Origin of the sequence: Acinetobacter sp. NCu2D-2 (assembly GCF_001647675.1) — a bacterium.
Lineage (GTDB): Bacteria > Pseudomonadota > Gammaproteobacteria > Pseudomonadales > Moraxellaceae > Acinetobacter.
In genome coordinates, this window is sequence record NZ_CP015594.1 from 576,716 (window position 1) to 634,386 (window position 57,671).

The window sequence follows — 57,671 nt, forward strand, 5'->3', positions numbered from 1 at the left end:
GAAGAAAGTAAAGGTGTATCCGTTTCAACTTTCCATACCTTTGGTTTGAATCTGTTGCGTTTAGAATTGAAACATACACCACTCAAAAATAACTTCTCGATTCTAGATGCTGATGACTGCAAGCGTATTTTGATGGACTTAATGCATCGCGATAATTTGTCGGGTGCAGAAAGTAAAGAACTTATTGCTAAAGCCATGAAGATGATTTCGGATTGGAAGAACGATTTGATTCCACCCGAACAGGCACATACAACTTGCGAAACAGCAGAAGATGTTCAATTTGCCCATCTATATCAACTGTATGAGCGTAATTTACGTGCCTATAATGCAGTCGATTTTGATGATTTGATTGTGATGCCAACACGTTTATTGCAAGAAAATGCAGAAGTCCGTGACAAATGGCAAAACCGTGTCCGTTATTTATTGGTCGACGAATATCAAGATACCAACACCGCACAGTATATTTTGGTGAAATTGCTCGTCGGGGTCATGGGACAATTCACTGCCGTAGGTGATGATGATCAGTCGATTTATGCTTGGCGCGGTGCAAAGCCAGAAAATATGGCGCTCTTGCAACAAGATTTCCGTAATTTAAAAGTCATTAAGCTTGAACAAAACTATCGTTCAACTAGCCGTATTTTGAAAGCTGCCAATACGGTTATTGGACATAATCCACATATTTTTGATAAAAAATTATGGTCGGATAAAGGTCATGGTGAAGTCATCCGTGTCATTACTTGCCGTAATGATGATGACGAAGCCGAACGCGTGGTCAAGGATTTGATTACGCATAAATTAATGAACGGAAAAAGCTGGAAAGACTATGCGATTTTATATCGTGGTAATTTCCAAGCGCGTATTTTAGAAACGCAGCTGCGTCAGATGCAGATTCCGTATAAGTTGTCGGGTGGTCAATCGTTCTTTGCGCGTGCTGAAATCAAAGACATCATGAGCTATTTGCGTTTGATCATTAACCCTGAGGATGACAGCGCATTTTTACGGATTATTAATACGCCTAAACGTTCAATTGGTCCTGTAACGCTAGAAAAATTGGGTTTATTTGCTCAGGAAAATAATCTATCGCTTCTTGCAGCAGCAGGCGATCAGCGCTTAACCATGGCAATTCCTAAAAAGGCAACCACACAGCTAGCTGAATTTGCTGACTTTATTGATGGCTTTACCCGCAATTTGCTTGAAGATGATGAGCCTGTGCCGATCATTCGTCAGATGATGATGGAAGCGGGATATATCGACTACATTAAAGAGTCAGCGGCAACACCTGCTCAAGAGAAAACCAAACTTGATAATATCGAAGTTTTGTATAGCAGTATTCAGAGCTTGATTAATCGCGCAGAAGATGTGGATGAGAAAAACATTGAAAGCGTGATTCGTAAAATGGTGCTGCTCGATATGCTCGAGCAACAACAGGAAGAAGAAGATACCGATAAAGTGAATTTATTGACCCTACATGCATCGAAAGGTCTTGAGTTCCCTTATGTGTATTTGATTGGTTTGGAAGAAGAAATTCTGCCGCATAAAAACTCAATCGCTGCTGACACTGTCGAAGAAGAACGCCGTCTAATGTATGTAGGCATTACCCGTGCACGTCAGGGTTTGACCATTACTCTTGCAGAGCAACGCAAGGCGGGCGGACAAATGAAACAAATGACGCCAAGTCGTTTCTTGGATGAACTGCCTGAAGACGAACTGGAGTGGTTAGGTCGTAAGAAAAAACTGGCAGGTAATATCGATCCAAAACAACAAGCACAGCATTATTTAGACAATTTACGTGCGCTGATTAAGCGCTAAAGATTACACACTAGGAATATTTCTATGAAAGTTCAGGTTAAAGTCCTTGATTCACGTCTTGGCAATGAATGGCCAATGCCGACTTATGCAACAACGGGTTCAGCAGGTTTAGATTTACGCGCTTGCGTAACTGAAACGACAGTGATTGAACCTGGTCAAACTGTTTTAGTGAAAACTGGTTTATCTATTTATATCGAAGATTCAAACTTTGCAGGTTTGATTTTGCCGCGTTCAGGCTTAGGACATAAACACGGTATCGTTCTAGGTAATTTGGTAGGTTTGATCGATTCGGATTACCAAGGTGAATTGATGGTATCGGTGTGGAACCGTAGCCAAACTGCGTTTAGCTTAGAACCAGGTGAACGTTTAGCGCAATATGTGCTTGTACCAGTGGTTCAAGCAGAGTTCGACATTGTAGATGAATTCGAAGCGACAGAACGTGGTGCAGGTGGTTTTGGTCATACTGGCAAAAACTAAAAGCGAAAAAGGGTTTATGTGGTCATAAGCCCTTTTTTATGGTGTTAAATAATGTCACGATCTAAATCTTAAAATCATGTGCCAATCAAAAATTGATCAATAACACTCTATTTATTTCTTGCTTACGCTTTTTAATTGATTATCAACGCTAAATCGGCTAAAAATATTTGGTCTTAAAACAACAACAATGTTTCAAGCGTGTGCATTTTATTGAACGATCTCTCCATCCAATTAGTTGAAATCACTATGTTAGCTCAGTTACGGGAACCATGAACGCCGTATTCCCACTCCATATTTTTCGTGCTTATGATATTCGTGGCAAAGTCAGCCTACTCAATGAGGGAGTGATTGAAGCCATCGCACACGCTTTAGCTCAGCAATATGTGGCTGCGGGTCAGACACGCGTTGCTGTCGGTTACGATGCGCGGTTATATAGTCCAGCTTATGCAGCATTGATTGAGAATATTTTTAAACAATATCAACTTGATGTCAGTATTATTGGTTGTTGCTCAAGTCCAATGTTGTACAGCATTGCGAAGGAATTTGATGGCAATGGCATCATGGTCACAGCCAGTCATAATCCTAAAGATGACAATGGGATTAAATGGATTGTACAGAATTTACCGCCTTGTCCAGATACGATTCAGCAAATTGGTCAAAGTACTGAAAAAATGTATTCAAATAATTTTCAAAAAGTTGAGCTTCAAGTCCATCAACCAAAAGCTGAATTTTTAAAGCTTTATCAAGATCAATTAACCCGTGATATCCATATTACGCACTCTTTTAAAGTGGTTATTGATGGATTACACGGCTCAGCAGGTGCAATTGCACAGGATGTCTTGAAAAAACTCAATTGTGAAGTCATTGCACTCCGCTGTGATCCTAACGGAAATTTCCCTGATCATGCCCCCGATCCATCGGTTGATGCGCATTTGCAATTATTGCAAAAGGCTGTGGTGGACAATAGTGCTGACTTTGGTATGGCGCTAGATGGCGATGGTGATCGGCTGGTGTTGGTCGATGCTCATGGAAAGATTATTCGTGCAGATCGATTGCTATGTTTATTTGCCAAAATATGTTTAAACCAACAGCCAAATGCAGAATTTGTCTATGATGTGAAGTGCTCTACCTTGGTTCATCGCACAGTATTGCAGCAAGGTGGTCAGCCCGTGATGATTCGTACAGGAAGTTCTTTCTTACGTCGATATTTGGCAGCATCAGAGAAGAAAGCGGTCTTTGGTGGTGAATATGCAGGCCATTATGTCTTTAATGATGCGCGCGGTGGTGGCTATGATGATGGGCTTTATGCTGCACTTCGGATCATGGAATATCTATCTCAAACCCATCAAAGGTTAGATGAGGCATTGGCGGAATATCCCGAACGATTTGGGACACAAGATTTATATATTTCAACGCATGGTGCAACCCAGCAAGCTGTTTTAGCCTGTGTTGAAAAACGATCAGCACAATTTGCTGCACAAATCAGTAAAATTGACGGGATACGGCTTGATTTTACTGATGGTTTTGGCATCATTCGAGCATCTAACACAGGTGATTATTTCACATTGCGTTTTGATGCGGACACTGCCGAACGTTTAGATCAAATCCGTCAGTTGTTTGTCTCGATGTTAGAGGATGATTTTCCTGACATCGCACACGATATTTTAGATGCTCAATAAGGAGAGGCGAATGCCAAATCAGCAAACAGGCATCGACAAAGCACAAATTTTGACAGAAGCTTTGCCGTATATTCAACGCTTTTCGGGAAAAACCCTCGTTGTAAAATACGGTGGTAATGCCATGACTGATCCTGAGCTGGAAAGTTCATTCGCTCGTGACATCGTATTGTTAAAAACTGTCGGTTTAAATCCGATTGTGGTCCATGGTGGTGGTCCACAAGTTGACTCCATGTTGAAACAATTGGGTCGTGAATCAGATCGTATTGACGGTATGCGTGTCACTGATGCAGCTACTATGGAAATCGTAGAAATGGTTCTCGGTGGTAGCGTCAACAAATCGATTGTCAATTTGATCAACCAACATGGTGGTCGTGCAATTGGTTTAACGGGTAAAGACGGCAATCTCATCCGTGCACAAAAATTATTGATGGAAAAAGTCGCTGAAGATGGTTCAGTGAAGAAAATCGATCTAGGTCAGGTGGGTGAAGTCGTTGGTGTGAAAACTGATGTACTTGAAATGTTCACCAACAGTGATTTTATTCCAGTTATTGCACCACTTGGCGTAGATGAAGAAGGCAATACTTATAACATCAATGCCGATTTAGTCGCAGGTAAAGTGGCTGAAGCATTAGGTGCTGAAAAGCTGATTCTTTTAACCAATATTACAGGTGTATTGGATGAGAATAAACAGTTACTGACAGGTTTAACCACTCAAGATGTTGACCGTTTAATTGAAACGGGTGTGATCTATGGCGGTATGATTCCTAAAGTAGGCTGCGCTTTGGATGCAGTTAAAGGCGGTGTTGTCAGCGCACATATCGTTGATGGTCGTGTACCGCACGCTAGTCTGCTTGAAATCTTTACCGATCACGGTGTAGGAACACTGATTACCAACCGTATTCATAAGTCTTAAATAAGTAAAGGAGCCTCAAATGAGGCTCCTTTTTTCAATAACAAAAATAATTCAAGCCTTTAAAACTGTCTTATTTCATAAAATCTGCTAGCAAGAAATATTAACTGCACAAATAACGAAATAGTATTTATAAATCACTTTAATTTTAAAGGAGTTGTTTGCCAAAGTGATTCATGGTCGTGCAGAATAAGACTATGCGTTATTTATGGGATGAACTAAGACAATGTGCCAACTGCTTGGAATGAACTGTGCCACACCCACAGACATTACTTTTTCATTTCGTGGATTTTCGCAGCGAGCAGGAATTACCTCAGACCATTGCGATGGCTTTGGCATTGCATTTTTCGAAGACAAAGCCTGTCGATTATTTGTCGATAATCAATCCGCAGTCGAATCTCCCATTGCAGAGCTGATTCGCAACTATCCAATTAAATCGCGTAATGTGATTGCCCATATCCGTAAAGCCACACAAGGCAAAATTAATCTCGAAAACTCCCATCCTTTTAGCCGTGAGTTATGGGGAAGACAATGGATCTTTGCTCACAATGGCGATTTACACGACTTTCATCCTGAGTTGACAGGACGTTTTACCCCTGTAGGTAATACGGATAGTGAGTTGGCTTTTTGCTATGTGCTTGAGCAATTAGTGAAAAAATTTGGTTATAGAGAACCGTCACTTGATCAAATTTTTGATTTGTTGCTAGAGATCTCTCCGAAAATTGCTGAATACGGCACCTTTAATTTTTGTTTATCCAATGGACAGGCATTATTTAGCTATGCCATTACCAAATTACATTGGCTTGTTCGTGAATATCCATTTAAACCTGCACAGCTGATTGATTTGGATGTAGAAGTAGATTTTAGTGAAGTCACGACGGCTGAAGACCGTGTTGCTGTGATTACGACTGAACCTTTAACACAAAATGAAGTTTGGATAGCCTTTCAGCCTGGTGAAATGATTTTGTTTCAGCATGGTCGAAATATCCGCTCTGCCTTGACTCAGGTGGAGCGTTTAGAACGGGAACGATTAGATCCATCTTTAAGACGAATTACACAAGCAGATATTTATTAAGTGCTGTTCAAAGGTGGGTATATCCCACTTTTTTAATGATTAAATAATGGAAAAATGGAGTATTTATATTAAATTAAATACTTGATTTGGTTAATAAATATCTTATTTTTTTACTCGGGTTTAATTTTTTATTCATATAAATAACAAGATCTTAAGTGTTTTTTTTATCAAAAAGGTGAAAGTCGACTAATTTGCTTCATTTTTATTTTTAAAAATACGCTATATGCTTCATTTTACTTGATAATTCCTCAATATGAACAGGTGGTCGTAGTGAAAATGAAGTGGATTCCGGAATATAACACTGGCATCGATGTGATTGACGATCAACACAAACGAATTCTTGACTATATCAATGAGATTGAAGGCGTAGATGCGCATACAGATCGCACACGCATCAAACAAATCCTTGATAATATTATTGATTATACTCAATCGCATTTTACTTTTGAGGAATCTCTTCAAGAAGAGGCGGGCTACAAATATCGCGTACCGCATAAACGTGTTCATGACTTATTCATCAAGAAAATCGAATCATATCGTGACCGATTTGAGCTAGGTCAATCGATTGAATCGGAACTGCATGAAGTGCTGTCAAAATGGTTGATTAACCATATCCAACACGATGATGCTGACTATGTCGGTGCAGTAAAAGAAAATATGATGGGTATCATCAAAGAAAAAGAAACTAAAAAAGGTAAAAACTGGTTTGCACGTTTCTTCTCATAATGAATAACAACGTTTAAAAAAAGAATTCAAGCTACATCTACTTATGCGCAGCAAACTATAAGTCTTATAGTTTGCTTTTTTATTTTTTGATTTTCAGTGCTTCGCAAGGCAAAATACGGCTAGATTATTATAGGAACGCATCATGCAGGACACAGCTATGTCAAAATGGTTATCGCCGCTGATGGCATTTTGTCTATCCTTTCTTATTATTGCGACACTCGCACCAATAACAGGTATTCAAATCGACCGTCAGCTTGATTTTTGGATCCTTTGGTTAGTGACCATGCTGATTTTGGCACTTCCGATTTGCTATCTTGAAATTGCTTTAGCTAAACGCTCTAAAACTACAGCATTGCAAGCTTTGTCACAGTTGACTCGTGATGCAGATGCGTCACAAAAATGGCGACTTGTTGGCTGGATGGGCGTGGCTTTTATTCCATTCTTAGCTGGTGCGATGCTTTCCAATGCAAGCAGCGTACTTGCAGTGGCTTCATTAGATATTTCGAGCTCAATCCTCGTTGCAGTTTTAGCTGTATTGGGGCTGGCTTTATCACTGTTACCACGTCAAATTTTAGTGATTGTGACCACGCTTGGCGTATTGGCTTCGATTATTTTCGCTAATGTTATGGGAACAGCGCTGCCAGAATGGCAAGTTACACCTGTTGAATTCTCTGAATGGGGTAGTGCAACTGTTCTGGCTTTAGTTGCAAGCGGTTTAGGCATGGGGCTGTATTGGCAATCGAGCTTGGTTAAAAATTCGACTCAAGAACAAGCGACAAAACGTGCATTACCAATTTGGTTAGCACAATTGGTTGCAGTGATTGCATTTGCTTTCTTTGCAATAAAAGCACAAGTTCCTGCATTTACCTATACGATTGCTACCTTGGCTGCTGCTGCGTTAATTTTAAATATGGCACGTGAGCAGTTACAGCAACGTCAATTGAATGTTGCGGTGCAATGGTTAGTATTGGCTGTGCCTTTATTGCTTTGGATTGTGCCCAATATCAGCATGATCTTTAATCCATTACTGATGCTTTGGGGCTTAGTGATTTGCCTGATCTATGCCATCTTTGCGGGTTGGATTATGAAGATTAGCCATCTGCGTAAATCGATGAATTTTAGTTCAGAAGCTTTTTATAATATTTGGCGTATTGCAGTACGTGTTGTGCTTCCACTTTCGATTATTGTGGCAATTATTTCAGTGGTAGGGTCATTGTTCTAATGAATACTTCAGCAGTGGTATGGGTTGCTTATGCAACTCAAGCGCAGCAATTTAACATTGCTGTACCATTTCAAGAAGGTTTGACTGCTCAGCAGGCGATTGAGCAAAGTGGTATTGCACAGCAAGTCACTTTGCCAGATCCACTTCAACTTGGTATTTGGGGTGTACGCTTAACCGATCATCACAAAGTCTTAGAAGTGGGTGATCGTGTAGAGATTTATCGTGCCTTGACCATTAATCCATTGGATATTCGTCGCAAACGTGCTGAGAAAAATCCAGTAGGACGCTTTGGTAAGAGTAATCGAGCGAAGAACTTACAGGGTCGTAGTCATAAACCCGATTGAACTGCTCAGAATTTAGTTTATTGAATCAATCAATCTTGTTGATTTAAAAAACCCCTTGAATAGAAGGGGTTTTTTAATGGAAAAAAGTTTATAGTGGGGGCGCATTTAAAATCGCTTCTTTGGATCCTGGTAGACCTGGTTGTGATGCAGGAATGGTTTCCAAACCTTCAACACGTTCTACAATACCATTTGCATCAAAGAATACTTTTAAATGTTGACCTTGCGCTGCTGGAATTTTCATTTTTTTAGCGTAAGTGCCAGGGGTGTAGTTGTAGATATAGTCCCAGCGTAATGGATTGATCGGATCAGTAACCGTTGGACTGCCTAGCAGAAAGCGAACTTGCTGATGGCTCATTCCGACTTGGATTTTAGCGGCTTGTGATTGAGTTAAAGGTGTTCCTTGTGGAATATCCACTTTGTATACGCCCAAGGTCGAACAACCCGTGAGCAATGAAGTGACGAATAACGTCAACATGATTTTTTGCATTTTGCTACACTATCCCAAATTAATTATGATGCATTTGATCCAAGGATAGATCATACTGCATCTAAACTTTGTTGCATATTCCAACTTTAATTTTGTTGAGAGACCTTTTTACATGCCTATTTCAAACCAAGATTTACGCAAAGCTGGACTGAAAGTTACACTGCCTCGAATTAAAATATTAGAACTATTAGAAAACTCACGTCAGCACCATTTAAGCGCCGAAGATATTTACAAGACTCTACTCGATCAGGGAGAAGATGTGGGTTTAGCGACTGTATATCGCGTGTTAACTCAGTTTGAAGCAGCAGGCATTATTCAGCGTCACCATTTTGAAAACAATCATTCAGTTTTTGAAATCATGCAGGATGATCACCACGATCACCTAGTTTGTCAAAACTGCAACAAAGTTGTTGAATTCCATAATGATTTAATCGAACAAGAGCAACATAATGTTGCGAAAAGTTTTGGTTTTGAATTAACAGGTCACTCACTGAATTTATATGGATATTGTGATGCGCCAGAATGCCAGGAAGCATTCCGCAAAAAATAATTCAGTTAGATTTCAAAATAAAAAAGGCTTCGATTGAAGCCTTTTTTATGTGCTGAGAAAAAATACTTAGGTTTGCCCGTCGAACGTAATATTCGAATTGGCATTGAGCAGATGTGAACCACCTTCTTCGGAAAGTTTGATTTGAAGACGCAAATCGTTAGGAGAATCCGCGTGTTTAAGCGCGTCCTTGTACGTGATTTGTTTTGCTTTATACAGATCAAACAATGCTTGGTCGAAGGTTTGCATGCCCAACTCGCGTGAGCGCTTCATAATCTCTTTAATTTCATGCACATCACCTTTACGGATGAGATCAGAAATTAATGGAGAGTTAATCAGGATTTCAATCGCAGCACGACGACCTGTACCATCAATGGTTGGAATCAATTGCTGTGCGACCATCGCTTTTAAGTTCAGCGATAAATCCATAAACAATTGACTATGGCGGTCAGCTTCAAAGAAGTGAATAATACGATCAATTGCTTGGTTGGCGTTGTTCGCATGCAGGGTGGCAAAGACCAAGTGACCTGTTTCGGCAAAGGCAATCGCGTAGTCCATGGTTTCGCGTGAACGAATCTCACCAATCAAAATTACATCAGGTGCCTGACGCAGCGTATTTTTTAGTGCGACTTCAAATGAATCGGTATCGATACCGACTTCACGCTGAGTAATGATGCAACCCTTGTGTTGGTGTACAAATTCAATTGGATCTTCAATGGTAATGATATGACCTTTTGAGTTTTCATTGCGATAGCCAATTAAAGAGGCAAGGGAGGTTGATTTACCTGTACCTGTTGCACCTACGAAAATGATAATACCGCGTTTAGTCATCGCCAATTCTTTCAGTACAGGCGGTAGCTTTAGCTCATCCATGGTTGGAATAGTGGTTTCAATTCGACGTAACACCATACCCGGTTGGTCACGTTGCTGAAATGCACTGACACGGAAACGCGCAGTTTGACTGGCATTACTGATCGCAAAGTTACACTCACGTGTTTCAGCAAATTCTTTACGCTGCTTATCACTCATGATGGAGTGCAACAATTGTCCAACTGTTGCACCTGGTAACTTGACTGAACCAATTGGATGGATTTGACCATTAATTTTAATAGAAGGTTCAACATCGGCTGTCACGAATAAGTCCGATGCTTTCTTTTCTATCATGTAGTCAAGTAAGCCGTTAAAATCCATGTTAAGACCCCAATCCTAAAATGTTCTTATAAGAATGACTCAGGTTGCTTCGCAGCAGTACGTGCAACTTGTGGGCTAATAATGCCTTTTGATACCAATGTTTTTAAGCTTTGATCCAGTGTGGTCATACCGTAGTTGGCACCGGTTTGGATCGCTGAGTACATTTGTGCGACTTTGTTTTCACGAATGAGGTTACGAATCGCAGGAATACCAATCATGATTTCATGTGCTGCAACACGGCCACCGCCATTTTTCTTGAGGAGTGTTTGTGAGATTACAGCTTGAAGTGATTCTGACAGCATGGCACGAACCATGTCTTTTTCTTCAGCAGGGAATACGTCGATCACACGGTCAATGGTTTTAGCTGCAGAGGTGGTATGTAGGGTACCGAAGACTAAGTGACCTGTTTCAGCCGCTGTTAATGCCAAACGGATAGTTTCAAGGTCACGCATCTCACCGACCAAGATAATGTCAGGGTCTTCACGAAGTGCAGAGCGAAGTGCTTCATTAAAACCGTGGGTATCACGGTGTACTTCACGCTGGTTAATCAAGCATTTTTTCGATTGGTGTACAAATTCGATTGGATCTTCAACCGTTAGAATATGGTCATAGCGGTTGTCATTAATGTAGTCGAGCATGGCTGCTAGGGTGGTTGATTTACCTGAACCTGTAGGACCTGTCACCAAGACAATACCACGTGGATATTCACAAATTTCTTTAAAAATTTGCCCCATCCCCAATTCTTCCATCGTCAATACTTTCGATGGAATGGTACGGAATACAGCACCAGCACCACGGTTTTGGTTAAATGCGTTCACACGGAAACGCGCCACACCCGGTACTTCAAAAGAGAAGTCGGTTTCTAAATTTTCTTCAAAGTCACGACGCTGTTTATCATTCATGATGTCGTAAACAAGTTTATGGACTTCTTTATGCTCTAAAACTGGCAAATTAATACGACGAACTTCCCCATCGACACGAATCAGTGGCGGCATACCCGCAGATAAGTGTAAATCCGACGCACCATTTTTAGCAGAAAATGCCAATAATTCTGTAATGTCCATAAATTCCCCGAGATCATTAAAATGTTATTTATTTTGATAGAATAATAAGGCTTTCCCACAGCTTAACCAACACTTTGTTTGTCGGCAAGGGAAAAAATATGAATGAAATGAGAACCCCGTCAATGAATATCTTGCAGCAATCCAGAAATTTAGTTTTAGCGCAAATCCAAAAGGCGTGTCAGCAGGCTGAGCGGGATGAACATTCAGTTGAGTTGTTGGCAGTTTCTAAAACACATCCGAGTGAAACCTTAGCGGAAATGTATGCAGCAGGGCAGCGCCGTTTTGGTGAAAACTATCTTCAAGAAGCGTTGGATAAAATTGAAGCCCTTAAAGAATTCGATATTGAATGGCATTTCATTGGTCATGTACAGCGCAATAAAACCAAACATTTGGCAGAGAAATTTGCATGGGTGCATGGGGTGGATCGTTTGATTATTGCCGAGCGTTTATCGAGTCAACGCGAAGCAAGCCAAGCGCCTTTAAATATATGCCTACAAGTGAATATTGATGCTCAAGATACCAAAGATGGCTGCCAACCAGCAGAAGTGGCTGAATTGGTTACAAAGATTAGCCAACTGCCAAATTTATGCTTACGTGGCTTGATGGTGATTCCTGCACCCAATAACGCGGCAGCCTTTAAAGATGCCAAAGCCTTATTTGATGCTGTGAAAACGCAGCATGCACATCCTGAAGATTGGGATACTTTAAGCATGGGTATGTCGGCAGATATGAGTGAAGCGATCGCTGCAGGGTCGACCATGGTACGTGTAGGAACAGCGTTGTTTGGTGCACGGGATTATTCTGCAAAAGCGTAATCCACCCTAACCCTCCTTTTTCTAAGGAGGGAATTCTCAATACTCAGCCTATCCCACCACTTCAATGCGACTTGCACCTGCACCGACAGGTTTGACTTGAATCTGTACAGGTATACGTTCATGCATCTCTTGTACGTGGGAAATGAGCACCACTTTTCGACCTTGGCTTTGTAAATGATCGAGTGCATTCATCACCATATGTAATGATGCAGGATCAAGCGTACCAAAACCTTCATCAATGAATAGAGATTCCAGTTTCATAGAGCCTGATGCCATATTGGCAATCGCTAGGGCAAGCGCTAAAGACACCAAGAAAGTCTCACCGCCTGATAAGGACAAGACAGGGCGGATTTCGCTATTCATGTCGAGATCAATAATCGCCAAACTTAAGCTGTCAGGAATACGGTGTAACTGATAGCGCGGGGCAAGTGGTTGTAATTGCTGATTGGCGTATTCCACCAAGATATCCAAATGATGTTCTTGGGCAATTTTTTGGAATTTAGTCCCTTCTTTATGCCCAATTAAATCGTAAATACGTCCCCAACGGTATTCTTCAGCTTTGATTTGTTCAATTTGAGTTTGATATTTGGCGTAATTGGCTTGGTTGCTGGCATTCATACGCAGTTTTGCATCAAGCTCATTAAATGCATCTTGCAGAGTGGATTTTTCAGCGACGAGCGTATTGAGTTTTTCTTCAATTTGCTCAAATTCGTGTTCGGGTTTAAGTTTTAAATGAGCTTGATATTGCTCTTCAAGGAGCTGCCAAGCTGTTTTCGCATTTTCCAACAGTTGCTTTTGATTGTTTAAATTTTGGCGTAACTGTTGGTGTTGAGTTAAATCAATTGAAAGCCATTGATCAATCATCGCTTGAGTTATAGAGGGATGCTCCAGTTTCCATGTCTGTATGGCTTGTTGATAAGCATCGAGCTGTTGGTCAATTTGTTGAAGCTGCGTCACAAAGGCTTGTAGCTTTAAATTTGCTTGATTCAATTGAGCTTCAGTTCGCTGTACATGTTGACGTTGTTGCTCAAGATTTTGCTCAAGTGTTTTAGCTTCAACTTCGAGTTCTTGACGCCATTCAGCTGCGACACGATAGACTTTGCCCGCATAGTTTTGAGTCAAATCCGCAAGTTGCTGGCGTAACTCCTTACCTTGCTGTATCACATGCGCCAATTTCTGATTCAGCTCTTGATATATGTTTTGTTCTACGAGCAGTTGATATTGGTTTTTCTCTAACACCTGTTGATGATCTTGGCACTGCTGCTCTAGGACTTTGTATTGTTTTAAATGTTCAATACGTGCCTGCAATTGAGAACGTATCGGACTTAGCCAAGATTGAACCGATGAAGCAGAGTAGTGTGCCGATAATGCATTCTGAATTGGTGAAATTAACTGCTCAAGTTGTTCACGCTGCTGCTTCACCAATAAAAGTTGATTGTACTGTTCACTGCTTTGTCGCCATTGATTGAGACTAGAACTTAAACTTTGTTCTTGATCTGAAACATGTTTAATTTCTTGCTGTAGTAGCTCGAATTCTTGCTTACAGCATTGGCTTAAATCCTTTAATGTTTGTGCCAAACTCTGAATATTCAGTGCTGCTAATTTCTCAGTGATGAGCTTCTGTTGTGCTTGAATATAATTTTGATCTGCTAACAAACGTTGCTGCTGCTGTTCGATGAGCGCAGCTAATTTAGAGCTTTGAATACGCTGTTCAAGTTGTGTTTGAAGCGATGTTTCTAACTGCTGTTTTGATTGTAGCAATTGCTGCTCTTGTAAAGCATGTAAGTTTTGTCCAAGTAACTCATGCTGTTCTGCAAATGGGTGATCGTGACTGCCACACACCATACACGGTTCGCCAGCCTTAAGTTGTAGACGCAGATCTTGCACACTTTGCGTATGTAACAAGCGCTGTTGCTCGAAAATGTGTTCAAGTTGCTGGTAAGCGGCTTTCTGTGCAGAAACCTCTTGTTCTAAGGATTTTTCATTTTGCTGCAAAGTCAGTAACTGTTGTTGCTGCTCCTGAAGTTGAATCTCATTATTTCGATGTTCTTGGGATTGTTCAGTGAGTTGTTGAAGTTGCTGTTGTATATGACTGAGCTGGGTACTTCGTTCCTGTTGCTCTTGCCGTTTTTGGCGAAGGGTTTGAACTTGATTTTCTAGCTGCTCAAGACTGCCAAATTGTTTCATCCATTGTTGGATCGTTTGATCAAGTTGTTCCGCTGAACGTTGTAAATCAACCAGAGGCACTTCGATTTGAGCGGGGAATTTCTGCTTGATGTGCGAATAACTTTGGTTATAAGCATCCATACGTTGCAGAGCGGCTTGTGGCTCTTGATCAAAACAGCTGAGAATATCTGAATCTTTCAGATGGTTCATTATTTGCTGTAACTGTTGCTGTGTTTGATTTACAGACAGCTGGGCGCTATGAACTTGATGTTCGAGTGGCATTAAGCGTTGATTCTGGAATTGCGCCTGCTCAGCATTTAATTTTTTATACTGTTCTGAAATCGCTTCAATGTCATGATCAAGCTTAAGCCCCTGTTCAAGCTGTGGTTTCAGACTTAAAAAACTTGCTTGCCACTGTTGTTGTTGCTGTTGCAATGTTTTGAACTGTTGTTGCTCATGTGCAACCTGCGTTTTGAGTGTTTCAAATTCAGCTAAAAACTGCGTATGTTGGTGTTGAATCTTGTCTTTCTGCGGTAGTAACTGTGCATATTGTACAAACTGATTACGAATGGCTTGGAATACATCTAATTGTTCCAAAAGCTGCTGCTGTGGGGCAGCTTTATTCATAGCATCCAATTGCACATCATAGACTTCTTTTTTCGCATGTAAATCTGCATAAAGTTTATGTCGATCTAAATGCCATTTTTTTTCATTTTCGAGTAATTTTTCTGATTGATTTAAGTTTTGTAGTTTTAAGCTAAATTCTTTTTGCTGTTGCAACAGTTGTTCAATTTCTTCAGCCGATAAAATTTCGATATGACCAATTAAATTTTCAAGTTCTGCGCGTTGCTGTTTAATCTGGCTAAATTTTTCTGCAGATTTAATACTAACCAAGCTAAAAATATGGGAATTGGTTAGATATTCGAGTAAGTCGGCACGTTCATGGTCTTTAGCCTTTAAAAATGCACCGACTTCGGACTGAGCAAGGAGAACGGCACGGGTAAATTGCTCAAAACTGAGACCAATTAGCTTTTCTATAATTGGGGTAGCTTCTGAGATTTTTTGGTTTAAAACACGCTGATCATCAAGGCAGGTAATGGCACGCTCAACTTTTAAATTACCATCTACTTTATTCCGTGCTCGCCGTATTTCCCAACGTGCCTGATAACGTTTGCCATCAAGTGCGATAAATTCAAGTTCTGCAAAGCCATTGGTTGTGCCACGACGTAAAATATTTTTAGAGTCTTTAATGGAAATATCTTGTCCGCCGGCATCTTTTAAACTGCCTGCAGCACCTTTAAGTCGTGGAACTTCATTGTAAAGTGCTAAACACATGGCATCGAGCAGTGTTGACTTACCTGCACCAGTTTTACCTGTAATTGCAATTAGTCCGGCATGTGCTAATGGCGCTTGTTCAAAATGAATATGATGTGTACCTGCTAAAGATGCAAGATTATTTAGGCTTAATCGTAAAATCTTCATGGTCTATCCTTAAGCCTGTTTTTCATCAAGGTCTTGCTGTGCTTCGGCGAGCAACTGTTGAAAGTCACGTTGCACTGAAGCATCAGGCTCATAGCCCATTTTTGACCAAATTGTTTCAAACAGCGAAGCTGGTGTAGGTGGTTCTAAATCAATTTTTGAAGCCTGTGCATCTTCGGTATTTTGCTTTTGATACACTCGGCTAATTCTTAATAAACGGTAACGATTTGCTGGCAAGGCGAGTTCGATTTGCTGGCGTAAATCAACAGGTGGTGGGGCATCTGTCGTATATTCAATTTCAAGAAAATCCCGCGCACAAAGCTGCTCAATTTCACCACTTGGCAAGGCTTTAATCGTTTCAATTAAATTCACTAATTCTTCACGAATACGAACTAAGCCTACAGTGCGGGGAATGGTTAAGGCTTCAAATTGAAAACGTTGATTATCATTTAATTGAGGGTCAATCTTAACTTGAACAACTTGATGTTTATAGTTAATTTCACTAAAAGACAGGGGAATAGGTGAACCACTATAGCGGATATGTGGTTGACCGACTTGTTGAGGTTTATGTAAATGCCCGAGTGCCACATAATCAATGACATCATCAAACAACGCTGTCGATAATGCTTCCTCATTACCCACAATAATTGGGCGTTCTGAATCGGAAGTTTCTCCACCTTGCATATGTGCATGTGACATCAATATCAAAGCCTGATCTGGTTGCTTACGTTCTTTGGCTTCACGAATTAACTGTTGATGTAAGTAAGCAATTGCATTTTGATTATTGGTGGTGTGTTCATTGAGTCCTGTGATTTCTGCGCTGCGTAAATACGGTAAGGTCAGACACCACGCTACAATACGATTCTCAGCATCATAAATTGGAATAAGTAGACGATCTAGATCGAGCGTATTTTCACTTTGGCGACCAATTACACCGACGGCTTTAGCGTTAAATTTTTCTAACAGTGGTTCGACTTGTTCTATTCGATAGCCCGAGTCATGATTTCCCGCGATCATTAAGGTTTGCATATATGGCGCGGTTTCATGTGCATCAGCAAGAAATTGATAAAGCTGTTTTTGAGCACCTGAAGCAGGATTGATGACATCGAAAATATCACCGGCAATCAGCAGGGCATTGGGCTGTTTTTGTTTAATTTGTTCTAAAAGCCAATTCAGAAATTGTGCATGTTCAAATTCACGATCGTGGTTATGGAAAAATTGTCCCAAATGCCAATCGGATGTATGTAAAAAATGAACTGCCATGTCCTCAAGCCCCAAGCTAAAATCGCTTGCTTACTATAGAAAAAATTGTGCGTTAAAATCTAGTGAAAGTTAAGTATTTACGACTGAACTTGTCGTTATAAGAATTCAAATAAAATTAAAAATAATTAAACGTATAGAGCAAGGCTTGAAAATGAGATAAAACACCCAAAAAATAAAGACCGACGATTCGAGTGATGGTAAATCGTCGGTCAAATTCGTGTAAGTTGAAAATTTCGGCTGCTATACAAAATTTTCAAAGCGCACGAGACTTATTGCTTTAGCTAAGGTCAGTGTATTGTGGATGCCGGTACAAATTTACTAACCTTGTACCCTATATAACGTCAGCAATCGTGGATTGGTTGACAAGAAAATGAAAAAAAACTCATTTTTTTTTATACTGAACCTACTCAAGCTGCTTTTAGGCATATGACCTACAATATGATTAAATATTTTATAAGGTTTTTCATTTACTTAGTTTTGTTGACCATGCTGGCCGGCATTCTTGCAGGGCTTTTACCCAATGTTGTTGGAGAGCTTTTAACAGCATTCCCGTATTTGCTTGCAATGATATGGGTTCTTTTCTTTTTTTTGAAAAAAGAACAGCGAGCACCAACAGTGCAGGAAAGAAATCGCTTTAGTTTGCTCCTTGTGGTGATCTTCTTTTTATATAATTATATATTCGCAGTATTTGGCCCACTGCTGTTTAATTTAAATGTGCCCAATGTGATTGAACTATGGCGCCAGCAAGCATTGAATCCGGATTTCCAATTCTTACTGCTGTCAAAACTGCTCCTGTTCATGATTCCCTTTTATATCATTACATTCTGGTTTTACGGGCCGCAAGCCAAGCGTATGGCGAATAAAATGTTCTCAGAGAACTAATCAAGCAATAAAAAAGCAGATCTTTCGATCTGCTGTTTTATTTTTAAATTATAAGATTTAAGCCATTTCTTTTAACTTCAATGCAGCTTCTTCTGCGAAATAGGTCCAAATCCCATCTGCACCGGCACGGCGGCATGACATTAGGGATTCAATAATCACGCTGTCAGACAGCCAACCATTTTGAATTGCACCTGCAAGCATCGCATATTCGCCACTCACTTGATAAACAAACGTTGGAATACCGAAGTTATCTTTGACTTCACGCACAATATCTAAATAAGGCATACCTGGTTTGACAATCACCATGTCTGCACCTTCTTGAATATCGAGCGCAATTTCATGTAATGCTTCAGCACGGTTACCGATATCCATTTGGTAATTGTATTTATTGCCACCTTTGAGGTTAGAGGTAGAGCCAACCGCATCACGGAATGGTCCATAGAAGCTAGAAGCATATTTTGCTGAATACGCCATGATATTGGTGTAGATAAAACCATTCGCTTCAAAGGCTTGGCGAATAGCGCCAATACGGCCGTCCATCATGTCACTTGGTGCAAAAATATCAGCACCGGCTTCAGCATGACTTAAACCTTGTTTAATCAGCGCTTCAACGGTTTCATCGTTCAGCACATAACCGGTGTCATCCAAAATCCCATCTTGACCATGTGTGGTATACGGGTCGAGGGCACCATCGGTAATGAGCACCATTTCAGGTAATTCTTTTTTCAATAAGCGTACAGTGTTTTGAACCAAACCATCTTCACGCCAAGCTGCTTCAGCATTGAGACTTTTGTCTTCTTGTGGTGTAACCGGGAATAAGGCAAGTTTTGATACGCCAAGTTCAAGTAAACGCTCGGCTTTTTTCACAAGTAAGTCCGCAGATAAACGCTGAACATTCGGCATACTTGGAATATCTTGTGTTTGATTTTGACCTGGCAAAACAAATACAGGATAAATGAGATGATCTGTCGTCAGATGCGTTTCACGAACCATAGAACGTAAGTGTTCATTTTTACGAATACGACGCATGCGAGTGGCAGGAAACGCGGGACGATTGAACGTATAGGTCATAAAAATCTCATTGATCAGTATTAAACTATGGCTATTGTAATGCCGTAATTTGCTTTTAGGGCAAATCTCACTATTTTTTTTCAATGATGGTAATTCGAGCAGACTATGACGCAAGCAGAGACAACGTGGACAGGCAATATTGATTTAAGCTCGGATCTGGACGTGTTATTCAATAAGTTATGCGACGCTTTTAATGGTTCTCCCTTTTATGCGTATTGCGGCATGCAAATGCGTGTTGTCGATGGGCAAATTGAAGCATTTGTACACATGAAAAATGATTTGATTGGTAATGTTGCTTATCAAATTTTACATGGTGGTGTGGCTGCGACCATTTTAGACAGTATTGGCGGTATTACCGCGATGGGTGAGCTGTATAAAAAGGCTAAACCGGAAGAATTGGAAGAAACGAGCAAGAAAGTATCACGCCTTGCAACGGTGGATATGCGTGTCGATTATTTGGCACCGGGTCGCGGACAATACTTTACTGCACGTGCTGAAACACTGCGTTTAGGACGTAAAGGTTGCACCATGCGTATGACTTTGATCAATGATGAAGGTAAATCTATTGCCACTGCCATTGCTTCATATGCGTATTAACGCTGAATAAAAACCGATACCGAAAAAGATGATCTCAGATCATCTTTTTTGTTTTATGGTGCTGAATAAGTTTGAAGATTCAACTTAAAGATTAATAATTCATCAGTTATCTTTTAATTTAAACCGCTAAGTTACATTTTTATTCTCAAGTGGCGATATTTTGCTTATAAAATGCCACAAATTTTGAAGAATAAAAGACCGCTACTGCGACACCATATACACGCTTTTTCACATTTTCAAATGAAAAGCCAAGATGCCGTATGAACGTGTCTATTTGATTTAGGATAAAATCAATGACAGATGTGCAACAGCCCACCGCAGATTCAGCATCCGAGCAAGCGCAGGATCAGGCACTGAAACAAAAGCGTAAAAAAGCCTTAAGTCTTGTCTTTTTTATTTTGATCTTGGCCGCCATTTTATTTGCGATTTGGAAATTCTTTCTGAACAACTCGGTCAGCACTGAAAATGCCTATGTGGGGGCAGAAACAGCCTCAATTACCTCGATGGTCAGTGGACAGGTGCAAGAGGTACTTGTCAGTGATACGCAGCAGGTTAAAAAAGGGGATGTTTTAGCGCGTATTGATGCCCGAGATGCAGAAATTGCCGTTGCTCAAGCCAAAGCTGAATTAATTAAAGCACAGCGTCAATATAAACAAACTTCGGCAAACAGCGGTGCACTTAGCTCACAAATTGGCGTCAGCAGTGATGCAATTCGAAGTGCGGAAGCACAAGTCGCACAGGCTAAAGCCGTGCTAGACAAAGCTCAAGAAGATTTAAGTCGTCGTGAAAAACTCAGCGCCACCGGAGCAATTTCTAAAGAAGAACTTACCACCGCACAAAGTACTTTAAACAATGCGAAAGCCGGCTATGACTTAGCTCAGGCAGGCTTGGCTCAAGCGCGTTCAAGTCAAAAGGCGGCACAAAGTAATTTGGCTGCCAATGAAGCATTGATTCAAGGCGCCAATGAAAACTCCACTCCGGATGTCTTAATTGCACAAGCGAAACTGAAACAAGCATTGCTTGATTTGGAACGCACCGAAATTAAAGCGCCGTTGGATGGCATTATTTCACGTCGTTCTATTCAAGTAGGACAACGTGTTGCTCCGGGAACTGTTTTAATGATGGTGGTCCCAACCCATCAACTGTATGTCGATGCTAACTTTAAAGAAAGCCAACTTGAAAAAGTGCGTGTCGGTCAAAAAGCAGAACTGACATCGGACTTGTATGGTAAATCAGTGGTGTATCACGGTACTGTGGTCGGTTTCTCAGGTGGCACAGGTTCAGCATTTGCATTGATTCCGGCGCAAAATGCTACAGGCAATTGGATTAAAGTGGTGCAGCGTTTGCCGGTTCGTATTCAGCTTGATCCAAAAGAACTTGCTGAGCATCCACTGCGTGTGGGTTTGTCGATGGAAGCTGATATTCACTTTACGAAGTAATTCCTATGAATCATTACGTTCCATATGGGAATTTAAGCGGCGGCAAACTCATGCTCGCAGCCTTCGTGCTTGCACTTGCCAATTTTATGGTCGTGCTCGACATGACCATTGCCAATGTTTCTGTGCCGCATATTACCGGTAGCCTTGCGGTCTCAAGTTCGCAAGGCACATGGGTAATTACCTCCTACGCAGTCGCTGAAGCGATTTGTGTGCCATTAACCGGATGGCTTGCAGGGCGTTTTGGCAGTGTACGTCTATTCGGTGTGTGCTTGCTTGGCTTTACCATTTTTTCAATATTGTGCGGGCTGTCGACAAGTTTAGAGATGTTGGTGTTTTGCCGCATTGGGCAGGGGCTGTTTGGTGGTCCGATTATGCCGCTTAGTCAAACCTTGCTGCTCCGCATTTTCCCACCTGAAAAGCAATCTCAAGCCATGGGTATGTGGGCGATGACTACCGTGGTGGGACCGATTCTAGGACCAATCTTAGGCGGTACCATCAGTGATAATTTATCGTGGCATTGGATTTTCTTTATCAATATTCCGGTGGGTATTTTCTGTGGTTTAGCTGCGCTCAAAATGCTCAAACCTGCGGAAACTGCAATCAATAAATTAAAGATTGATAAAGGCGGATTGGCACTGCTAATCCTTTGGATTGGTGCATTACAGCTCATGATTGATTTAGGTCATGAACGTGATTGGTTTAGCAGCCCATTTATTGGCAGCCTTGCTGTGATTGCTTTGGTCGGCTTAATCATCTTTACCATTTGGGAATTGACCGAACGTAATCCGATTGTCGATATCAAAATATTTAGATATCGCGGATTTACTTTCGCGGTGTTATCGCTTGCCTTTGCTTTTGGGGCATTCTTTTCAAGTATTGTGCTGATTCCGCAATGGGTGCAAATCAACTTGGGTTATACCGCCACATGGGCAGGCTATTTGACCGCGACTATGGGCTTTGGCAGTCTGCTGATGTCACCGATTGTGGCGAAGATGGCGACCAAATATGATCAGCGGATTCTTGCCACTTTTGGTTTGAGCTTACTTGCCGTAGTTACATTAATGCGTGCCTTTTGGACCTCAGATGCAGACTTTATGGCCTTGGCTTGGCCACAAATTTTGCAAGGTTTTGCAGTGCCATTTTTCTTTATTCCACTATCAAATATGGCACTCGCTTCAGTACAGCCACAGGAAATGGCATCTGCCGCAGGTCTGATGAACTTCTTAAGAACTATGGCAGGCGCGATTGGCGCCTCGATTGCGGTCACCATTTGGGATGATCACAGTAAAGTGGCGCGCAGTGAATTGGTCGGTAAACTGCATGTGGACGAAACGCAAACAGCTTTAATGAATCAAGGTATGAGCGCGGATGGCGCGTTGGGTTATATCTCAAGTTTAGTCGATAAAGAAGCGTTAACACTTTCAGCCAATCATCTGTTTTTGATTTTGGCGTTGGTATTTTTATTTGCGGCATTCATTGTATGGTTGGCACCACGGCCACAAGCAGGCGTTGGTGGTATGCCTTCGCATTAATTGTAAAATAGGGCAATTAAAAACCGCTGACCAATCAGCGGTTTTTTTAATGAGAGGTGAAGATTAAAGATCAGATTTGGCGCGTTTTAAAGCGGTTTGCCATTTTGCTAAATGGGCTTCACGCTCATCGGATTGCATTTGCGGTTCAAAGGCGCGTTCAAGCTGCCAAGATTGCGCAATTTCATCTAAATTTGAAAATACACCTGAACGCAAACCTGCCATGGCCGCAGCGCCCCAAGCGGTAGATTCCAACATCTTTGGACGCAGCACCGGTACATTTAAGATATCGGCTTGGAATTGCATCAACATATCATTACTGCTTGCACCACCATCAACACGCAATTCTTTTAAGGGCTGTGCAATATCATTTTGCATGGCAGTTAACACGTCAGACACTTGAAAGGCAATAGACTCTAAAGCAGCGCGGGCAATATGAGCTTTAGTCGTGCCACGTGACATGCCGCACATGAGTGCACGTGCTTCGCTATCCCAATGCGGTGCACCAAGTCCGGTAAAGGCAGGCACAAGTACAACGCCGTCAGTGTCATGCACTTTACAGGCAAGTTTTTCGACATCGGCACTTTTTTGAATAATACCTAAGCCATCGCGTAGCCATTGCACCACTGCACCTGCCATAAACACACTGCCTTCGAGTGCATAAGTGGTTTGTTGTTGCGCTTGCCATGCAAGGGTAGAGAGCAGTTTGTTTTGACTCAGTTGCACATCAAGACCGGTATTAAACAGCATGAAACAGCCGGTGCCATAGGTATTTTTAGCCGTACCCACTTCAAAACAGGATTGCCCAAATAGCGCGGATTGCTGATCCCCTAAAATACCGGTAATTGGAATATTGGCACCGAGCAAACCTGTAGCAGTATCCGCCACATAACTGTCCGAACTGATAATTTTAGGTAAAACAGCGCGCGGAATATTAAACAGCTCAAGCAGTTCATCATCCCATTGATGTGTTTTGAGGTTCATCAGCATGGTACGAGCGGCATTACTCGCTTCAATAATATGCTCAGCACCTTGAGTCAGGTTCCACACCAACCAACTATCGACTGTACCAAACGCCACATGTCCTTGTTCAGCAAGCGCTCGTAAACCGTCAATGTGCTCTAGCAGCCAAACCAATTTTCCGGCACTAAAATAGGGATCAATACGTAAGCCGGTGGTGTGCTGAATTTTATCTTGCAGGTTTTTTTGAATGAGGTTATTACACCAATCCACCGCACGACGGTCTTGCCAAATAATGGCAGGCGCAAGCGGTTTACCTGTTCGTTTGTCCCAAACGACTGTGGTCTCACGTTGGTTGGTGAGGCCAATAGCTTTGATATCTTTGGCTAAAATATTGGCAGTAGCCAATGCTTGTTGGACAACCGCAATTTGTGTTGACCATATTTCGAGTGCATCTTGCTCGACCCATCCTGACTGTGGGGTTTGAATGTGGGTTTCACGCTGTGCTGTGGCTTGAACTTGTCCATGTTCATTAAAGATGATCGCGCGACTTGAGGTGGTACCTTGGTCGAGGGCGAGTAAATAACTCATATTTTTTCTATTAGAAGACTTGAATTTGAAAATATTAGCGCAATTATGTAATTAAACGCATTCAAAAGTTTAATTGTGTAGAAAATGCATCGTATTTTTTATCAGTTATGCTATGATTGCTCTGTACTTTGGGGATGTTTCTGGCTTCGACGCTGGTGATGAAACTCATAGATGCATGCCGAGAGCGCATTTTCTCTCGTAAATCAAATTTGCATTTTTATAGTCGCAAACGACGAATCTTACGCTCTAGCTGCCTAAGGGCAGCTTGTCCGCATCCCTGAATACTTGTGGTTAGGGGTCCCGACTGAAGCGAACGCACACAAGTCCGTATGAAATCAAGCCTCGGGGTTTCGTACTAAATTAAGAGGATCGCGACTTGTACCCTGTTCGTCGGGTCACAAGGAGCTAAAACAATAGACGATATCTAAGCATGTAGTATTCTGGGGCGTAATGCTGGCGGACGCGGGTTCAACTCCCGCCATCTCCACCAAAATTCTTGTTATAAATCAGCCACTTATATTAAGTGGCTTTTTTATTGCCACATATTTGCCACATTTTTTATTCCAAGAGCTTTTGATTTCAAAGTTTAGGCTGTACGTGCTACGCTAAGTTTCGCAATTTCTTGCTTATTTTTATCCCCGTGCAACCATTTTGTATAGCGTTTGATCAGCATTTGTAGGCTATGTCCAAGTTGATCGGCTACAAACATTGGATTGACGCCATCCATGAGCAACATCGTCGCATAAGTATGCCTTGCATTGTATGCAGGGCGGTGACGTATAGAACACGCTTTCATCGCTTCTACAAGACGCTCTCTAGGTGGTTTTTCATTAAAGAAGGGTTCCTTAGTCTTAGGACATAGCATCACATAGTCTGTTTGGTAGCCTTGATCCTTTTTAAATTGAAGCAAAGCTTTCAAAGCCAGAGTTGATCGTTCATTCAGATATACTTCTCGAGACGTATGTGTTTTTGTCACCTTTTTTTCTAAACCACGTACACGGCTTTTGTTAACTTTGAATGTGCCATTGAACCAATCGATATCGCTTTCTCTGAGAGCAATCATTTCTGAAGGCCTACAGCCAGTCCAAAAGGCAAATTCAAAATACCAGCGGTAAAATTTGTCCTCATCATGCAAGCTTTTATCGAGCCAAGCCAATAAGGTTTCCATCTCCTTGCGTGTGAAGGGATCCGGTGTTTCAACCTGGACCTTACGATTCTTAATTTTATTCATAGGGTTTGCAGAAATCTGATTATGCTTAACAGCCAATTCAAATACCCCTCGTAGAGGAGTTACGCAGTTATTAAAAGTCTTAGCTATTTGAAAATCACGATCGATAATGACTTCCTCAATATCTTCGGTCGTGATATTTGAGATAGGTGTCAAAGCGAAATAAGGCATCCAGTGAAACTCTAAAATCTTACGATAACCATTTTTAGAATCTTTATTCGCACCTGAAAATTTTAGGAACTTTTGAGCCATATCTTGAAATAGAACTTGTTCTTCATCTGCTGGATTGTTTTCAGGAATTTCAATACCTTTTACCTTTGAAATATCAGCTTCAGTCAAAATTCCCCATTTAGCTTTGGTTTTTAAATCACTTTTAATTTTAGCGGCTGTACGAATCCCTTCCGCAGTTGGCGGGTGGGGGAGCGTGATGAAATAGCGTTGTTTTTTAACGCTGAAATTGATTTCGATGGCGCCATCTCTAATTCGGACACCAGGTGGTAACGCTTTTTCGTCTGCTCTGTCAGCCATTGGTTATAACCTCTCAGTGAGTAATAGATATTTCCATCTTGTTTTGTCCAAACTAGATCTTGTGGCCAATTTTTTCGTCGATGGGTCAACTTTTGTTCTTCAATGCCTGTGAGTTTTGAGAACACTGAAGCATCTACCCAATCGACAGGTGTAAGCCCTAGCTCTAAAAGAACATCTAAAATTTCGTTTTGCATAAAATTACTTAGCCAGTTGAGCTGATTTTAAAAATTATTCATGGCTAAGCATAAATTTTCCTAGTCATAAATCGTCATGTGAAAAACTTATCACATGAAATTTTTTTAGAACTCGTTTTGTTTAAAACTTCAAAAAAATGGTTATTTTTAAAATTTATGAAATAAATAAATCATTCTTAATCGCGTTTAATTGACCATTTAACCCTGTCTATTAGGTACAAGATTTGGTACTTAAATTCTAAATACCATGAGTTAAGTACCATATTTGGTATCTATTGAATCAGCTTAAAAAAATTTAAAAATGACTTACTTTTTTTAATTTTTTAAATAAACGCCTTGAGAACGTTGGCAAGCTTTTCACCACTTTTACGATCAATAATTTGTGCAGACATTCCTAAATTTTGAGGCCCATCCACATCAGCAATTTGAGTATCACCAATGAACAGAACTTCATTGGGGTGGCATTGCAATTGATTTAAAAAGTATTGATATATCATCGAATCAGGCTTATGGGTGCCTACCTTGAAACTCCATGCATAGGCATCTAAAAGCGGAAGTATGCTTTGTGCTCTTTCACCATAAGGCGTCGCTGCATTGGAGCAGATCGCCAATTTGTATCCTAGATTTTTAAGTTCAATGAGCGTTGGAATTGAATCTTCAAAAGCATGCATATGCTTTAAATCATTTTGAAGATCGTTGTTCATTTCAGCTAACAAGGGAGCGGGTAGTTGATAACCGAAATAAGAAGCGATTGTCTCAAAATTGCCATCTAGCGACATGATCATCGCAGCATCATTTGGTTGTGGTTTTCGCCCTTGTTGTTTAAGCCATTTCATCATTTTTTTATAAGGTGATTGGCTATTTTTAATTTCAATTAGCGTTCCAAAAACATCAAAGGCTACTGCTTTATAAGGTCGTTTACTCACTATTCTTATCTCATTAAAAGTTTAAGCAAATGGTCTAGCGTTTTATATCAACTCTTTTATTCATCAAAATTTAAGTCAGAATCATTTAAAGAGGAGGGCGAACTGAACTTTCTGCTTTATTTGATTAACTTAAATTCAAACCTATCTGTTCAGGTGAATGCCAAAGTATTTTTAAGTGTCCTAGTTGGTCTCTGAGATGAGCGGCTTTACGGATGTGGACTGCCACCACTCTCCTAGACAAATTTCGTCTATTCTTTTTGCATAGGAGAGAACATTATGAGTGGACAACGATACACCCCAGAATTTAAAGATGAAGCTGTTAAATTGATTACTGAACGTGGATATTCTGTCACCGATGTGGCAGAACGTTTAGGTGTATCACAGCACAGCATTTATAAATGGCTAAAGGCCGTACAGCCTTTACGCAACAACCCTGATGAACATGAACTACTCGAAGCAAAGAAAGAAATCCTTCGCCTTAAAAGTCAGCTCAAACAAACTGAAGAGGAACGGGATATTCTAAAAAAGGCCGCAAGGTACTTTGCAAGCCTGCCCGAGTAAAGTATCAGTTTATCCTGGAATACAGCCATCAATTTAAGATTAAAACGATGTGTCGGGTTCTTAAGATTGCTCGTGCTGGCTACTATGCTTGGTTGCATGAACCCGAATCAGGCAGGACTATTGAAGATAAGCGGTTATTACAGCTCATCCGTTCTTCTTATGATGCCAGTTATGGCATCTACGGTTATCGTCGCATTACGCTGGATCTTAAAGAGCTAGGTGAAAGCTGTGGACCTAATCGTGTGCTGAAGATCATGAAGCACAATGGTATTGCCGCTGTTCGAGGATATAAGAAGCATAAAAGCTATGGTCGTGGTCGTCCTCAGATTGTGCCACCTAACCATTTAAATCGAGAATTTGTTGTAAACACACCGGATACCTCTTGGGTGACTGATATTACCTACATCCGCACCTGGCAAGGCTGGTTATATCTGGCTGTGGTTCTCGATTTATATTCGAGAAAAGTCATCGGTTGGTCAATGAAACCTACGCTTGCCAAGGATATCGTTTTGGATGCACTTTTAATGGCGGTATGGCGACGCAGACCCAATGAACCTGTGATCATACACTCAGACCAAGGCTCACAATACAGTAGCGGAGACTGGCAGAAATTCTGTCAGAAGCATAATTTAGTTCCGAGTATGAGTCGTCGTGGAAACTGTTGGGACAATGCTGTTGCTGAATCCTTTTTTAGCAGCTTGAAGAAGGAAAGAATTAAAAAGAGGATCTATAAAACACGAGAAATGGCTCGTGCAGATGTATTTGATTACATCGAGATGTTTTACAATCGAATCAGGCGTCATTCGCATCTCGATGGGATGAGTCCGGAAGCCTTTGAGGCAGCTTCAAAATGAGGCCGTCTCGTGTCTAGGATACTGGGAGCAGTCCATTCGAATAGAATTTCACACCTAATTTAATCCGTTCACGACCTTGGCTCATACGCCAACGGTTGGTGTCGCGCAAGGAATAGACACAGCCACAATATTCTTGTTGGTAGAACTCTTCCTTCTTGCTGATTTCGAGCATACGAACAGCACCACCATTTTTACGCCAGTTGTAATCCCAATAGGTAATGCCTGGGTAATGTGAAGCAGAACGATGACCACAGTCATTAATCTGCTGCATGTTCTTCCAACGGGAAATACCAAGCGAGCTACTTATTAGACTGAAGCCATTTTCGGCTGCATATAAAGCTGTACGCTCAAAACGCATATCAAAGCACATGGTACAACGGATGCCTTTCTCAGGTTCATTTTCCATACCTTTGGCACGTGCAAACCAATTGTCAGTATCGTAATCACAGTCGATAAAAGGGATATTATGTTTTTCGGCAAAGCGAATATTTTCTTCCTTACGAATTTCATATTCTTTTATCGGGTGAATGTTAGGGTTATAGAAAAAGATTGAAAAGTCGATACCTGATTCAATCAAGGTTTCCATCACTTCACCTGAGCACGGCGCACAGCAGGAGTGAAGCAGGAGTTTGTCATGACCTTCTGGGAGAGTCAGTTTTTGACGTTCAAGTTTATTTGACATGGAAATAGGGCTTAAATCTAAACCCTACATCTTAACAATCTAATCTCATGGTTAAGGTGATTTTTGCTCATGTTTAAATGAGTGATCTTCAGGATGTAAGTTGTGAATTAAATTCATCTTTTGGTGAGGAAATATCGTTTTACTCATGTATTGGTGTGGGTATAAATTGCACTGGTGAAATATGATTAGAGCTTAAACAAATCAATTGAATGAAGCCAAATTTTAAAATTGAAGGCTGAGCTATTTTTTCTTTGGAAAAGCTAAAAATAGCTCATTAATTTGAATACTTAAATTTCGCTAAAAGTCATAAAAAAATTGAATCGGGTTCTAAACATATTTTGTTCAGTGTATATCTAAGCCGTCATCATTTTTTTTGTACAAATATAAATGAGAGCCGACTTATTTATATCTTTTGATTTTTTATCGAATGATGATGGTCTTTCATGGAATATGTAGAACACAACACCTCCACGGTCAATCCAAATTCTAAAACACGTGTTTTATTTGCGAGTCTGGTAGGTACAACAATTGAATTTTTCGACTTTTATATTTATGCCACGGCTGCTGTACTGGTTTTCCCGCATTTATTTTTCCCTGAAAGTAGTGGTAGTGCCGCATTACTGCAATCTTTAGCCACTTTTTCAATTGCATTTATCGCACGTCCAATTGGCGCTATTATTTTTGGACATCTTGGTGATCGAATTGGCCGTAAAGCCACACTCGTTTCTGCATTGCTATTAATGGGGATTTCTACAGTTTGCATCGGACTATTACCGACCCATGCACAAATTGGTGTGGCTGCACCCATCTTGTTAGCATTGTGTCGTTTAGGGCAAGGGCTTGGTTTGAGTGGCGAGTGGAGTGGTGCGGTATTATTCGCCACAGAAAATGCACCAAAGGGTAAACGTGCATGGTATGGCATGTTCCCACAGCTCGGTTCTCCAATTGGTTTTATTCTTGCGGCAAGCTCATTTTTATTATTAGGTGCATTTTTATCAGATGAAGCCTTTATGCAATGGGGCTGGCGAATTCCGTTTATTGCAAGTGCATTGCTAGTATTTGTTGGCTTATATATTCGATTAAAACTACACGAATCTCCAGCTTTTCAAAATGTTTTAAACAAGCAATCAGCAGTTAAAGTACCTTTGAAGGATGTGCTCACCAAACATATTGGAAAAGTGGTATTGGGTATGTTGGCGACAGTATGTACCTTGGTTGTATTTTATTTGATGACGATATTTGCATTGAATTGGGGGACAACCGCATTAGGGTATAGTCGAGATACTTTTTTAAAAATCCAACTGATTGCAACAGTGTGTTTTGGTCTGTGTATTCCTATCTCTGCATTATCCGCTGAGAAGTTTGGTAGAAAAATAACATCCATTGCCATTTGTATTCTGACCATGATCTTTGGATTGTTCTTCTCAACATTTTTTGTTGCTGATAACGTATTATCAGTATTGGTGTTCCTGTGCCTTGGTTTAAGTATTATGGGCTTAACTTATGGACCACTTGGGACCATTTTGTCTGAAATTTTCCCTGTTTCAGTTCGATATACAGGAACAGCCTTGTCTTATAATTTTGGTAGTATTTTAGGCGCATCATTTGCCCCTTTGATTGCAACTCAATTGGCTCAAAATTATGGTTTGCATGCTGTGGGATATTATTTATCTATCGCGGCAGGTGTTTCTCTATGTGCTTTCATGTGTATTCGTGAAACAAAAAATGAAAACATTATGAGCTGATTGTTTTATTGCACATGATGCTCAATTTCGGGCTTATTCAATCGTATATTTTAAAATGAATAAGCCCACAACTCAGATACACCTTATCCCAACTCGTTTTCTCATCATTAAATGTTCATCATTGTATCGATATACAGATGCATTCGATTTCTATTTAATACGTGTCCAACACTTGATCTTTCAATATGGATATTTGATGAGGCGATCTCATCCATTGCATGTTAAAAAAACACCAACATGAGATTTACTCATCTCATCCTGAATTTATATCGTTTTACTCATTTTATGATTCACGTTTAAATAAAGCCATTCAGAAATTTAGATTTTGTAAAATTTTTTAGGTGGCAATCTCCATGAGTCAGAAATTTGCATGTTCAATCAAACGCATTCGTTTCGATGAAAACTATGAACCAGCAAACAATACACGTTTAACCACGAATTTTGCTAACTTGGCCCGTGGTGAAAGCCGCCAAGAAAACCTGCGTCGTACACTTGCGATGATCAACAATCGTTTTAATAGTTTGGCTACAGTCGACAATCCAAAAGGCGATCGCTATTCACTTGAGATCGATATTATTTCTGCAGAGATTGATATTGAGGGCAACGGTCAAACCTTCCCATTTATTGAAACACTAAAAAGCACCATCATTGATCATAAAACCAATCAGCGCATTGAAGGCATGATCGGAAACAGTTTTTCTTCTTATGTTCGTGATTATGACTTTAGTGTTGTGCTTCCTGCATTAGGCTGTAAGTTTAATGAGATGCCTGAAGATTTTGGAGACTTGCATGGCAAGTTATATTTACATCTAGTGAACTCTGAAGTATTTAAAACAGAATTTAGAAACAATCCTGTTATTTGTTTAAGTGTTTCTACAACAAAAACTTATTACCAAACAGCTAACGTTCATCCAGTACTCGGTGTCGAATACACCAATGATGATTACTCACGTACTGATGCCTACTTTGCCAAAATGGGCTTAAGCGTTCGTTACTTTAAGCCTCAAGGCGCGAATGCACCATTAGCTTTCTACTGTGCAGGCGATCTACTTCGTGACTACACTGATTTTGAATTGATCAGTGCGATTGCGACTATGGAAAGCTTCCAAAAAATCTACCGTCCTGAAATTTACAATACCAACTCTCCGGCAGGTGTGGAATATCAACCAAGCTTGAGCTATGGCGATTACTCACTGACACGTATTGTTTATGACCGTGTTGAACGTGGTGAATTGGCGGTGAAACAAGGTAAGTGGACAGAAGAAAACTTCATCAAACCGTATAAAGACATTTTGGACGAGTGGGCTGCGAATTTTAAAATTGAAAATGCTCAGCAAGACCAAGCGGCTTAATCCATTGTATTGATAGACGAATTTAAAGAAAGAAGATTAGACATGGCTATTTTATTACCAACATCAACAGCAGGCAGCTTACCGAAACCGTCATGGCTCGCTGAACCTGAAAAATTATGGTCAGCATGGAAACTTGAAGGCGAAGAACTTCTTGAAGCTAAACGTGATGCGTTAAAATTATCATTACATGAGCAAGTCACTGCTGGTATTGATATCGTAAGTGACGGTGAACAAACCCGTCAGCACTTCGTAACGACCTTCATTGAGCATCTTGAAGGGGTGGATTTCGAAAAGCGTGAAACCATGCGTATTCGTAATCGTTATGAAGCAAGCGTACCGTCGGTTGTGGGTGAAGTTTCTCGTAAAAAAGCCGTGTTTGTAGATGATGCGAAATTCTTGCGCAGCCAAACCAATCAACCAATTAAATGGGCGCTTCCTGGTCCGATGACCATGATTGATACACTTTACGATGGTCACTACAAGAGTCGTGAAAAATTGGCTTGGGAGTTTGCTAAAATTCTTAACCAAGAAGCGTTAGAGCTTGAAGCAGCAGGAGTCGACATTATTCAGTTTGATGAGCCTGCATTTAATGTGTTCTTTGATGAAGTAAATGACTGGGGTATTCCGACCTTAGAGCGTGCGCTTGAAGGACTCAAATGTGAAACCGCTGTGCATATTTGCTATGGCTACGGCATCAAGGCAAATACGGATTGGAAACAAACCTTGGGTAATGAATGGCGTCAGTATGAAGAATCATTCCCTAAATTACAAAAGTCAAAGGTAGATATCATTTCGTTAGAGTGCCAAAACTCACGTGTACCGATGGATTTAATTGAACTGATTCGTGGCAAAAAAGTCATGGTTGGGGCAATTGATGTGGCAACCAATCAGGTTGAAACGGCTGAAGACGTGGCAAATACTTTGCGTAAAGCATTGCAGTTTGTAGATGCTGACAAACTCTATCCTTCAACCAACTGTGGTATGACGCCACTTTCTCGCCAAGTTGCACGTGGCAAGCTTGAAGCCCTAAGTGCAGGTGCAGCCATTGTTCGTAGAGAATTAGAGGCTTAATCAAACGCAGTTTGATGCTTAGCAGGGTAAATGCTTACTGAATCATTTGTCCTGTTCTAAGCAAAAGCACTTGATTATACATTTGAGAGGCTTTGTTGCACAAAGATTTGAAATGCAAAGCGCCCCTAATTGAGCCAAATTTAAGGCGTAACTTGGGTAAGTGGTCGACCTAATTCCGTAAATCTGTTGAGGACTGCTACACGTGCATGAATTTCATTCACCTGACTAGGAAAGCTTCTTGCCATTAATTTATCGCCTAATAATTTGATGCAATGCATCTTGGTTTCCACCAAACTGCGGCGATGATAGCCTGACCATTTTTTCCATAATGTCCTGCCTAAACGTTTAACTGTTCGAAGTAATTCATTTCGCTCTAGCGAGCTACTTTTTGTATCTTTCCATGGTTTCGCATTTTTTCTAGGTGGAATCACCGCATGTGCTTGCCGATCTGCAATAACCTGACGGCATTGCTTGGTGTCATAAGCTCCATCGGTATAAACAGAGTCAATCTGCTCATCTTGTGGAATCTGATTAAGTAAATCACCAAGCACCTGTGAATCACTGACATTATTGGTTGTGAGCTGAATAGCGCGTATTTGTAGGGTTTTGGCATCTATACCAATATGTAGTTTACGCCATTGGCGACGATATTCAGCTCCATGTTTCTTGCGTTTCTATTCGCCCTCACCTAGAAACTTCATGCCTGTAGAGTCTACGAGTAGATGCAGCCCATCGCTACTTTTTTGGTAGCTGATTGCAATATCAATATGCTTTTGTCTTCTACAAAGCGTACTGTAATCTGGTGCGGTCCAATTTAATCCGCAAAGTTTAATCAGACTTTGCACAAAGCCAGTGACCATACGTAAAGATAGACGGAATAAGGATTTAATCATTAAGCAGCATTGGATAGCTGCGTCGGAGTAGGTTTGATTTCGCCCTTGTTTGCCTTTTGATGGAGCATACCATTGCGTAGCAGGATCAAACCAAATGGCAATATTTCCGCGACTCATGAGTGCTTGGTTATATGCGGGCCAATTGGTAGTGCGGTAGATTTTGTGTGTAGGCTTCTTCATTTGAAAATTATATCGCTGAAAAAGCCTTTACAGATAGGTTTGTGCAACAAAGCCAAGTAGAACTGATTGAAGTTAAATAATACTTAAAGTTTATAATTAAATTGAACTTTAGATAATTATAGATTTTTTTTATTTAGTAAAGTATTAAAGGGAATATTATGGAATATTAATACTCCCTTTAATTTTAAAAATTTCGAACGGTCTGCTATATCTTAAATCCTTCTAAACAGTATCCAGAAACTAATTGGATAATTCAGATTCAGCACTTTTTATTGAGTTTATTTTGCAGATGATTCTAGATGCAATTTTCAGTTGAGATGCTAGCCATCAAGCTAAGGTACAAGCTTTACTAAATAGCTAATACAACCTGATACGGTTTAAACCCTGCTAATACAGCTTCGGAAACCAATTGAATAAAAGCATCAGTTTTGCCATAAGCCATCCATTGATCTAAAGCTTCATAGTAGGCCAAGCGATTTTCAACAGTGATAACACATGGTGGATAACCCGCTTTAAGTAATTCGAGATTCATTAATAGACGTGATGTACGTCCATTGCCATCAATGAATGGATGGATACCTACAAAATCCGCATGTACTTTAGCAGCACGTTCTATAGGATGAAGCTTATGTGCTTCCGTGTTATACCAATTGATTAACTGGGCCATCTTGTCATTTAGCAGCGTATAGTCTGGTGGCGTAGTTGTAGCACCTGAAATTAAAACATTTTGTTGACGATAGCGACCTGCATTTTCATCATCAATATTTTTTAGAATGAGTTGGTGAATATTTCGAATCTGCCATTCAGAGAAAGGTTCTTCTTTTCGAATAATATCTTCAACATAGTAGATAGCATTTCTATGGTTGACCGCCTCAAAATGTTCTCGTAATGCTTTGCCACCGACAGTGATACCTTCTAGGACAACTTTTGTTTCAAGTAAGGTAAGTGTATTGCCTTCGATCGCATTTGAGTGATATGTCCAACGTAGAATAAGGTCTTCTTGTAGATTTTTTACAATTGCAGGTGAAAGAGGGCGATGCTGATCTAACTTTGTTTTCAAATCATCAATACTTTCAAACATGATCTTATCCCTGAATGTGTTTTAATGAATGATACATGAAAAAGAAATATCAAAAAATGTAATGATATAGCATCACATTATATTCTTGGGGGGAATGGTAAAATGAGTACAAAAGTTCTGATAATAAATAAGTAGCAGTTTTTAGATTCATGAATATACGAGCATATTCAAAGTTTTATTTGTGGCTTAAATCTACTGCGTATTGTGGGGCAAATTCTAGATCGTCTTTATAGAAGTACTGACATCTTTTGATCCTATGATCATGCTTCAATGTAAACACGGCATATCAGTATTTTAAATTCCAATAACTTAAAAAAATTAGTATCTTATAGGAAAAATTACTTGTCTAATGATACATAAATCAGTTGTGAGTACTATGCTAAATAACGAAAATCAAACTCCAAAAAACAATGGCTTATTAACGATCTATCTATATGACTCTTATTTAAAAGGTTCATTAACCAAGCTAGAAGTTTTTGGGGGGCATACCAATCTCACAGGACAAAATGGCGCAGGGAAAACCTCAGCACTCAATCTTATACCTGTATTTTATGGTGCTAGACCAGATCGGATGATGGATCGATCTGCCAATAAACTCAATTTTACTGATTATTATTTGCCACATGATCGTAGTTTGTTGATTTATGAGTATGCAACACCGCTGGGCATCAATTGTGCCGTGTTCTATCGCCATCCTACCCAAGAGCGACTCTGTACTCGATTTATCCAAGGCGCAGCAGAAAAGACTTTATTAACTCAAGAAAACCTTCAATTCCATGCGGAAAATAATAGTGCTAAGGAGCTATTTTCCCACTTGTATAAACAAGGGGTGAATGTCAGTCTGCAAATAGAACACACCAAGGATTACAAAGCTGTTATTACCAATGAACGGTTTAGATTAAAAGCAAATCCGAAATTGCGAGAGTTGGCAGTACTCTTTTCCTTAGCTGGGCAAAAATTGGAAATTAAACATGTCGGTGATTTAACGCAGATTACCTCAAATAAATTGAATCTCTTAGACAGCTTTAAACAGATGCTAATTGATCTATATTTAGATAGTGAAAGATCTGTGACCAAATTTAAAATCAGTCATGATTTTGCTGAAGTGACGAATGAGCTGCGTGTTTTATATCGATTACAAAAAGAAAAGCCAAAGATTCAAGCAGGGATTGAGCGTAGAACGGTACTTCTCAATACCTATGAAGAGTTGTCAGCATATCAATCACATGTGCAAACATGGAAAATAAACAATGAAGATCAAATTCATCTTTTTGAAACAAACTTAGCTGACCTAAAGCAAAAGTTACAGCGTGATGTAGCTGAACTCAATCAGAAAATTGCTGTAAATAGTACTGAGCTTGCATCTATCGAAGGAAAATTAACGGCATCACAGGCACATTTAAAGCGGATTGTAGATACTGAAACATTTTATAAGCAAAATAATATTTTAAAAAAACAACAGGAGTTTCATCATTTAGCGACTCATGAACAGAACATGCTGGATGCTAAAAACTATTTAAGTGAGCTCGAACAAAATTATCAGGATGTCAAAAATAAATTCAGCCAATTAGAGCTGGAGATACTGAAGCAAAAAGACCGTGATGTTGGTCGTAACACAGCAACTTTAGAACAGCTCGCAAATGAAAAAGAACAGCTCAGCATCAAGCAAAAACAACGAATGGATGAGCTTTTACAAGCCAAACATGCTGAAGAGTTGGATTTTAATCAAAGTCACGAAAAACAACGTTCGGAGTTTGAGGCTAAAATTACCCGCTGTACAACTCGCATTGAAACTGTCATGCGTATGGAGGCAAATGAAGAACAAGAGGACAGTGCTTATCGCGTTGATATTGATTTAAAGAACATCAAAATTCAGAACAAAGACAAAGAAATTAAACAGTACTATCAAAATCAATCTGTTTTACGCGATGAGTATGAACATCTTCGCGAAGAACTGCGTTTAGAAAAACAGAGGTTGCAGCAACTCGAGGCTGAAAAAAAGTCCTTGATCGAATTGATTGAGTCGAATGACACTATTTTACATTTTTTAAATCAAAACCCAGATGTAAATTGGCGTGAACATATTGCAAAAGTCATTCACCCTAAATTACTCGCACGTAAGGATTTAAGTCCGTATTGGGATTTAGAATTAGATGGCTTTGGTAGCTTCTATGGCCTCAACTTAGATCTTGATCAGTTATCTCTTCCGCAGGAAGCAGATTCTTTAGATATCCAAACAGCACGACTTGCTGAAGTATCGCTAAATATAGATGAACTGCATAAAACAGTGCAAAGCTTGGAGATCGCATTTAATAAACTGCATAAAAAGCGTCATGATGCGGAATTGCATACCATCCAGTTCAATACTGAACTCAATGCTTTAAAATCAGAGCTTGAAAGTCTACATATTGAATATCAATCTTTTAAAGATCGTCTGCAATTGGCCATTCAGGAACGCAAACAGGTTGCAGAAGATTTTCTCAGAACAACGCAAAGACAATACGATGAATTCAAACGGACTGTTGAGCAAGAGCGCCAGGCAATTAATGTGCGGTTTTTGCAAGAACGACAACGGATTGAAGATGCCATTCAAGATGAAAAAAATATTTTAACTGAACAGCAAATCGCCTTAAAACAGCAAAATCTTAATATTCAAGAAGATTGCCAGCGTAAGCTGGAAGACTTGAGTGTCATGTATGAAAGTGAGCTGCAACAACGTGGTTTTGATGTGCAAGTACAACGCAATGCGAAGCAAAGATTTGAACAGCTGCGGGATGAATATGAACGTATTAAAAACTATCGCGATGAATTACAGAAATATGCACAGTGGTTAGAAAATGAATATCGATTAAAAGACTATTTGTCAGAGCAAATCAGCGCTTATGAAAAAGAGCTGTATCGAGTTAATTTACAAAAACAAAAATTAAAAGATAAATTAGAGTCTGTGAATCAATTGGCTCAACATGATAGTCAGAAGATCAGTGCAACCATTCGGAGCGTTGAAGCCGAAAATAAAAAACTGACGGCACTTGCTTCCATGCTCGATCAATTATTTGGCGATGTAGAGGCCATTGAGATCAATACAACTGTTGATGTTGCCAAACCAGTTAACTTTGAGATGCTGTGTCGTTATACCGAGGATTTAATCTCACGTCGAGCACAACAATACAAAGAACTCAAACAGTCGGTATATGTGATCATGTCGATCATTCGCCAAGATACGGATCTTGAATTGTATAAATTATGGAAGAGCCGTATTGACCGTTATGGTGCTTTAACAGGTGTTGCCTATGATTTACAGAGTATGTTTGAAATTGAAGAAATGCTCTATCACGATATCCCAAGCCGAGAGGCCTTGATTCGTGCGCAATTCTGTCTAAAAGCCTACAGCTTACGTGATTATGCTGAAGCAGTCTTAAGCTTCAATGCGAAACTGAATAAAGTCTCAAAGGATTTAAATTATAAAACAAACTCGACCAACCCATTCCCAGCGCTCACTGAAATTGAAACGAAATTGGTATCGGTACTTGATGGATTGGATGTGTATGAACAGTTAAAGAGCTATGTCCGAGAGTTGCAAGAATCCAATTTAGAAGATTCGACTTTATTGCCTTCAGAACGACTTATTGAGTCTTATGAGCGTACATACACCGCATTAGAAAGTGCCAAAGTGGATACTAATGATATTCAAACATTAGTCCGTCTACGTATTGGTTATAAGGAAAACGGGCGTACTGTTGTAGTCAATAATGATTCGGATTTGGCACAGGGCAGTAGTACTGGTTTATCTCGGCTCATCATTATCATCATCTTTACTGCTTTAACTCGTGATATGTGCCCTGATCTTAATACTGCGATTCACATGCCTTTAGATGAAATTGGTCAATTTGATACACAAAATACCACGCGCTTATTCCAATTGATGCAGGATCAAAATATACATTTGATTTGTGCGCAACCGGGACTCACAGCCGAGCTGAGTAAGCGATTCAAACATAAGCATGATATTGATCGTAATTTCGGTATCCGTAGATTTGTGGTACAGAAAAGTCTGTTAGCCAATCCCTTATTGGCACATGAAAGCACGCAAAATAATGAGCCAACTCCAGTTGCTGAGGTTGAATGATGATTCCACACCATTTAAAAAGTCAGATCCTGAACGCGCTATTGGCAGGGCGTATTATTAGTGAGTATACGGACAAAGAGTTTTTTGCAATTTTAAGACAAGTACATGCCTTAGAAGAAATCAATACTGCCTTGGCCATGCTAGATAAACGTTGTGTCATGAGTACGCAAAATTCAGCCTACTACTGTGTGTATACACGAGAAAATTTAACGAAAGAAGAAGCAGAGATTGTACGTAAGCAATTTGAAGAAAGTAAATTTAGATTAGAGTTCGTAAGTGCTTGGGCTGAGTTTTGTCGCAGTGAGTTAAGTAAAAATAGTTTGCCAATTCAAAGTGGCGATATTATTTCTTATACCGATTTATTACGTGTAACTGATGAATCGAGTATTGCTAAAGCCAAGCTGGCGGATTTAATTAAACGTATTAAACGAAATACCACCACGATTAAAGATCAACTCAGTTCTGTTTTACAATATTTAGTCGATCATGAATATTTAGTGCCGACGGGAAATAATGGTGTTGCTTATCTAGCGACAGGTAAGTGGTCAGTTCTTTACGATGAGCTTGAGTTTATGTGCTCACATCATCAGCTCTCTTTTGACACACCAGAGCCTGAGCAGGGTGAATTGCTGTGACAGACTTAATCAATTATGCAGAGAAACCAGCAAGAGTCTTATTAAACTACATTGAGCAGATTAGTGAGGCGGTCTATTTTCATAATTCTGGCTTTGTCATTGATGAAAATAATAAAGTAATGCTGGATGCACTCAATAATGCTGAATTGGGCTATTACAACACTGAGAACAACAGTTTCCAGTTGCACAACATCATTATCAATTTTGTCAGCTTTTATAAAAAAAGAAAAATTATCAATAATGCCAAAATGATCAATCAAATTTTGGATGAGATTAAACATGCGACCTATGATTTGGTACAGGCTAAAATAGAAACACCTGAGAGTGTCGACTTGCTTAAACAAGAAATCATCGATTTGGTCATTTCACTGTCAAATGCCATCCATGAAAGCTCTTACAACTTTGCAATTTTAGCAATGCGCGATTTAACTTTATTTAATAACCTAAAGTTACGCATCAAGCGGATTACACGTCATATCGCAGTGGTCAATGAGCTATTGTCCGTGCATGGGGTTTTATCGCATAGTGAAATGATTAAACTGGCTGTGGGAGATAAAGACTTAGAGCATTCGATTCGGCACTATCTCATGCCAGTATTTCGTCAGAGTAAAATTGATCTGATTGATAGTCTTGGAAAACTTGAAAAGCAACTTTTTGAATGGAAGCAAGAAGAGGTCTATCAACGACAAAACAATATGATAGATGCTTGGCTGAAATACTGTCAGCAACATGCATCTATCCGCGATGATGTAGATATTTATGACCTACCAGATAGCTTTTATCGTATTCCGCGTAAAGATTTGGTTTGCCGAGCTGATTTAAATCAGCTCACGGATGACTTAGTCGAGATCAGTACTGGAGTAATGAAGAAAGCATTGCAGGATCAGCAAATACTTGAGCAAAAGGCTGAGCAAGTCCTAGAGACGGTCATTACGAAAGAAGAGATTATGACTCAACAAGAATCACCGCTTGAAATTGCACTGAATCATTTCTTTGAAGCACTTATGCCAGCTCAGACAGGTGGGTATCAAACTTTGGATGCAAGGTCGACTTTTGAAAAATTATCACCAGACTGTGAGTTAGATTATTGGGTCAGTAGTTTGGTGTCCTGCTGTCGTAATGATTATCCACAAGACTTAAAGATCGAATTTATCGAAGAGATTGATCCAGTATTTACTGGTAATAGTCAGGTCACCAATGTGGTCATTTCTAGAGTGGAACGCTCATGATGAATGGTAAACAGTTAAATGTAATTAAACATGCCATTCAGTCTAAAAAGAAAGTGGTAGAACTGAACCAGACATGGCTCATGCTCAATCAGGACTTTCAAGTGGGTGTTAAACAGGGACGAGAGTTGCTCTTAAGTCATCGTGATTATGAGATGCTCACAGCAATTTATCAGCGTCATATCAAAGTTGCACCATCAGTGAATATCACACTTCAGCAAGATCGTATGACCTTGGTGGATTATTTGAAAGATGAAAAAGTTGGTGGATTTAACGTATTTGCAGATCAATTGGTCTTTGCATCGGTATCAACTGATTTACCATTAAAAACAGGTAAGGCGACGATTGCTTTTGCGGGGATGTTAGCGACTACACAGATTGAAAACCTTGATATACCGGCAATACAGCGCATCATTATTATTGAGAATGGTGCCATGATGAGTCGGGTATTTGATTGGTATATGCAGTTACCTATTGAATGGCAGTCGAGCCTGTTTGTTTATCGTGGGCATGGCAGCAACATTAAAACGGTAGTCAAATTACTAAAACAAGTATCGATGAGTTGCTTGGTAGCTTTTTATGGTGATTTTGATCCTTATGGGATTAATATTGCCTCTCATTTTTATAAAATCCGCCCTTTAGCACTGATCGTACCGTATATTTGGAAGGAAATTATAGCAACTCACATCGATAACAATATACATAAATACATGAAGCAGATTGTTCAGAGTCGTGATCTCGCCGTTGATCAAGAAGAACCTATAGTTTTAAGAGAGCTATTTCATCACATTAAAACGAACCAAATTGCGATTATGCAGGAGAATGTAAATCGAATAGGACGTTTGATGGTTCTGTATTAATCCTATTTCTGGATAGGGCTATGGCTGCTTTAGCTTGAACAGATGACAATTTCAATACAACATCCTTGGCTCATAGGCATGCTGGGGTATCGTAGTTTATGTTACAATATCCGCATATAAATATGTTTTGTTACATATAAAAAGAAGAAAAGTTCCCGAGTTCAATTTCCTTTTCCGCAGGGATGTCCTTGTACACAGTATGTACAATCTATTTTTTCCAAACAAATAAAAGTTAATAAAAACATTGTTTTATATTTGAGTTAGCCGGACGCCATCTCCACTAAAATTCTAAAAAGCCTTAAAACTCAATGATTTAAGGCTTTTTTATTGGGAGTTGAACTCAATATCGGCATTCTGAAAAAAGAACGATTATAAAATTTTAAATATCTAATTATTTAAGTGGGTAGTTGATACGGTAATCCTCCCATAAATAACCGAAGTTAAAAGTAGAGGTTAAGCAGCCATTAGAGGTGGCTTTCCTTTGTTAGCTTGATGTGGTCTTTCATGGTTGTAATGCCACAACCAGTTTGTTGCATAATCTTGTACTTCATCCAAAGTATCAAATAAATGCTTGCTCAGCCAACTATAACGTATGGTCCGATTATAGCGTTCAATATACGCATTCTGCTGTGGCTTACCCGGTTGAATATATTCAATACGAATACCGTGCTCAGTAGCCCAGCGCACAAATTCGTGACTGATAAATTCGGGACCATTATCGCATCGGATCACTAACGGTTTTTCTCTCCACTCCAGCAATTGATTCAACGTACGAATAACCCTGATTGTGGGCAATGAGAACCCTGCTTCAATGGCTAGGCCTTCGCGGCGGTAATCATCAATCACATTCAATAATCGAAACTTGCGACCATCGGAAAGCTGATCATGCATAAAATCTAATGACCAAACCTGATTTTCTCGGATTGGTTCTTTCAATGGTTCAGGCGCATGCCGTTTTAGTCTTCTTCTCGGTTTAATACGCAGATTCAGTGCCAACTCACAGTAAATGCGGTAAACCCGCTTGTGATTCCAGCAGCAACTCTCAACATGCCGTAAATACGAGAAGCACAAACCAAAGCCCCAGTCGGAATTTTCCTCAGTGAGTTCAATGAGCTGTTCAGCAATGAGTGCATTGTCATCGCTGAGTTTGGCTTGATAGCGGTAGCAGGTTTCACTAATGCCAAATGCTTTACAAGCCAAACGAATACTAATGGCATGCTGGGCAACTGCCTGTTGTGCCATCTTACGCCGGCAAGATGGCTTTACCACTTTTTTACCATCGCTTCCTGGATGATTTCGGCCTTTAATCGCTCTTCCGCATACATCTTTTTAAGTCTGGTATTTTCGGCTTCTAGCTCTTTCAGTCGAGCCATTAATGATGTATCCATACCACCATATTTGGCACGCCATTTATAAAAGGTAGCATTACTCATGCCGTGTTCACGGCAAAGGGTCGCTACAGGTGTGCCAGATTCTGCCTGTTTCAAGATGGACATGATCTGACTGTCAGTAAATTTAGATGTTTTCATGCAGAATCTCCTGCTCGTATCTTAAGAGAAAATTCTACTTTTAGATCCTATTATTTTTAGGGGGGATTACCATACGCCACGATATAAAAGTATTTTTATCAAAATGAACTAAATAATATATAGGCAATATTTTGCTTATATAAAAAATCTGTGTAAAAAACTTTAACTTAAAAAATGAATAATTCGTCATTGTCATAGGTAATCAGATTTTTATCAGATATAATTAATTAATATATTTATTAATTTATCAAGCAATATGAAGAAAGTTAGACCCTCTGTCACTTTGGCATTACTACATACACGTGAAGCGCTGATGACACATTTTCGTCCTGCTTTGCATGATGTAGGTCTAACGGAACAGCAATGGCGTATTATCCGTATTTTGGCTCAATATGGTGAATTAGAAAGCACACTTTTGGCAGATAAAGCATGTGTATTAAAGCCAAGCCTAACAGGAATTATTCGTAGACTCTGTGAAATGGGATTAGTCCTGCGTCGTCGTGGTGAACAGGATCAACGCTATGTATATATTAGGTTGACCACGGCAGGCGAAGACATCTTTAAAAAGATGTCTGTCGAAATGGAAAAGCGATATCAAAATATTCATCAACAGATTGGTGACGACCGCATGTCAAAACTCTTAGAGCTGTTGACAGAATTACAAAAACTTAAGCTTGATTAAGTGGTTTACGCATAATCCATACATAACAAGCCAAATAGCTGCATAAAATGACACTGTAAATCAGCATCAGCTTGCTAGGAAAAATCAGTGAGGCAAGTAGTCCCACACATAGACCGCCGAGTGCATCAAAGCCGAAACGGGTTGAGGTATAGATCGAAATTGCACGCCCACGATAAGCTTCAATCGTAGAATTCTGAATAATAATATTGGTTAAAATATTAGTAGTTGAAATCCCAAAACCTAATAAGAACATTGCAAAACACAGTACATACATATGGGTTGAAATACCCAAAAGCATCAACCCAAAGCTACAAAAGGCGATATTCTGAATAAAAATATTTTTCGGTGCATTAAAGTTTTTCTTGCTGGCTAAAATCACGGATGAAATTAAAGAGCCAACTCCAGCAAAGCCCCATAAAATACCTAAGGTTTTTTCATTACCCGCAATAATATCTTTAGCATAAATAGGTAATAGCGTTACATAACTGGACGCCGTCATATTGAGTACAATCACCGTCATCATCAAGATACGATATTGATGATTTTGGTACATGTATTTAATACCTTCTATAAATACTGCCCCTAATTTTCCAGTTGCTTTGACAGAGTTCACTGCTTTCATTTGCGAAACAGCGATGCCAAGCCCTAAATAAGAAAATGCATTGATATAAAAGCATAGCTCAGCACCAATCGTACTTAATAATAAGCCTGCAATTGGTGGTCCTATAAAGCGTGAAGCATTGAAAATCATGGCATTTAAAGCCAATGCATTTGGCAGAAGCGCTTTATCTTCAATGATCAAACTAAGCAAAGATTGACGTAGTGGGGTGTCGATTGCTGTCAGAATACCGAGCAAGAGCGACATGCAAATTAATAGCGGTGGTGTAAAAAGATTAAAGTGATACAGTAAACCTAAGCTTATGGTTTGTATAAAAAATAAAATTTGGACAATAACTAAGAACTTTTGTTTATTCAGTTTATCAATCCAAGCGCCTGCAATCGGGCTCACCAATAGCTGCGGAATTAATGCGCAAAAGCCAATGATGCCTAGCAGCGCCGCAGATTGAGTCTGCTCATAAATGATCCATGCTAAAGCGACTTGTTGAATCCAAGTGCCTAGGGTGGAAAATGAATGACCAATAAAGTAACGACGAAAATTAGGCGAGCGAAGTGAACTGAATGTATGCAAAACGAGTTAAGCTTAAATTTAATATGTTAACTATTTTACTGGTTTTTTCGCATTTTGTGTTTTTTAGATACAGAATTATGATCAATAATCTCTATTGATATGTAGAAAGGTATATCTATAAATTAGTTTATTATATTAATTAGGATTCACTTTAATTTTAACTGGTAAAAATAGATAAAATGAGATAACTTTTTAGTTAATATATTAACTAAAATAAAGGTGGATCAAAATGGGGCACGCCAAACATTTTAGTCTGTATGTATCGAACTCGGATTTATTGACGCTCAATAAAACCAAAACAAGTACTATGGTCTATACAGACATTCAAATGATCAATGAAATTATCTTAAATTTGATTGCATCGAAACGAGATTTTAGCAATTTTAAAAACTATTTTGAACAATTAGGTTTTAAATTAAATCAATTTATTCATCAATTTAAATTAGAGATTAAATGTGCAGGTACGCTTAAGTTTGAGTTGCTAAAATTACTGTCTAAACTCAAAGTTATTCAGCATTATACGGGTGATCATTGGGTGGAAAGTATTGCAACTAGCCTTACTAAATCCATATATCAAAACATTCCTCAAATGACTTTAGTAGATTTACTTATATTTGAGACCTACCATTCTCTAGGTTTAACATCGCAGTTAAGTGGTCAAGATAAACTTCTGGTGAAAAAAGTTAAAAATCTTGATTTATATAGTGAACTTTTAGCATGTTATAAAAAACCGCAAATCACTCAAAAAAATATTGAACAATATTTTGAAAAGAATCGAACCGAATTATTAATGAATTTGGTCGCTTCAGAGAAGAAGATCGTTCATATTCATTATGATATGGATTATTTAGAATCTTATGTGTGCAATAAAATGATGCTGGATTTACTGGGTGAAAATATCGATGAGCAACTCAATTTAAGAATAGAAAAAGAACTTTTAAGTTAATACACAGGCATTCTCCATTCAAATTATAGGAGAATACCTGAGCTTTATGTTTAGGAAATTTCCTTCATCCCGCGTGTCAGTAATAAACTGCTCAAACATAAAATTGCGCCAGCACAAATGACAAAATTCATCGGTGCAGGGTGATTGTTTACGAAGAACAGACTCACCACATAACTCAGTACTGCACCCATGGCGAACTGCATCGACACGGATAATCCTGATGCTGTACCTGCTTGTTGTGGTAAAAGCTTAAGAAGATTGGCCATTGAGTTTGCCCCAATTGAACCTGTTACGCCTACAAAGATGGCTAATCCAGCAATTAAGTACCAAGGCGATTCAAGTTTAAATAGGGTGATAAGGGCTAAATATATACCTGCACTGCAAGAAATCATCGCCATGGCTTTTAACAGTTGATATGCCCCATAACGCTTGAGCAAGCGGCTATTGATTGCTGTGAAGATGATGATGGAGAAAATATTTCCAGCAAATAGATAAGCGTATTGCTGCGCAGTAAAGCCGTAGTAATGAATAAACACAAAAGATGATGCGGTAATATAGGCAAACATTGCTCCAAAAGAGAAGCTATTCGACAGCATAAAACCCCAAGCAAAACGGTTGCTGAGGACGGCTTTATAGTTTTGTAAAATGCCAGTCGGAGCATGGTTGGGTTTGGGTGCTTGGATGGTAATTTTTGACCAAGCTAGGCACAGGAGTGAATAAGCCAATAGGAAAATGAAAATTCCGCTCCAATGTGCATATTCAACGATCAATGCACCGAGCAATGGTGCAATCAAGGTCGCAATCATGGTGATGATATGCATTAAGGATAATATTTTGGGAATTTCATGATTCTCAAACAGGTCACGGACCAATGCGCGAGAAAGTACCGATGCGCTGGCTCCACCCAAAGCTTGTAGTAAGCGGAAAACCTGTAGCTGTTCAATTTGAGTTGCCAAGATACAACCTAAGGTGGCTAAGACATAAATCACAATCCCAATCATCAGTAGGCGTTTACGGCCATAACGATCCGAGAGTGGGCCATAAACCAACATTCCAATACTAAAGCCCAGTAAGAAGATGGTAATAGTTTTTTGTACTGCAGCCACATGCGTATTTAAATCCAGCGCAATCGAAGGCAGACTTGGTAAATACATATCAATTGACAGTGGTCCAAAGGCCACTAACGCACTAAGTAGAATAATTAAGCTTTTAGAGCGCGTTTGAGTTGTTGTGACCATGGATTAGGCTCTTGCTGTATTGAGTTGTTGATTACGATAGTCAGATGGGCGCATGCCTGCATGACGGGTAAAGAATCGACTGAAATAAGCAGGATCTTTAAAGCCAAGTTGGTAACAGACCGAGTTAATTGAAGCGTCAGAGAAAATTAGCAAGCGTTTGGCTTCTTGCATTTGACGGTCAAAAATGAGTTTCTTGGATGAAATATTGGCAACACGACGACAAATATCATTTAAACGGGTTTCGGTAATCGCAAGCTCTTGTGCATATTGATTCAGAGGCCAATGCTCTAGGAAATGATTTTCAATCAATTCATTAAATGAACGGAAAATTTTTAAATCACCGCTACAGCTATTGATCCGTGGTGCAGTGACATCTCCCAAACGAATCATTTGAATAAAAATTAGAGAAACAAGGTTCTTGAGTGCGGCATTACGACTGACTTTGTTACTTTGGAACTCATTTTCAATATCTTCAAAATAACGTTCCAGTTGTTTGAGGTCGTCATAGTAGTTGTGTTTCAGTCCTTCTAGGGAAATACACAGCGGCACAATATTCTGAACTTTTAGATCGACCTGTAATAAAGGCCAAATTAAATTGGATTGTACGGTCAGGACATGGCCTTCACATAAAGGGTCAGTAATAAAAGCATGTGCGACAGAGGGCGGGGTCAGGAAACAAACGGGTGCTTTGCACACATACTTCACATCATCCAAATAAATTCGAATAGAGCCTTTCGTGACAAAGTGCAATTGGAAGAAACCATCGTGTCGATGGGCAGGCATATTTACACCGAAAAAATCAGCCAATTTACCTAAGGCTTCATAGTGAATTTCGGAGTCCATGTAGCGTTGATCGTAAACTTCACCAAGTTTGATATTTGGGATCTGATTCATACCTTCGAGTCCATGAAAAGTATAATTTTCAACTTTAATCGAAAAAAAGACTTGAAAAAAGTTAATATGTTAATTATAAAGTTAATATATTAACTAATTATCAAAAAGTCTAGTCCTAAGCGACAAGATATAGAAGCAGAGAGTCTCAAATGAGTGAGTTAAAACCAATCAGCACGGATGGTAATGTTTTTGGTATCGCTTTGAATTACAAGTGTTTGTATGAAAAATTACAAGCATCTTTCAATGAAAAGCCTTACGTGAACGAACCTAAAAAACCAGTTTTGTTCATTAAAACACCAAACACCCGTAATGTTTCAGGTCGTCCAGTTGTTAAGAAAAAATCTGAAATTTTGCAAGCGGGTCCAAGTGTTGGCATCGTGATCGGGAAAAGTACTACTCGTGTGAGTAAAAGTGAAGCTGCTGCTCATATCGCTGGCTATGTGGTTGTAAATGAATGGAGCCTTCCAGAGGAAAGTTATTACCGTCCAGCAATCAAAGCAAAATGCCAAGATGGCTTCTGTGTTGTAGGTACACCTGTTGCTCAGGATCAAGTGACTGATTTAAATAATCTTGCACTTCGTGTTTATGTAAATGGCGAATTGAAGCAAGAAGGTACGACTGCAAACTGGATTCGTACACCAGAACAGATTATTGAAGAAATTTCTGAATATATGCCGTTGAACGAAGGCGACATCATCTTAACAGGTACACCTTATGGTCGTGTTTCTGTAGTTGCGGGTGATGAAGTTCGTGTTGAGATTGATCAACTCGGTTCAGTAACAAACACGGTTCAGGAAGAGGGTAACTAATAAATGAAAACTGCACGCATTCGTTATAACAATGAAGTTTTAGAAGTTCAGGTAAATGATGAACTTCAAGTAACCCTTCCATCTGGTGAAGTTTTGGAAGAACAGGCAGTTGAATGGTTACCACCTGCTAACGGCACAATGTTCGCCTTAGGTTTGAACTATGCAGATCACGCACGTGAACTTGCTTTTGAACCACCAAAAGAACCATTGATTTTTATTAAAGCGTCAAATACCTACACAGGCCATAACAAAAATACATGGCGTCCAGACAATGTTGAATACATGCACTATGAGTGTGAACTTGTCGCAGTGATTGGTAAAGAAGCGAAAAACGTGAAACGTGAAGACGCGCTTGATTATGTTGCGGGTTATACCCTATGTAATGACTACGCGATTCGTGATTTCTTGGAAAACTACTATCGTCCAAACCTACGTGTGAAAAACCGTCACTCTACAACACCTGTAGGTCCATACATCATCGACAAATCATTAGTGCCTTCACCAAATAACCTCACACTTCGTACATGGGTGAACGGTGAGCTTCGTCAAGAAGGGACTACAGCAGACATGATCTTCAATGTTCCATTCTTAATTGAATACATCTCTTCATTCATGACATTGCAACCAGGCGACATGATCGCGACAGGTACACCAGAAGGTTTATCTGATGTGGTGCCTGGTGATGAAGTTGTGGTTGAAATTGAAGGCGTGGGAAAATTACGTAACTTCATTGTTTCAGAATCAGATTTTTTCAAAACAGTTTAAGCGTTAAAGGATGAACAAAATGATTAAGCATTGGATTGATGGTAAAGAAGTAGAAAGTAAAGAAACGTTTACAAACTATAACCCTGCGACAAATGAAGCGATTGGTGAAGTTGCTAGCGGTGGTCAAGAAGAAATTAATTTGGCAGTTGCTGCTGCAAAACGTGCGGCACCAGGTTGGGCAAAAACACCTGCGAAAGAACGTGCGCGTTTAATGCGTAATTTGGGCGACTTGATTGACCAAAACGTAGCGAAAATTGCTGAACTTGAAACTTTAGATACAGGTTTACCAATTCATCAAACCAAGAATGTATTGATTCCACGTGCATCGCACAACTTCAACTTCTTCGCTGAAGTATGTACACGTCTAAATGGTCATACTTATCCAGTCGATGACCAAATGTTGAACTACACACTACACCAACCAGTAGGTGTATGTGGTTTGGTTTCTCCTTGGAACGTACCGTTTATGACGGCAACTTGGAAAACTGCACCATGTTTAGCATTGGGTAATACTGCTGTATTGAAAATGTCTGAACTCTCTCCTTTAACTGCAAATGAACTCGGTCGTTTGGCTTTAGAAGCGGGTATTCCTGAAGGCGTATTCAACGTTGTTCAAGGTTATGGCGCAACTGCTGGTGATGCACTTGTAAAACACCCTGACGTACGTGCAATTTCGTTCACAGGTGGTACAGCGACAGGTCGTCGTATCATGGCGAATGCCGGTCTTAAAAAATACTCAATGGAATTAGGTGGTAAATCACCAGTTCTTATTTTTGAAGATGCTGACCTAGAACGTGCATTAGATGCTGCATTGTTCACGATCTTCTCATTGAATGGCGAGCGTTGTACTGCAGGTAGTCGTATCTTCATTCAAGAATCTGTATATGACGAATTCGTAAAAGAATTTGCGCGCCGTGCGAAAAACATCAATGTTGGTGATCCACAAGATCCAAATACACAAGTGGGTTCAATGATCACCAAGGCGCATTACGACAAAGTAACGGGCTATATCAAGATTGGTATCGAAGAAGGTGCAAACTTGGTAGCAGGTGGTTTAGAGCGTCCGGCTGGTCTTGCAGATCACTTGAAAAATGGTCAATTCGTTCAGCCAACTGTGTTTGCTGACGTAGACAACCGTATGCGTATCGCACAAGAAGAAATCTTTGGCCCAGTGGTATGTTTGATCAAGTTCAAAGATGAAGCTGAAGCGCTTCGTTTGGCAAATGACACTGAATACGGTCTTGCATCTTACATCTGGACACAAGATATTGGTAAAGCGCATCGTTTAGCGGCGGGCATCGAAGCAGGTATGGTGTTCATTAACAGCCAAAACGTACGTGACTTACGTCAACCATTCGGTGGTGTAAAAGGTTCTGGTACAGGTCGTGAAGGCGGTGAGTACAGCTTAGAGGTATTCACAGAGCTTAAGAACGTGTGTATCTCAATGGGTTCACATCACATTCCAAAGTGGGGCGCGTAAGCGTCCTTCGGGAAGTATGGTCTAACACTATTTCAGGAAGAAAAAATGGGTAAGCTCGCTTTAGCTGCAAAAATCACACATGTACCTTCAATGTACTTGTCAGAACTTCCAGGTCCTCAAAATGGCTGCCGCCAAGCTGCAATTGATGGTCATATTGAAATTGGTCGTCGTTGTCGTGAACTCGGTGTAGATACCATTGTTGTGCTAGATAGTCACTGGCTCGTGAACAGTGCCTTCCACATTAACTGTGGCGCACACTTTGAAGGTGTATATACCAGTAATGAATTGCCGCACTTCATTAAAGATATGGAATTCGATTACGACGGTAACCCTGAATTTGGTCAATTGATGCAAGAAGAAATTGCCAAAACAGGTATTCGTGTACAAGCGCATAACATCGAAAGCTTACATCTTGAATACGGTACGCTCGTTCCAATGCGTTACATGAACCAAGACAAGAAATTTAAAGTGGTTTCTGTGTCTGCATTCTTAACATCGCATGAGCTTCAAGACAGCCGTAAATTTGGTGAAGGTTTACGCGCAGCGATCGAAAAATATGAAGGTACGGTAGCAGTTTTTGCGAGCGGCTCTTTATCTCATCGTTTCATTTGGGATCGTGAAGCAAGCCGTGGTATGGATTCATATACACGTGAGTGGGATCGTCAAGTCGACAAGCACGTTGTCGGTATGTGGGAGCGCGGTGAGTGGAAAGAATTTACCGACATGCTTCCTGAATATGCGGAATACTGCTTCGGTGAAGGTGGTATGCATGATACAGCAATGCTTCTTGGTCTACTCGGCTGGGATCAATACGACAAACCTGTTGAAATCTTAACACCTGCATTCCCAAGTTCGGGTACAGGTCAGATTAACGCCGTTTTCCCAGTTGAATAATTTAGGAATCTAGACTATGCCTCACTTTATTGCTGAATATAGCGCAAACATTAAAGATGACATCGATTTTCCTGAATTCTTTGGGGAAGTGAATCAATTCTTAGGCAACACAGGTGTGTTTCCATTGGGTGGTATCCGTAGCCGTGCAATTCGTATGGATGACTACGTGATTGCGGATGCTAAGCATGATTATGCCTTTATCCATATGACATTAAAGGTAGGGGCAGGTCGAGATTTAGAAATCCGGAAAGGGGTGGCTGAGGAGCTATTCAAGCTGATTGAAGCTCATTTCCAACCGCTTAAAGATAGACGTTTATTGGCCATTTCTTTTGAAATGATTGAACTTGATCCAGTGTTGAACTTTAAGTCTAACAACATTCATCAATTTCTTAATGCTCAGAAATAAGAACGGATTCGATCATGCTTGACCAAGAAAAAATTAAAGCGCTTGCGCTAGAACTCGACAAAGCAGAAAAAACACGTACGCAAATGCGTCAATTCTCTTTGCAATATCCTGAAATTACCATTGAAGATGCATACGCAATTCAAAAAGAATGGGTTGCACACAAAATTGCTGAAGGCCGTAAGTTGGTGGGTCATAAAATTGGCTTAACCTCACGTGCAATGCAAGTCTCTTCAAACATCACAGAGCCTGACTACGGTGCTTTGCTCGATGATATGGTTTTCGAAGAAGGTTCAGATATTCCATTTGATCGTTTCATCGTTCCACGTGTTGAAGTTGAACTTGCGTTCATCTTAGGTAAAGACTTAACCGGTCCAAACTGCACAATTTTTGATGTATTAGATGCAACGGATTACATTATTCCTGCCATCGAAATCATTGATGCGCGTTTACACAACACAGACCCTGAAACAGGGATTACCCGTAAAGTATTCGACACCATTTCTGACAATGCTGCCAATGCAGGTATTGTGTTAGGTGGTCGTCCAATTAAACCGCACGAGCTTGATTTACGCCGTATTCCTGCAATCTTGTACCGTAACGGAGTGATTGAAGAATCAGGTGTTTCAGCTGCGGTATTGAATAACCCTGTGAAAGGTGTGGCTTGGCTTGCAAATAAACTCCACCCACACGGTGTAACACTTAAAGCAGGTCAAATTATTCTTGGTGGTTCGTTCACACGTCCAGTGGCTGCACGTCCAGGCGATACATTCCATGTTGATTATGATCAACTGGGTTCAATCGCATTCCGTTTCGTTTAAGGGGTAGGTCGTGTTAGATACAACCAACTATTTCAAGAAAAAGCTTAAAGAAACTCAGCAAATTGGCATGTGGCTTGGTATGGCAGATGGCTATACGGCTGAAATTGCAGCAAATGCGGGTTTCGATTGGTTATTGATTGACGGTGAACATGCACCGAACGATTTGAAATCGATTCTTTACCAATTACAAACTATTGCAGCTTACCCATCGCAAGCTGTAGTTCGTCCTGTCACAGGTGATGTTGGCTTAATCAAACAGCTTTTGGATATTGGTGCGCAAACACTACTCATTCCAATGGTTGAATCTGCTGAGCAAGCAGAATTGATGGTCAGTGCAACACGTTACCCACCTGAAGGCATTCGTGGTGTCGGTGCTGCTCTAGCACGTGCATCTCGTTGGAACAATATTTCAACATACCTAAATGATGCTGATGAACAAATCTGTGTCATTGTACAAATCGAATCGAAAAAAGGCTTAGAAAACCTTGATGCGATCTTACAAGTTGAAGGCATTGATGGCGTCTTTATTGGCCCAGCAGATTTATCAGCAGCTTTAGGTCATCGTGGTAATCCAGGTCACCCAAATGTACAGGAAATTATTGTTGCGAGCATCAATAAAATCCGTGCAGCAGGCAAAGCCGCAGGTATATTATCTGCAGACGAAAAACTTGCGAAGCAATACTTGGCAATGGGTACAGAGTTTGTCGCAGTTGGTGTAGACACAAGTCTTTTGATGAAATCAATGAACCAATTGCTGTCAAAATTTAAAGATGGTGTTGCGGCTCCAGTCAGCACAACGCCAAGCGTCTATTAAGGAGAATATAGATGCAACTAAATAATCCAGACCTACTTAAACAACAGTCATATATTGATGGTGTATGGGTAGATGCTGCGGATCAAAAAAGCTTTGCAGTGTTAAATCCTGCAACAGGTGATGCGATTGCGTCAGTTCCAAGTGTTTCAGCGCTACAAGTTGAACAAGCGGTAGAAGCTGCTGAAACTGCACTTGCAACGTGGAAGTTAACCACTGCAAAAGAGCGTTCAGCATTACTACGTAAATGGTTCAACCTTATTGTTGAAAACCAAGAAGACTTGGCGGTGATTTTAAGTACTGAACAAGGTAAACCATTGACTGAAAGTCGTGGCGAAATCCTGTACGGTGCAAGCTTCATCGAATGGTTTGCTGAAGAAGCAAAACGTACTTATGGTGATGTGATTCCTCACGATAAACACGGTCGTCGTTTGGTTGTAATCAAACAGCCTGTTGGTGTTGTTGCGGCAATCACCCCATGGAACTTCCCGAATGCGATGATCACTCGTAAAGTGGGTCCAGCGCTGGCAGCAGGTTGTACAGTCATTATTAAACCAGCATCAGAAACACCGCTTTCTGCTTTGGCTTTGGTTGCACTTGCTGAACAAGCGGGTATTCCGAAAGGCGTAGTTAATGTTGTAACAGGTAGTTCACGTGAAATTGGTGGTGTGTTAACCACGCATCCAGCCGTGAAAAAAGTATCGTTCACAGGTTCTACAGGTGTCGGTAAATTGTTGATGGAACAATGTTCTTCAACAATGAAAAAAGTCAGTATGGAACTTGGTGGTAATGCGCCGTTCATCGTGTTTGAAGATGCAGACTTAGATAAAGCGGTTGAAGGTGCAATCGCATCTAAATTCCGTAACTCAGGTCAAACCTGTGTATGTACCAACCGTATTTTGGTTCAAGAAAATATCCATGATGCATTTGTAGAGAAACTTTCTAAAGCTGTTCAAGCATTGAAAGTTGCACCTGCATTTGAAGAAGGTGCTGAACAAGGTCCTTTGATCAACGAAAAATCTGTTGAGAAGATTGAAGAGCATATTGCAGATGCCGTTGCAAAAGGTGCAAAAGTTGCTGTTGGTGGTAAGCGTCATGCACTTGGTCAAACTTTCTTTGAGCCGACACTCTTGACAGATGTAACGCCTGACATGCTTGTGGCAAAAGATGAAACCTTTGCACCACTTGCACCTGTATTCAAATTTAAGACAGATGAAGAAGCGATCTTCATGGCCAATGACACTGAGTTTGGTCTAGCGTCTTATATCTATACTGAAAGCCTAAGCCGTGCTTGGAAAGTCGGCGAAGCACTTGAATACGGTATGGTCGGTATTAATGAAGGTTTAATCTCTACTGAAGTTGCACCTTTTGGTGGTATTAAGGAATCTGGTTCAGGTCGTGAAGGTTCTAAATACGGTATTGAAGATTATCTAGAAATTAAATACATGTGTATGGGTATTTAATAGATTAACTATTGAAAATAAAGGGCAATTGCCCTTTATTTTTTTTGTCTGAAAATTATTTTTAAGTTGAGTTTATTAGATTATTTTATGATTGGAGGTAATACTCTAATCAAGCGATAGAGTTTTTAGCGATTAAAAAAAAGAGTAATTAAAGACAAAATAACGATAAGCTTATAGTTCATTTAATAACTATATGATTTATAACAATATTTATATTTTAGTAAATCTAAATAATAGCTTTTAAATATTTTTTTGGTCATATATAAATCCTCTTAGTTATTTTGTTGTTTAATTCAGTGGAATATGCCTATTTTTAAAATTTTGAAACGGAAAAATGCCATATTAAACTAAAGTATAAGTATGCTAAATCACTGTATATTAATAAAATATTAGTATAAAGTTAGCTGGTATGAAAAGTACCAATTAAAACCTGAAAATTGCATTTATCTGAGAGGGTCAGATATTTGAAAATCATAACCAGAATTAAGTAATTCTGAAAAAGTAAAAGGATTTTACAATGAATGATCATATGAGCCAGGACGGCCAAATTCAGTTGATCGGGATGCATGAGTCTCTATCGCCACAATTACTTCGCATGATTTATTCACAAACAGATGAACAGCAGTCTGTTGACTCTCCGAAATCATTATTCCAGTTATTAATCGATTTTCTGAAAGGCTAAGTCTAAACGCCAACGTCGACCTGAATGTCGAGTTGTGCCTTTGGCATGCTTAAGAAATGAGTAATACGCGTTTAACGTTTTTACTCAGCAATTTATCCATACTGACAGGGAAAGATGGATTATGACTTCATTATCTCAAACCACTCCTCAGGTTTCAGACAAGATGTCTGAAAATGATCGTAAAGTGGCTTTTGCAACGATCATTGGTACGACCGTAGAGTGGTACGACTTCTTTATTTATGCTGCGGCAGCAGGTCTTGTATTTAAGACTTTATTCTTCTCTCCAGCAGGTTCAACTTTAGGAACTTTGCTTGCGTTTGCGACAGTCGGTTTAAGCTTCTTGTTCCGTCCGCTTGGTGCATTCCTTGCGGGTTATTTTGGTGATAAATATGGTCGTCGTGTTGTTTTGGTTGCAACATTGGTGGTCATGGGTCTTTCAACTGCACTGATCGGTCTATTGCCGACCTATGCGCAGATTGGTATTTGGGCGCCGATACTGCTTCTCATTTTACGTATCTTGCAAGGTTTATCTGCAGGTGGTGAATGGGGTGGTGCTGTATTGATGGCTGTTGAGCACGCACCAACACATAAACGTGGTCG

General features: G+C 39.9%; 49 protein-coding genes, 1 other RNA gene and 1 pseudogene (2 of these 51 running past the window's edge). 35 read left to right on the forward strand and 16 right to left on the reverse strand.

Annotation, left to right across the window (positions count from 1 at the left end; translation table 11 throughout):
* From A3K93_RS02680 to A3K93_RS02715, 8 genes are all read left to right on the forward strand, one after another.
* Positions 1-1,809 carry the 3' portion of a UvrD-helicase domain-containing protein gene (locus A3K93_RS02680; protein ID WP_067728689.1) on the forward strand. It extends 231 nt beyond the left edge of the window, so the window shows 1,809 of its 2,040 coding nt (coding positions 232-2,040); its start codon lies beyond the left edge, outside the window; the stop codon is at positions 1,807-1,809.
* A gap of 24 nt (positions 1,810-1,833) precedes the next feature.
* Positions 1,834-2,286 (forward strand): dUTP diphosphatase, encoded by a 453-nt coding sequence (gene dut / locus A3K93_RS02685; RefSeq protein WP_067728691.1) that lies wholly within the window; start codon positions 1,834-1,836, stop codon positions 2,284-2,286.
* Between the two features lie 269 nt (positions 2,287-2,555).
* A complete protein-coding gene (locus A3K93_RS02690) occupies positions 2,556-3,965 on the forward strand; it encodes a phosphomannomutase/phosphoglucomutase (RefSeq protein WP_067728693.1) in 1,410 nt (469 codons plus the stop codon).
* 10 nt (positions 3,966-3,975) lie between these two features.
* Entirely contained in the window at positions 3,976-4,878 is a 903-nt protein-coding gene (gene argB / locus A3K93_RS02695; protein WP_067728695.1) for an acetylglutamate kinase, read from the forward strand.
* Between the two features lie 223 nt (positions 4,879-5,101).
* Positions 5,102-5,950, forward strand: a complete 849-nt coding sequence (locus A3K93_RS02700; protein ID WP_067728697.1) for a class II glutamine amidotransferase — start codon at positions 5,102-5,104, stop codon at positions 5,948-5,950.
* A gap of 270 nt (positions 5,951-6,220) precedes the next feature.
* Positions 6,221-6,676 (forward strand): bacteriohemerythrin, encoded by a 456-nt coding sequence (locus A3K93_RS02705; RefSeq protein ID WP_067728699.1) that lies wholly within the window; start codon positions 6,221-6,223, stop codon positions 6,674-6,676.
* Positions 6,677-6,818: 142 nt separating this feature from the next.
* Positions 6,819-7,898, forward strand: coding sequence for a hypothetical protein (locus A3K93_RS02710; RefSeq protein WP_067728701.1), 1,080 nt, complete (start codon positions 6,819-6,821; stop codon positions 7,896-7,898).
* A complete protein-coding gene (locus A3K93_RS02715; protein ID WP_067728703.1) occupies positions 7,898-8,242 on the forward strand; it encodes an RnfH family protein in 345 nt (114 codons plus the stop codon). The genes A3K93_RS02710 and A3K93_RS02715 overlap by 1 nt, the downstream gene beginning before the upstream one ends.
* 88 nt (positions 8,243-8,330) lie before the next feature.
* Here A3K93_RS02715 and A3K93_RS02720 read toward each other — a convergent pair whose 3' ends face one another.
* Entirely contained in the window at positions 8,331-8,729 is a 399-nt protein-coding gene (locus tag A3K93_RS02720) for an outer membrane protein assembly factor BamE (protein ID WP_067728705.1), read from the reverse strand.
* Positions 8,730-8,841: 112 nt separating this feature from the next.
* Here A3K93_RS02720 and fur point away from each other — a divergent pair, with 112 nt between their 5' ends.
* Positions 8,842-9,279 (forward strand): ferric iron uptake transcriptional regulator, encoded by a 438-nt coding sequence (gene fur / locus A3K93_RS02725; RefSeq protein WP_067728707.1) that lies wholly within the window; start codon positions 8,842-8,844, stop codon positions 9,277-9,279.
* Between the two features lie 66 nt (positions 9,280-9,345).
* Here fur and A3K93_RS02730 read toward each other — a convergent pair whose 3' ends face one another.
* Positions 9,346-10,467, reverse strand: a complete 1,122-nt coding sequence (locus tag A3K93_RS02730; protein WP_067728710.1) for a PilT/PilU family type 4a pilus ATPase — start codon at positions 10,465-10,467, stop codon at positions 9,346-9,348.
* Positions 10,468-10,493: 26 nt separating this feature from the next.
* Positions 10,494-11,531, reverse strand: a complete 1,038-nt coding sequence (locus A3K93_RS02735) for a type IV pilus twitching motility protein PilT (protein ID WP_067728712.1) — start codon at positions 11,529-11,531, stop codon at positions 10,494-10,496.
* A gap of 122 nt (positions 11,532-11,653) precedes the next feature.
* On the opposite strand from A3K93_RS02735, the gene A3K93_RS02740 reads away from it, so the two are divergent.
* Positions 11,654-12,346, forward strand: a complete 693-nt coding sequence (locus tag A3K93_RS02740) for a YggS family pyridoxal phosphate-dependent enzyme (RefSeq protein ID WP_067728714.1) — start codon at positions 11,654-11,656, stop codon at positions 12,344-12,346.
* Positions 12,347-12,394: 48 nt separating this feature from the next.
* On the opposite strand, the gene A3K93_RS02745 is transcribed toward A3K93_RS02740, so the two are convergent.
* Positions 12,395-15,994 (reverse strand): AAA family ATPase, encoded by a 3,600-nt coding sequence (locus tag A3K93_RS02745; RefSeq protein WP_067728716.1) that lies wholly within the window; start codon positions 15,992-15,994, stop codon positions 12,395-12,397.
* A 9-nt stretch (positions 15,995-16,003) separates the two neighbouring features.
* Positions 16,004-17,254, reverse strand: coding sequence for an exonuclease SbcCD subunit D (locus A3K93_RS02750; protein WP_067728717.1), 1,251 nt, complete (start codon positions 17,252-17,254; stop codon positions 16,004-16,006).
* Between the two features lie 426 nt (positions 17,255-17,680).
* Here A3K93_RS02750 and A3K93_RS02755 point away from each other — a divergent pair, with 426 nt between their 5' ends.
* Positions 17,681-18,136: an ABZJ_00895 family protein gene (locus A3K93_RS02755; RefSeq protein ID WP_067728720.1), complete on the forward strand. Its 456-nt coding sequence runs from the start codon at positions 17,681-17,683 to the stop codon at positions 18,134-18,136.
* Positions 18,137-18,193: 57 nt separating this feature from the next.
* Here A3K93_RS02755 and hemB read toward each other — a convergent pair whose 3' ends face one another.
* Positions 18,194-19,207 carry a porphobilinogen synthase gene (gene hemB / locus A3K93_RS02760; protein ID WP_067728721.1) on the reverse strand — a complete coding sequence of 338 codons (1,014 nt, stop codon included), beginning with the start codon at positions 19,205-19,207 and terminating at the stop codon, positions 18,194-18,196.
* Between the two features lie 105 nt (positions 19,208-19,312).
* On the opposite strand from hemB, the gene A3K93_RS02765 reads away from it, so the two are divergent.
* The 3 genes from A3K93_RS02765 (at position 19,313) to A3K93_RS02775 (ending at position 22,775) form a co-directional block, all read left to right on the forward strand.
* Positions 19,313-19,804 (forward strand): thioesterase family protein, encoded by a 492-nt coding sequence (locus A3K93_RS02765; RefSeq protein ID WP_067728723.1) that lies wholly within the window; start codon positions 19,313-19,315, stop codon positions 19,802-19,804.
* Between the two features lie 293 nt (positions 19,805-20,097).
* Positions 20,098-21,243 carry an HlyD family secretion protein gene (locus A3K93_RS02770; RefSeq protein WP_067728725.1) on the forward strand — a complete coding sequence of 382 codons (1,146 nt, stop codon included), beginning with the start codon at positions 20,098-20,100 and terminating at the stop codon, positions 21,241-21,243.
* Positions 21,244-21,248: 5 nt separating this feature from the next.
* Complete coding sequence (locus A3K93_RS02775; protein WP_067728732.1) at positions 21,249-22,775, forward strand: DHA2 family efflux MFS transporter permease subunit; 1,527 nt, start codon at positions 21,249-21,251, stop codon at positions 22,773-22,775.
* A gap of 63 nt (positions 22,776-22,838) precedes the next feature.
* Here A3K93_RS02775 and glpK read toward each other — a convergent pair whose 3' ends face one another.
* On the reverse strand, positions 22,839-24,323 hold the full coding sequence (gene glpK, locus A3K93_RS02780) for a glycerol kinase GlpK (protein ID WP_067728734.1): 1,485 nt from the start codon (positions 24,321-24,323) through the stop codon (positions 22,839-22,841).
* Positions 24,324-24,453: 130 nt separating this feature from the next.
* Here glpK and ssrA point away from each other — a divergent pair.
* Positions 24,454-24,813: a transfer-messenger RNA gene (gene ssrA / locus A3K93_RS02785) on the forward strand.
* 96 nt (positions 24,814-24,909) lie between these two features.
* On the opposite strand, the gene A3K93_RS02790 is transcribed toward ssrA, so the two are convergent.
* Together A3K93_RS02790 and A3K93_RS02795 are read right to left on the reverse strand one after the other, a co-directional pair.
* Positions 24,910-26,079, reverse strand: coding sequence for a site-specific integrase (locus tag A3K93_RS02790; protein WP_067728736.1), 1,170 nt, complete (start codon positions 26,077-26,079; stop codon positions 24,910-24,912).
* Positions 26,080-26,596: 517 nt separating this feature from the next.
* On the reverse strand, positions 26,597-27,199 hold the full coding sequence (locus A3K93_RS02795; protein ID WP_067728738.1) for an HAD family hydrolase: 603 nt from the start codon (positions 27,197-27,199) through the stop codon (positions 26,597-26,599).
* A gap of 276 nt (positions 27,200-27,475) precedes the next feature.
* Here A3K93_RS02795 and A3K93_RS02805 point away from each other — a divergent pair.
* A protein-coding gene (locus A3K93_RS02805; protein ID WP_099337213.1) for an IS3 family transposase occupies positions 27,476-28,614 on the forward strand; the annotation gives its coding sequence in 2 pieces (ribosomal slippage) (positions 27,476-27,734 and positions 27,734-28,614; 1,140 coding nt in all).
* A 13-nt stretch (positions 28,615-28,627) separates the two neighbouring features.
* On the opposite strand, the gene A3K93_RS02810 is transcribed toward A3K93_RS02805, so the two are convergent.
* Positions 28,628-29,296, reverse strand: a complete 669-nt coding sequence (locus A3K93_RS02810; RefSeq protein WP_067728742.1) for an epoxyqueuosine reductase QueH — start codon at positions 29,294-29,296, stop codon at positions 28,628-28,630.
* Between the two features lie 443 nt (positions 29,297-29,739).
* Here A3K93_RS02810 and A3K93_RS02815 point away from each other — a divergent pair, with 443 nt between their 5' ends.
* The 3 genes from A3K93_RS02815 to A3K93_RS02825 all read left to right on the forward strand — a co-directional run bounded on the left by A3K93_RS02815 (position 29,740) and on the right by A3K93_RS02825 (position 33,464).
* Entirely contained in the window at positions 29,740-31,041 is a 1,302-nt protein-coding gene (locus A3K93_RS02815) for an MFS transporter (protein ID WP_067728744.1), read from the forward strand.
* A gap of 353 nt (positions 31,042-31,394) precedes the next feature.
* Positions 31,395-32,393 carry a putative oxygenase MesX gene (locus A3K93_RS02820; RefSeq protein ID WP_067728746.1) on the forward strand — a complete coding sequence of 333 codons (999 nt, stop codon included), beginning with the start codon at positions 31,395-31,397 and terminating at the stop codon, positions 32,391-32,393.
* Positions 32,394-32,435: 42 nt separating this feature from the next.
* Positions 32,436-33,464, forward strand: coding sequence for a methionine synthase (locus A3K93_RS02825; protein ID WP_005267229.1), 1,029 nt, complete (start codon positions 32,436-32,438; stop codon positions 33,462-33,464).
* Positions 33,465-33,604: 140 nt separating this feature from the next.
* Here A3K93_RS02825 and A3K93_RS02830 read toward each other — a convergent pair.
* Positions 33,605-34,537 (reverse strand): annotated as a pseudogene (locus A3K93_RS02830) (IS5-like element IS17 family transposase).
* Positions 34,538-34,886: 349 nt separating this feature from the next.
* On the reverse strand, positions 34,887-35,618 hold the full coding sequence (locus tag A3K93_RS02835; RefSeq protein WP_067728749.1) for a Fic family protein: 732 nt from the start codon (positions 35,616-35,618) through the stop codon (positions 34,887-34,889).
* 376 nt (positions 35,619-35,994) lie between these two features.
* Here A3K93_RS02835 and A3K93_RS02840 point away from each other — a divergent pair, with 376 nt between their 5' ends.
* From A3K93_RS02840 to A3K93_RS02855, 4 genes are read left to right on the forward strand one after another with little or no spacing between them, the layout of a single operon-like run.
* On the forward strand, positions 35,995-39,744 hold the full coding sequence (locus tag A3K93_RS02840) for an ATP-binding protein (RefSeq protein ID WP_157883253.1): 3,750 nt from the start codon (positions 35,995-35,997) through the stop codon (positions 39,742-39,744).
* Complete coding sequence (locus A3K93_RS02845; RefSeq protein WP_153370889.1) at positions 39,741-40,379, forward strand: hypothetical protein; 639 nt, start codon at positions 39,741-39,743, stop codon at positions 40,377-40,379. The genes A3K93_RS02840 and A3K93_RS02845 overlap by 4 nt, the downstream gene beginning before the upstream one ends.
* Positions 40,376-41,608, forward strand: a complete 1,233-nt coding sequence (locus tag A3K93_RS02850; RefSeq protein WP_067728755.1) for a hypothetical protein — start codon at positions 40,376-40,378, stop codon at positions 41,606-41,608. Before A3K93_RS02845 ends, A3K93_RS02850 begins: the two co-directional genes overlap by 4 nt.
* Positions 41,605-42,465 carry a DUF7281 domain-containing protein gene (locus A3K93_RS02855; RefSeq protein WP_067728757.1) on the forward strand — a complete coding sequence of 287 codons (861 nt, stop codon included), beginning with the start codon at positions 41,605-41,607 and terminating at the stop codon, positions 42,463-42,465. Before A3K93_RS02850 ends, A3K93_RS02855 begins: the two co-directional genes overlap by 4 nt.
* A gap of 453 nt (positions 42,466-42,918) precedes the next feature.
* On the opposite strand, the gene A3K93_RS02860 is transcribed toward A3K93_RS02855, so the two are convergent.
* Positions 42,919-43,994 (reverse strand): IS3 family transposase gene (locus tag A3K93_RS02860; protein ID WP_101494812.1). Its coding sequence is split into 2 segments (ribosomal slippage): positions 42,919-43,742 and positions 43,742-43,994, totalling 1,077 coding nucleotides; the frame shifts between segments, so codons are not numbered across the junction.
* Between the two features lie 256 nt (positions 43,995-44,250).
* Between A3K93_RS02860 and hpaR the strand changes: the two genes are divergently transcribed.
* Positions 44,251-44,676: a homoprotocatechuate degradation operon regulator HpaR gene (gene hpaR, locus A3K93_RS02870; RefSeq protein ID WP_067728761.1), complete on the forward strand. Its 426-nt coding sequence runs from the start codon at positions 44,251-44,253 to the stop codon at positions 44,674-44,676.
* Here the strand turns inward: hpaR and A3K93_RS02875 are convergent.
* On the reverse strand, positions 44,663-45,865 hold the full coding sequence (locus tag A3K93_RS02875; protein ID WP_067728763.1) for an MFS transporter: 1,203 nt from the start codon (positions 45,863-45,865) through the stop codon (positions 44,663-44,665). The genes hpaR and A3K93_RS02875 overlap by 14 nt on opposite strands.
* A gap of 328 nt (positions 45,866-46,193) precedes the next feature.
* Here A3K93_RS02875 and A3K93_RS02880 point away from each other — a divergent pair, with 328 nt between their 5' ends.
* Positions 46,194-46,811 (forward strand): hypothetical protein, encoded by a 618-nt coding sequence (locus A3K93_RS02880; RefSeq protein ID WP_157883254.1) that lies wholly within the window; start codon positions 46,194-46,196, stop codon positions 46,809-46,811.
* 50 nt (positions 46,812-46,861) lie between these two features.
* Here A3K93_RS02880 and A3K93_RS02885 read toward each other — a convergent pair whose 3' ends face one another.
* Both A3K93_RS02885 and hpaA read right to left on the reverse strand, forming a co-directional pair.
* Positions 46,862-48,049 (reverse strand): Bcr/CflA family multidrug efflux MFS transporter, encoded by a 1,188-nt coding sequence (locus A3K93_RS02885; RefSeq protein ID WP_067728767.1) that lies wholly within the window; start codon positions 48,047-48,049, stop codon positions 46,862-46,864.
* 3 nt (positions 48,050-48,052) lie between these two features.
* Positions 48,053-48,943 (reverse strand): 4-hydroxyphenylacetate catabolism regulatory protein HpaA, encoded by an 891-nt coding sequence (gene hpaA, locus A3K93_RS02890; protein WP_067728769.1) that lies wholly within the window; start codon positions 48,941-48,943, stop codon positions 48,053-48,055.
* A gap of 149 nt (positions 48,944-49,092) precedes the next feature.
* Between hpaA and A3K93_RS02895 the strand changes: the two genes are divergently transcribed.
* The 10 genes from A3K93_RS02895 to A3K93_RS02935 form a co-directional block, all read left to right on the forward strand.
* Positions 49,093-49,752, forward strand: coding sequence for a fumarylacetoacetate hydrolase family protein (locus tag A3K93_RS02895; protein WP_067728772.1), 660 nt, complete (start codon positions 49,093-49,095; stop codon positions 49,750-49,752).
* Between the two features lie 3 nt (positions 49,753-49,755).
* A complete protein-coding gene (locus A3K93_RS02900; RefSeq protein ID WP_067728775.1) occupies positions 49,756-50,517 on the forward strand; it encodes a fumarylacetoacetate hydrolase family protein in 762 nt (253 codons plus the stop codon).
* Between the two features lie 19 nt (positions 50,518-50,536).
* Positions 50,537-51,997, forward strand: coding sequence for a 5-carboxymethyl-2-hydroxymuconate semialdehyde dehydrogenase (gene hpaE, locus A3K93_RS02905; protein WP_067731648.1), 1,461 nt, complete (start codon positions 50,537-50,539; stop codon positions 51,995-51,997).
* A gap of 45 nt (positions 51,998-52,042) precedes the next feature.
* Entirely contained in the window at positions 52,043-52,891 is an 849-nt protein-coding gene (gene hpaD / locus A3K93_RS02910; protein WP_067728777.1) for a 3,4-dihydroxyphenylacetate 2,3-dioxygenase, read from the forward strand.
* Positions 52,892-52,907: 16 nt separating this feature from the next.
* On the forward strand, positions 52,908-53,297 hold the full coding sequence (locus tag A3K93_RS02915) for a 5-carboxymethyl-2-hydroxymuconate Delta-isomerase (protein ID WP_067728779.1): 390 nt from the start codon (positions 52,908-52,910) through the stop codon (positions 53,295-53,297).
* A gap of 14 nt (positions 53,298-53,311) precedes the next feature.
* Positions 53,312-54,115 carry a 2-oxo-hept-4-ene-1,7-dioate hydratase gene (gene hpaH / locus A3K93_RS02920; RefSeq protein ID WP_067728783.1) on the forward strand — a complete coding sequence of 268 codons (804 nt, stop codon included), beginning with the start codon at positions 53,312-53,314 and terminating at the stop codon, positions 54,113-54,115.
* Between the two features lie 10 nt (positions 54,116-54,125).
* Positions 54,126-54,929 carry a 4-hydroxy-2-oxoheptanedioate aldolase gene (gene hpaI, locus A3K93_RS02925; protein WP_067728785.1) on the forward strand — a complete coding sequence of 268 codons (804 nt, stop codon included), beginning with the start codon at positions 54,126-54,128 and terminating at the stop codon, positions 54,927-54,929.
* Positions 54,930-54,940: 11 nt separating this feature from the next.
* On the forward strand, positions 54,941-56,389 hold the full coding sequence (locus A3K93_RS02930; protein WP_067728787.1) for an NAD-dependent succinate-semialdehyde dehydrogenase: 1,449 nt from the start codon (positions 54,941-54,943) through the stop codon (positions 56,387-56,389).
* 517 nt (positions 56,390-56,906) lie between these two features.
* On the forward strand, positions 56,907-57,071 hold the full coding sequence (locus tag A3K93_RS14880) for a hypothetical protein (RefSeq protein WP_157883255.1): 165 nt from the start codon (positions 56,907-56,909) through the stop codon (positions 57,069-57,071).
* A 121-nt stretch (positions 57,072-57,192) separates the two neighbouring features.
* Positions 57,193-57,671 carry the 5' portion of an MFS transporter gene (locus A3K93_RS02935; RefSeq protein WP_067728789.1) on the forward strand. The gene runs 898 nt beyond the window's last position, so only the first 479 of its 1,377 coding nucleotides appear in the window; the start codon lies at positions 57,193-57,195; its stop codon lies beyond the right edge, outside the window.

Coding starts and splice junctions, on each gene's coding strand:
- hpaA (WP_067728769.1), bottom strand. CDS start 48,943: ATGAATCAGATCCCAAATATCAAACTTGGTGAAGTTTACGATCAACGC.
- A3K93_RS02775 (WP_067728732.1), top strand. CDS start 21,249: ATGAATCATTACGTTCCATATGGGAATTTAAGCGGCGGCAAACTCATG.
- A3K93_RS02895 (WP_067728772.1), top strand. CDS start 49,093: ATGAGTGAGTTAAAACCAATCAGCACGGATGGTAATGTTTTTGGTATC.
- A3K93_RS02900 (WP_067728775.1), top strand. CDS start 49,756: ATGAAAACTGCACGCATTCGTTATAACAATGAAGTTTTAGAAGTTCAG.
- A3K93_RS02720 (WP_067728705.1), bottom strand. CDS start 8,729: ATGCAAAAAATCATGTTGACGTTATTCGTCACTTCATTGCTCACGGGT.
- A3K93_RS02825 (WP_005267229.1), top strand. CDS start 32,436: ATGGCTATTTTATTACCAACATCAACAGCAGGCAGCTTACCGAAACCG.
- fur (WP_067728707.1), top strand. CDS start 8,842: ATGCCTATTTCAAACCAAGATTTACGCAAAGCTGGACTGAAAGTTACA.
- A3K93_RS02790 (WP_067728736.1), bottom strand. CDS start 26,079: ATGGCTGACAGAGCAGACGAAAAAGCGTTACCACCTGGTGTCCGAATT.
- A3K93_RS14880 (WP_157883255.1), top strand. CDS start 56,907: ATGAATGATCATATGAGCCAGGACGGCCAAATTCAGTTGATCGGGATG.
- A3K93_RS02745 (WP_067728716.1), bottom strand. CDS start 15,994: ATGAAGATTTTACGATTAAGCCTAAATAATCTTGCATCTTTAGCAGGT.
- hemB (WP_067728721.1), bottom strand. CDS start 19,207: ATGACCTATACGTTCAATCGTCCCGCGTTTCCTGCCACTCGCATGCGT.
- hpaH (WP_067728783.1), top strand. CDS start 53,312: ATGCTTGACCAAGAAAAAATTAAAGCGCTTGCGCTAGAACTCGACAAA.
- A3K93_RS02880 (WP_157883254.1), top strand. CDS start 46,194: ATGATCAATGAAATTATCTTAAATTTGATTGCATCGAAACGAGATTTT.
- A3K93_RS02845 (WP_153370889.1), top strand. CDS start 39,741: ATGATGATTCCACACCATTTAAAAAGTCAGATCCTGAACGCGCTATTG.
- A3K93_RS02855 (WP_067728757.1), top strand. CDS start 41,605: ATGATGAATGGTAAACAGTTAAATGTAATTAAACATGCCATTCAGTCT.
- A3K93_RS02815 (WP_067728744.1), top strand. CDS start 29,740: ATGGAATATGTAGAACACAACACCTCCACGGTCAATCCAAATTCTAAA.
- A3K93_RS02770 (WP_067728725.1), top strand. CDS start 20,098: ATGACAGATGTGCAACAGCCCACCGCAGATTCAGCATCCGAGCAAGCG.
- A3K93_RS02690 (WP_067728693.1), top strand. CDS start 2,556: ATGAACGCCGTATTCCCACTCCATATTTTTCGTGCTTATGATATTCGT.
- hpaE (WP_067731648.1), top strand. CDS start 50,537: ATGATTAAGCATTGGATTGATGGTAAAGAAGTAGAAAGTAAAGAAACG.
- A3K93_RS02915 (WP_067728779.1), top strand. CDS start 52,908: ATGCCTCACTTTATTGCTGAATATAGCGCAAACATTAAAGATGACATC.
- A3K93_RS02735 (WP_067728712.1), bottom strand. CDS start 11,531: ATGGACATTACAGAATTATTGGCATTTTCTGCTAAAAATGGTGCGTCG.
- A3K93_RS02810 (WP_067728742.1), bottom strand. CDS start 29,296: ATGTCAAATAAACTTGAACGTCAAAAACTGACTCTCCCAGAAGGTCAT.
- A3K93_RS02820 (WP_067728746.1), top strand. CDS start 31,395: ATGAGTCAGAAATTTGCATGTTCAATCAAACGCATTCGTTTCGATGAA.
- A3K93_RS02730 (WP_067728710.1), bottom strand. CDS start 10,467: ATGGATTTTAACGGCTTACTTGACTACATGATAGAAAAGAAAGCATCG.
- A3K93_RS02930 (WP_067728787.1), top strand. CDS start 54,941: ATGCAACTAAATAATCCAGACCTACTTAAACAACAGTCATATATTGAT.
- A3K93_RS02710 (WP_067728701.1), top strand. CDS start 6,819: ATGCAGGACACAGCTATGTCAAAATGGTTATCGCCGCTGATGGCATTT.
- A3K93_RS02840 (WP_157883253.1), top strand. CDS start 35,995: ATGCTAAATAACGAAAATCAAACTCCAAAAAACAATGGCTTATTAACG.
- hpaD (WP_067728777.1), top strand. CDS start 52,043: ATGGGTAAGCTCGCTTTAGCTGCAAAAATCACACATGTACCTTCAATG.
- dut (WP_067728691.1), top strand. CDS start 1,834: ATGAAAGTTCAGGTTAAAGTCCTTGATTCACGTCTTGGCAATGAATGG.
- A3K93_RS02750 (WP_067728717.1), bottom strand. CDS start 17,254: ATGGCAGTTCATTTTTTACATACATCCGATTGGCATTTGGGACAATTT.
- A3K93_RS02740 (WP_067728714.1), top strand. CDS start 11,654: ATGAATATCTTGCAGCAATCCAGAAATTTAGTTTTAGCGCAAATCCAA.
- A3K93_RS02755 (WP_067728720.1), top strand. CDS start 17,681: ATGACCTACAATATGATTAAATATTTTATAAGGTTTTTCATTTACTTA.
- glpK (WP_067728734.1), bottom strand. CDS start 24,323: ATGAGTTATTTACTCGCCCTCGACCAAGGTACCACCTCAAGTCGCGCG.
- A3K93_RS02700 (WP_067728697.1), top strand. CDS start 5,102: ATGTGCCAACTGCTTGGAATGAACTGTGCCACACCCACAGACATTACT.
- A3K93_RS02835 (WP_067728749.1), bottom strand. CDS start 35,618: ATGTTTGAAAGTATTGATGATTTGAAAACAAAGTTAGATCAGCATCGC.
- A3K93_RS02765 (WP_067728723.1), top strand. CDS start 19,313: ATGACGCAAGCAGAGACAACGTGGACAGGCAATATTGATTTAAGCTCG.
- hpaR (WP_067728761.1), top strand. CDS start 44,251: ATGAAGAAAGTTAGACCCTCTGTCACTTTGGCATTACTACATACACGT.
- A3K93_RS02715 (WP_067728703.1), top strand. CDS start 7,898: ATGAATACTTCAGCAGTGGTATGGGTTGCTTATGCAACTCAAGCGCAG.
- A3K93_RS02885 (WP_067728767.1), bottom strand. CDS start 48,049: ATGGTCACAACAACTCAAACGCGCTCTAAAAGCTTAATTATTCTACTT.
- argB (WP_067728695.1), top strand. CDS start 3,976: ATGCCAAATCAGCAAACAGGCATCGACAAAGCACAAATTTTGACAGAA.